The organism is Exiguobacterium sp. s95 (genome assembly GCF_018618655.1).
GTDB lineage: Bacteria > Bacillota > Bacilli > Exiguobacteriales > Exiguobacteriaceae > Exiguobacterium_A > Exiguobacterium_A oxidotolerans.
The window spans coordinates 1-57,671 of the sequence record NZ_JACSMM010000010.1; the positions used below are offsets into that span (position 1 = coordinate 1).

General features: G+C 46.0%; 55 protein-coding genes and 1 pseudogene (1 of these 56 running past the window's edge). 29 read left to right on the top strand and 27 right to left on the bottom strand.

Annotated elements, in window-relative coordinates:
* Positions 1 to 297 precede the first annotated feature (297 nt).
* Positions 298 to 1,167 carry a nucleotidyltransferase-like protein gene (locus KNP99_RS13245; RefSeq protein ID WP_029332786.1) on the bottom strand — a complete coding sequence of 290 codons (870 nt, stop codon included), beginning with the start codon at positions 1,165 to 1,167 and terminating at the stop codon, positions 298 to 300.
* A 117-nt stretch (positions 1,168 to 1,284) separates the two neighbouring features.
* Between KNP99_RS13245 and KNP99_RS13250 the strand changes: the two genes are divergently transcribed.
* Positions 1,285 to 1,647: a DUF2614 family zinc ribbon-containing protein gene (locus tag KNP99_RS13250; RefSeq protein WP_029332785.1), complete on the top strand. Its 363-nt coding sequence runs from the start codon at positions 1,285 to 1,287 to the stop codon at positions 1,645 to 1,647.
* Between the two features lie 13 nt (positions 1,648 to 1,660).
* Here KNP99_RS13250 and perR read toward each other — a convergent pair whose 3' ends face one another.
* Complete coding sequence (perR, locus tag KNP99_RS13255; RefSeq protein ID WP_369834779.1) at positions 1,661 to 2,083, bottom strand: peroxide-responsive transcriptional repressor PerR; 423 nt, start codon at positions 2,081 to 2,083, stop codon at positions 1,661 to 1,663.
* Positions 2,084 to 2,259: 176 nt separating this feature from the next.
* On the opposite strand from perR, the gene KNP99_RS13260 reads away from it, so the two are divergent.
* Positions 2,260 to 3,558, top strand: coding sequence for a glutamate-1-semialdehyde 2,1-aminomutase (locus KNP99_RS13260; protein ID WP_088836434.1), 1,299 nt, complete (start codon positions 2,260 to 2,262; stop codon positions 3,556 to 3,558).
* Positions 3,559 to 3,613: 55 nt separating this feature from the next.
* Here the strand turns inward: KNP99_RS13260 and KNP99_RS13265 are convergent, their stop codons facing one another.
* The 4 genes from KNP99_RS13265 to mutY all read right to left on the bottom strand — a co-directional run bounded on the left by KNP99_RS13265 (position 3,614) and on the right by mutY (position 7,549).
* Positions 3,614 to 5,404: an ABC transporter ATP-binding protein gene (locus tag KNP99_RS13265; protein ID WP_214766612.1), complete on the bottom strand. Its 1,791-nt coding sequence runs from the start codon at positions 5,402 to 5,404 to the stop codon at positions 3,614 to 3,616.
* A 43-nt stretch (positions 5,405 to 5,447) separates the two neighbouring features.
* Complete coding sequence (ntdP, locus tag KNP99_RS13270; protein WP_029332781.1) at positions 5,448 to 5,990, bottom strand: nucleoside tri-diphosphate phosphatase; 543 nt, start codon at positions 5,988 to 5,990, stop codon at positions 5,448 to 5,450.
* Positions 5,991 to 6,110: 120 nt separating this feature from the next.
* Positions 6,111 to 6,533 (bottom strand): hypothetical protein, encoded by a 423-nt coding sequence (locus tag KNP99_RS13275; protein WP_214802438.1) that lies wholly within the window; start codon positions 6,531 to 6,533, stop codon positions 6,111 to 6,113.
* Positions 6,530 to 7,549, bottom strand: coding sequence for an A/G-specific adenine glycosylase (gene mutY, locus KNP99_RS13280; RefSeq protein ID WP_214766616.1), 1,020 nt, complete (start codon positions 7,547 to 7,549; stop codon positions 6,530 to 6,532). Before mutY ends, KNP99_RS13275 begins: the two co-directional genes overlap by 4 nt.
* Before the next feature lie 111 nt (positions 7,550 to 7,660).
* Between mutY and KNP99_RS13285 the strand changes: the two genes are divergently transcribed.
* Positions 7,661 to 8,644, top strand: coding sequence for a metal-dependent hydrolase (locus KNP99_RS13285; protein WP_088836430.1), 984 nt, complete (start codon positions 7,661 to 7,663; stop codon positions 8,642 to 8,644).
* A gap of 57 nt (positions 8,645 to 8,701) precedes the next feature.
* On the opposite strand, the gene KNP99_RS13290 is transcribed toward KNP99_RS13285, so the two are convergent.
* The 5 genes from KNP99_RS13290 to KNP99_RS13310 all read right to left on the bottom strand — a co-directional run bounded on the left by KNP99_RS13290 (position 8,702) and on the right by KNP99_RS13310 (position 14,353).
* A complete protein-coding gene (locus KNP99_RS13290; RefSeq protein ID WP_214769980.1) occupies positions 8,702 to 8,977 on the bottom strand; it encodes a YfhJ family protein in 276 nt (91 codons plus the stop codon).
* Positions 8,977 to 9,294, bottom strand: a complete 318-nt coding sequence (locus KNP99_RS13295; protein ID WP_088836429.1) for a DUF1811 family protein — start codon at positions 9,292 to 9,294, stop codon at positions 8,977 to 8,979. The genes KNP99_RS13290 and KNP99_RS13295 overlap by 1 nt, the downstream gene beginning before the upstream one ends.
* Positions 9,295 to 9,353: 59 nt before the next feature.
* Complete coding sequence (locus tag KNP99_RS13300) at positions 9,354 to 11,414, bottom strand: ABC transporter ATP-binding protein (RefSeq protein WP_214769985.1); 2,061 nt, start codon at positions 11,412 to 11,414, stop codon at positions 9,354 to 9,356.
* 17 nt (positions 11,415 to 11,431) lie between these two features.
* Entirely contained in the window at positions 11,432 to 13,159 is a 1,728-nt protein-coding gene (locus tag KNP99_RS13305) for an ABC transporter ATP-binding protein (protein ID WP_353048606.1), read from the bottom strand.
* A 375-nt stretch (positions 13,160 to 13,534) separates the two neighbouring features.
* Positions 13,535 to 14,353, bottom strand: a complete 819-nt coding sequence (locus KNP99_RS13310; RefSeq protein ID WP_214766622.1) for a RecX family transcriptional regulator — start codon at positions 14,351 to 14,353, stop codon at positions 13,535 to 13,537.
* Between the two features lie 113 nt (positions 14,354 to 14,466).
* On the opposite strand from KNP99_RS13310, the gene KNP99_RS13315 reads away from it, so the two are divergent.
* The 6 genes from KNP99_RS13315 to KNP99_RS13340 all read left to right on the top strand — a co-directional run bounded on the left by KNP99_RS13315 (position 14,467) and on the right by KNP99_RS13340 (position 20,208).
* Complete coding sequence (locus KNP99_RS13315) at positions 14,467 to 15,375, top strand: TIGR01777 family oxidoreductase (RefSeq protein ID WP_088836425.1); 909 nt, start codon at positions 14,467 to 14,469, stop codon at positions 15,373 to 15,375.
* Positions 15,376 to 15,394: 19 nt separating this feature from the next.
* Positions 15,395 to 16,537, top strand: coding sequence for an amidohydrolase (locus KNP99_RS13320; RefSeq protein ID WP_088836424.1), 1,143 nt, complete (start codon positions 15,395 to 15,397; stop codon positions 16,535 to 16,537).
* Between the two features lie 260 nt (positions 16,538 to 16,797).
* Positions 16,798 to 17,355 (top strand): GNAT family N-acetyltransferase, encoded by a 558-nt coding sequence (locus tag KNP99_RS13325; RefSeq protein ID WP_029332770.1) that lies wholly within the window; start codon positions 16,798 to 16,800, stop codon positions 17,353 to 17,355.
* A 134-nt stretch (positions 17,356 to 17,489) separates the two neighbouring features.
* Positions 17,490 to 18,173, top strand: coding sequence for a response regulator transcription factor (locus tag KNP99_RS13330; protein ID WP_029332769.1), 684 nt, complete (start codon positions 17,490 to 17,492; stop codon positions 18,171 to 18,173).
* Entirely contained in the window at positions 18,170 to 19,564 is a 1,395-nt protein-coding gene (locus KNP99_RS13335) for a sensor histidine kinase (RefSeq protein ID WP_088836423.1), read from the top strand. The genes KNP99_RS13330 and KNP99_RS13335 overlap by 4 nt, the downstream gene beginning before the upstream one ends.
* Before the next feature lie 125 nt (positions 19,565 to 19,689).
* A complete protein-coding gene (locus KNP99_RS13340; protein WP_251132018.1) occupies positions 19,690 to 20,208 on the top strand; it encodes a TVP38/TMEM64 family protein in 519 nt (172 codons plus the stop codon).
* Positions 20,209 to 20,238: 30 nt separating this feature from the next.
* Here the strand turns inward: KNP99_RS13340 and rlmD are convergent, their stop codons facing one another.
* Together rlmD and KNP99_RS13350 are read right to left on the bottom strand one after the other, a co-directional pair.
* The gene (gene rlmD, locus KNP99_RS13345; RefSeq protein ID WP_088836421.1) at positions 20,239 to 21,624 is read right to left on the bottom strand and encodes a 23S rRNA (uracil(1939)-C(5))-methyltransferase RlmD; all 1,386 of its coding nucleotides are present in this window, start codon (positions 21,622 to 21,624) and stop codon (positions 20,239 to 20,241) included.
* A 43-nt stretch (positions 21,625 to 21,667) separates the two neighbouring features.
* Positions 21,668 to 21,874 carry an SE1561 family protein gene (locus KNP99_RS13350; RefSeq protein ID WP_029332765.1) on the bottom strand — a complete coding sequence of 69 codons (207 nt, stop codon included), beginning with the start codon at positions 21,872 to 21,874 and terminating at the stop codon, positions 21,668 to 21,670.
* 87 nt (positions 21,875 to 21,961) lie between these two features.
* Between KNP99_RS13350 and yfkAB the strand changes: the two genes are divergently transcribed.
* The 3 genes from yfkAB (at position 21,962) to KNP99_RS13365 (ending at position 24,573) form a co-directional block, all read left to right on the top strand.
* Positions 21,962 to 23,074 carry a radical SAM/CxCxxxxC motif protein YfkAB gene (gene yfkAB / locus KNP99_RS13355; RefSeq protein ID WP_214766626.1) on the top strand — a complete coding sequence of 371 codons (1,113 nt, stop codon included), beginning with the start codon at positions 21,962 to 21,964 and terminating at the stop codon, positions 23,072 to 23,074.
* 86 nt (positions 23,075 to 23,160) lie between these two features.
* Positions 23,161 to 23,343 carry a hypothetical protein gene (locus KNP99_RS13360; RefSeq protein WP_029332759.1) on the top strand — a complete coding sequence of 61 codons (183 nt, stop codon included), beginning with the start codon at positions 23,161 to 23,163 and terminating at the stop codon, positions 23,341 to 23,343.
* A 39-nt stretch (positions 23,344 to 23,382) separates the two neighbouring features.
* Positions 23,383 to 24,573 carry an MFS transporter gene (locus tag KNP99_RS13365; protein ID WP_353049635.1) on the top strand — a complete coding sequence of 397 codons (1,191 nt, stop codon included), beginning with the start codon at positions 23,383 to 23,385 and terminating at the stop codon, positions 24,571 to 24,573.
* A gap of 122 nt (positions 24,574 to 24,695) precedes the next feature.
* On the opposite strand, the gene KNP99_RS13370 is transcribed toward KNP99_RS13365, so the two are convergent.
* Positions 24,696 to 24,983: a hypothetical protein gene (locus KNP99_RS13370; RefSeq protein ID WP_029332757.1), complete on the bottom strand. Its 288-nt coding sequence runs from the start codon at positions 24,981 to 24,983 to the stop codon at positions 24,696 to 24,698.
* 162 nt (positions 24,984 to 25,145) lie between these two features.
* Positions 25,146 to 26,075: a DMT family transporter gene (locus KNP99_RS13375; protein ID WP_214802446.1), complete on the bottom strand. Its 930-nt coding sequence runs from the start codon at positions 26,073 to 26,075 to the stop codon at positions 25,146 to 25,148.
* Positions 26,076 to 26,262: 187 nt separating this feature from the next.
* Here KNP99_RS13375 and KNP99_RS13380 point away from each other — a divergent pair, with 187 nt between their 5' ends.
* The gene (locus KNP99_RS13380; RefSeq protein ID WP_214769994.1) at positions 26,263 to 28,212 is read left to right on the top strand and encodes a heavy metal translocating P-type ATPase; all 1,950 of its coding nucleotides are present in this window, start codon (positions 26,263 to 26,265) and stop codon (positions 28,210 to 28,212) included.
* Between the two features lie 63 nt (positions 28,213 to 28,275).
* On the opposite strand, the gene KNP99_RS13385 is transcribed toward KNP99_RS13380, so the two are convergent.
* The 4 genes from KNP99_RS13385 to KNP99_RS13400 all read right to left on the bottom strand — a co-directional run bounded on the left by KNP99_RS13385 (position 28,276) and on the right by KNP99_RS13400 (position 31,736).
* On the bottom strand, positions 28,276 to 29,184 hold the full coding sequence (locus tag KNP99_RS13385; protein ID WP_088836414.1) for a YihY/virulence factor BrkB family protein: 909 nt from the start codon (positions 29,182 to 29,184) through the stop codon (positions 28,276 to 28,278).
* Positions 29,185 to 29,273: 89 nt separating this feature from the next.
* On the bottom strand, positions 29,274 to 29,699 hold the full coding sequence (locus KNP99_RS13390; RefSeq protein WP_088836413.1) for an NUDIX hydrolase: 426 nt from the start codon (positions 29,697 to 29,699) through the stop codon (positions 29,274 to 29,276).
* Between the two features lie 41 nt (positions 29,700 to 29,740).
* Entirely contained in the window at positions 29,741 to 30,652 is a 912-nt protein-coding gene (locus KNP99_RS13395; RefSeq protein ID WP_029332752.1) for a guanosine-inosine kinase, read from the bottom strand.
* Positions 30,653 to 30,842: 190 nt separating this feature from the next.
* Entirely contained in the window at positions 30,843 to 31,736 is an 894-nt protein-coding gene (locus KNP99_RS13400) for a 1,4-dihydroxy-2-naphthoate polyprenyltransferase (RefSeq protein WP_088836412.1), read from the bottom strand.
* 160 nt (positions 31,737 to 31,896) lie between these two features.
* Between KNP99_RS13400 and KNP99_RS13405 the strand changes: the two genes are divergently transcribed.
* The 7 genes and pseudogenes from KNP99_RS13405 to KNP99_RS15365 form a co-directional block, all read left to right on the top strand.
* A complete protein-coding gene (locus tag KNP99_RS13405) occupies positions 31,897 to 33,276 on the top strand; it encodes an isochorismate synthase (protein ID WP_215193318.1) in 1,380 nt (459 codons plus the stop codon).
* Positions 33,266 to 34,915, top strand: coding sequence for a 2-succinyl-5-enolpyruvyl-6-hydroxy-3-cyclohexene-1-carboxylic-acid synthase (menD, locus tag KNP99_RS13410; protein ID WP_214766634.1), 1,650 nt, complete (start codon positions 33,266 to 33,268; stop codon positions 34,913 to 34,915). Before KNP99_RS13405 ends, menD begins: the two co-directional genes overlap by 11 nt.
* Positions 34,912 to 35,688, top strand: a complete 777-nt coding sequence (gene menH / locus KNP99_RS13415) for a 2-succinyl-6-hydroxy-2,4-cyclohexadiene-1-carboxylate synthase (RefSeq protein WP_215193319.1) — start codon at positions 34,912 to 34,914, stop codon at positions 35,686 to 35,688. Before menD ends, menH begins: the two co-directional genes overlap by 4 nt.
* Before the next feature lie 18 nt (positions 35,689 to 35,706).
* Positions 35,707 to 36,531 (top strand): 1,4-dihydroxy-2-naphthoyl-CoA synthase, encoded by an 825-nt coding sequence (menB, locus tag KNP99_RS13420; protein ID WP_029332747.1) that lies wholly within the window; start codon positions 35,707 to 35,709, stop codon positions 36,529 to 36,531.
* 74 nt (positions 36,532 to 36,605) lie between these two features.
* The gene (gene menE, locus KNP99_RS13425) at positions 36,606 to 37,979 is read left to right on the top strand and encodes an o-succinylbenzoate--CoA ligase (RefSeq protein WP_215193320.1); all 1,374 of its coding nucleotides are present in this window, start codon (positions 36,606 to 36,608) and stop codon (positions 37,977 to 37,979) included.
* A complete protein-coding gene (gene menC / locus KNP99_RS13430) occupies positions 37,976 to 39,046 on the top strand; it encodes an o-succinylbenzoate synthase (protein ID WP_215193321.1) in 1,071 nt (356 codons plus the stop codon). Before menE ends, menC begins: the two co-directional genes overlap by 4 nt.
* Positions 39,047 to 39,327: 281 nt before the next feature.
* Positions 39,328 to 39,569: pseudogene (locus KNP99_RS15365) on the top strand (transposase); the annotation flags it as partial.
* A 32-nt stretch (positions 39,570 to 39,601) separates the two neighbouring features.
* On the opposite strand, the gene map reads toward KNP99_RS15365, so the two are convergent.
* The 5 genes from map to KNP99_RS13460 all read right to left on the bottom strand — a co-directional run bounded on the left by map (position 39,602) and on the right by KNP99_RS13460 (position 44,769).
* On the bottom strand, positions 39,602 to 40,348 hold the full coding sequence (gene map / locus KNP99_RS13440; protein ID WP_088836406.1) for a type I methionyl aminopeptidase: 747 nt from the start codon (positions 40,346 to 40,348) through the stop codon (positions 39,602 to 39,604).
* A gap of 14 nt (positions 40,349 to 40,362) precedes the next feature.
* Positions 40,363 to 41,553, bottom strand: coding sequence for an EAL-associated domain-containing protein (locus KNP99_RS13445; RefSeq protein WP_214766642.1), 1,191 nt, complete (start codon positions 41,551 to 41,553; stop codon positions 40,363 to 40,365).
* Positions 41,554 to 41,626: 73 nt separating this feature from the next.
* Positions 41,627 to 41,893 (bottom strand): hypothetical protein, encoded by a 267-nt coding sequence (locus KNP99_RS13450; RefSeq protein WP_029332742.1) that lies wholly within the window; start codon positions 41,891 to 41,893, stop codon positions 41,627 to 41,629.
* Between the two features lie 97 nt (positions 41,894 to 41,990).
* A complete protein-coding gene (gene cshA / locus KNP99_RS13455) occupies positions 41,991 to 43,577 on the bottom strand; it encodes a degradosome RNA helicase CshA (protein ID WP_088836404.1) in 1,587 nt (528 codons plus the stop codon).
* A gap of 337 nt (positions 43,578 to 43,914) precedes the next feature.
* Positions 43,915 to 44,769, bottom strand: a complete 855-nt coding sequence (locus KNP99_RS13460; RefSeq protein WP_029332740.1) for a S1-like domain-containing RNA-binding protein — start codon at positions 44,767 to 44,769, stop codon at positions 43,915 to 43,917.
* 237 nt (positions 44,770 to 45,006) lie between these two features.
* On the opposite strand from KNP99_RS13460, the gene KNP99_RS13465 reads away from it, so the two are divergent.
* The 7 genes from KNP99_RS13465 to KNP99_RS13495 all read left to right on the top strand — a co-directional run bounded on the left by KNP99_RS13465 (position 45,007) and on the right by KNP99_RS13495 (position 52,374).
* Positions 45,007 to 45,174, top strand: a complete 168-nt coding sequence (locus KNP99_RS13465; RefSeq protein ID WP_204251421.1) for a hypothetical protein — start codon at positions 45,007 to 45,009, stop codon at positions 45,172 to 45,174.
* A 131-nt stretch (positions 45,175 to 45,305) separates the two neighbouring features.
* A complete protein-coding gene (locus KNP99_RS13470) occupies positions 45,306 to 45,611 on the top strand; it encodes a hypothetical protein (RefSeq protein ID WP_088836403.1) in 306 nt (101 codons plus the stop codon).
* Between the two features lie 39 nt (positions 45,612 to 45,650).
* Positions 45,651 to 45,908, top strand: coding sequence for a hypothetical protein (locus tag KNP99_RS13475; protein ID WP_029332738.1), 258 nt, complete (start codon positions 45,651 to 45,653; stop codon positions 45,906 to 45,908).
* 77 nt (positions 45,909 to 45,985) lie between these two features.
* On the top strand, positions 45,986 to 46,684 hold the full coding sequence (locus KNP99_RS13480) for a lysophospholipid acyltransferase family protein (RefSeq protein WP_088836402.1): 699 nt from the start codon (positions 45,986 to 45,988) through the stop codon (positions 46,682 to 46,684).
* 1 nt (position 46,685) lies between these two features.
* Positions 46,686 to 48,578: an ABC-F family ATP-binding cassette domain-containing protein gene (locus KNP99_RS13485; protein ID WP_215193322.1), complete on the top strand. Its 1,893-nt coding sequence runs from the start codon at positions 46,686 to 46,688 to the stop codon at positions 48,576 to 48,578.
* A 151-nt stretch (positions 48,579 to 48,729) separates the two neighbouring features.
* The gene (locus KNP99_RS13490) at positions 48,730 to 50,571 is read left to right on the top strand and encodes a GGDEF domain-containing protein (protein WP_088836400.1); all 1,842 of its coding nucleotides are present in this window, start codon (positions 48,730 to 48,732) and stop codon (positions 50,569 to 50,571) included.
* A gap of 12 nt (positions 50,572 to 50,583) precedes the next feature.
* Positions 50,584 to 52,374 carry a GGDEF domain-containing protein gene (locus tag KNP99_RS13495; protein ID WP_214766644.1) on the top strand — a complete coding sequence of 597 codons (1,791 nt, stop codon included), beginning with the start codon at positions 50,584 to 50,586 and terminating at the stop codon, positions 52,372 to 52,374.
* Between the two features lie 57 nt (positions 52,375 to 52,431).
* On the opposite strand, the gene KNP99_RS13500 is transcribed toward KNP99_RS13495, so the two are convergent.
* Genes KNP99_RS13500 through KNP99_RS13510 form a run of 3 tightly spaced genes read right to left on the bottom strand, consistent with a single transcriptional unit; the run spans position 52,432 to position 54,705 of the window.
* Positions 52,432 to 53,076, bottom strand: a complete 645-nt coding sequence (locus KNP99_RS13500; RefSeq protein WP_214766646.1) for a hypothetical protein — start codon at positions 53,074 to 53,076, stop codon at positions 52,432 to 52,434.
* Positions 53,073 to 54,245 carry a DEAD/DEAH box helicase gene (locus KNP99_RS13505; RefSeq protein WP_214766648.1) on the bottom strand — a complete coding sequence of 391 codons (1,173 nt, stop codon included), beginning with the start codon at positions 54,243 to 54,245 and terminating at the stop codon, positions 53,073 to 53,075. The genes KNP99_RS13500 and KNP99_RS13505 overlap by 4 nt, the downstream gene beginning before the upstream one ends.
* Positions 54,246 to 54,273: 28 nt before the next feature.
* Complete coding sequence (locus KNP99_RS13510) at positions 54,274 to 54,705, bottom strand: hypothetical protein (protein WP_088836396.1); 432 nt, start codon at positions 54,703 to 54,705, stop codon at positions 54,274 to 54,276.
* Between the two features lie 347 nt (positions 54,706 to 55,052).
* Here KNP99_RS13510 and pflB point away from each other — a divergent pair, with 347 nt between their 5' ends.
* Complete coding sequence (pflB, locus tag KNP99_RS13515) at positions 55,053 to 57,302, top strand: formate C-acetyltransferase (protein WP_285800501.1); 2,250 nt, start codon at positions 55,053 to 55,055, stop codon at positions 57,300 to 57,302.
* Between the two features lie 24 nt (positions 57,303 to 57,326).
* A protein-coding gene (gene pflA, locus KNP99_RS13520) for a pyruvate formate-lyase-activating protein (protein WP_214770022.1) crosses the window boundary here: on the top strand, positions 57,327 to 57,671 show its 5' end (the start). Its footprint extends 375 nt past the window's final position; 345 of the gene's 720 nt are visible here — the first part of the coding sequence; it begins with the start codon at positions 57,327 to 57,329; the stop codon falls past the right edge of the window.

A 57,671-nucleotide genomic window follows, 5' to 3' on the forward strand; every position in this document is an offset into this window, starting at 1 on the left:
GCTTCATTCATTGTTTGTATCCGAAGATACGTTTTTTGCCTCATCGTTCAGTTTTCAAAGTTCGTCGTGTCGTGTTAGCGACTTTAATAAGATATCATGGAATAACTTAACCGTCAATCCTTTTTCTTATTTTTTTAATTTGTTTTCGTCGTTCAGAGCGTGTCGCCCTGTCGACATGTATTAATATACTATCTCAAAATAGTAACGTCAACAGATTTTAATAAAAAACTTTTAATTATTTTTTTCTTCTATATATAGTATTTTCGATTCGCGATAAAAAACATATGAACCAATCGTTTAAACGACTGGTTCATATGTTACGAGTTCCACGCCCGTACCTTTTGTTTGACGATAAGAGATGCGAATTAACCCTTTACGCATAAAGAAATCGACTAAACTACCTAAATCAACCTTCAGTTCCTGCAATCGTTCATTTTCCATTAGTTCATACATCGTCCACGGGATTGTTCTTTCACGCATCACTTCAAACAAATACTTTCCACCGGATAATACTTTCGATTGAAGTAGATGTTCCAGACCAATCAAAGCTAAATGGATTCGCAATTCAAGTGTTTCTTCACTTAATAGTAATTGCTGGTATAACTTGTACACTTCCGGATCATCCATGCGAGCTTGTTCCCAAACGACAATTTCAGGATGTGCTCCTTTTTCAAGAACGGAAAGCCGTGCTAAATGATGTAAAGCATGATGCACGTGCGTGTAAGCATCATAGTAGTTACCGCGACTAAAGAGATTACGCCCGTCTTGAAAACGACGTAGTAGTTTCGCAAAAGACAGTGACATTTGCAGGCAACGTTCTGCTTCCGGGAAATTCAACAGCCTTTTTTTCATATCAGTTAAATAATCATTGCGTTCAAAAATAATTGTTCCTTCGGATATCCAATGGACAGCTCGCCGATTCGCGTTCAGTACAATCCATCGTGACAGTACATCTTCATGGACGACATGAAGTGACACCTTGAGTGTATCTAGGCGGTAGTGTTTGATTGTCCATTCAATAGAGGAGTCCCGTGTAACAACTAGTAACAGTATATCAAATTGGTCCGTCAATGAATCCTTCGGTTGCTGTTTTTCAACAGCGATGATCCCTTGCGTTTCTTGATAGGCAGCATATTCGGAATAAATTGTTCTTGTGACTTGTTCCATTCAATTCTCACCCTTCTTCACTCATACTCATCCGTTACCATTTTCGACAAAAATTCATTGTTTCCTTCTTCAGGACATAAGCTACAATATGCTAGACTGTCGTTAGGGGGAATTCAATTGAAAAAACAACGCAAGAATAAAATAAACCGCGCCCGTAACTTGGCGATGTTCCTCGTTTTTGGTGGAATGCTCGTTATGTATGGCGGTCTTCTATTAAAACAATTTGAAATCATCATGGTTATTTTAATGCTACTCGGTTTTGTCATGGTCTTAGCGAGTACTGCCTTATATTTCTTGATTGGTTTAACTTCAACGAAAGCAGCCGTCGTCACTTGTCCGAACTGTGGAAAAGAAACAAAAGTCCTCGGTCGCGTCGATTTATGTATGCATTGCGATGAGCCACTCACGATGGACCAAGAACTTGAAGGAAAAGAATTCGATGAAAAATACAATAAACACAATAAACGAGCTCCCCGTTAAAGGAAGCTCGTTTTTATTGTACGTTTGATTGGCATTCAGGACACGTCCCGTATACTTCGAGACGATGACGATCTACTTTAAATCCAGTCAAATGTGCAGCGACCGTCTCGACATCATCGAGAACCGGATAATTGAAGTCGACGATTTTACCGCACCCTTCACATATCATATGATAATGACGTGTCGTAACGAAATCGAATCGGCTCGAAGCGTCTCCATAGTTCATCTCTTCAACGATTCCTTTTTCACGGAAAACACGTAAATTATTATAAACTGTCGCCACACTCATATTTGGAAAACGATGTTCGAGCGCACGATAGATATCATCTGCCGTCGGATGCGTATGTCCTGTCGTCAAGTATTCCAAGATTGCGTGACGTTGTGGTGTCATGCGAACGCCCGAGTCCCGTAAAGATCGTACTGCGTCATCTAGCATTTCGTTAGCCACGTCCATCCCCTCATTTCTATCTTTCATTGATTATTAGATTGTAATCTTTATAATTAGTCTACCTACATTATTCCCGTCCGTCAACGGCTCTGCTTCTGATTTGACGTCCGTGATACAATCATATCGTGATATTTTTCACGAATCAACGATTGGAGGAATCATCCATGTCAACCCATTCTACACGCCCGACATCCGAGGCGTTATACGACGTTGCCCAAAAATGTATCGTCGGAGGTGTCAACAGTCCATCCCGCTCTTTTAAGGCCGTCGGAGGAGGCGCCCCCGTTTATATGGAACGTGGAGAAGGTGCTTACTTTTACGATGTCGATGGCAATCGTTATATCGATTACTTAGCCGCTTACGGTCCAATCATCACCGGGCACGGGCATCCACATATTACGGAAGCGATTACGCATGCGGCGCAAAATGGTCTCCTATATGGTACGCCTCACCGTCTAGAAATCGACTTCGCACATAAGCTTCAACAAGCGATTCCGTCTTTAGAAAAAGTTCGCTTTACGAATTCAGGAACCGAGGCGGTCATGACGACGATACGAGTCGCGCGTGCCTACACGGGTCGTGAACTCGTCGTGAAATTCAGCGGCTGTTACCACGGACATTCTGATTTAATGTTGATTGCAGCAGGAAGTGGTCCAGCAACACTCGGTTCACCGGACTCTGCCGGTGTAACGAAAGCAACAGCGAAAGAAGTCTTGACAACACCGTTCAACGATGTTGAAGCCTATCGTCAAATCATGGCTGAATGGGGCGATCAAGTTGCCTGTGTCCTCGTCGAACCGATCGTTGGGAACTTTGGGATTGTCGAACCGCATCCTGGATTCCTCGAAGCCATCAATGAGATTACTCATGAGTACGGCGCACTCGTCATCTACGATGAAGTCATCACGGCGTTCCGCTTCACATACGGCAGTGCTCAAGAACTATTGAATATCCGTCCTGATATGACGGCACTCGGCAAGATCATCGGTGGTGGTCTTCCGATCGGTGCATACGGTGGTCGTAAAGACATCATGGAACACGTTGCTCCGCTCGGTCCTGCTTATCAAGCTGGAACGATGGCTGGAAATCCGGCATCGATGGCAGCAGGTATCGCTTGCCTAGAGTTACTTGAACAGCCTGGTGTCTACGAAGAATTCGAACGTCTCGGTGCGAAGCTCGAACAAGGGATTCTCGAGGCTGCTGCTACTCATGACGTCACGATTACAATCAATCGTCTAAAAGGAGCTTTGACGGTCTACTTCACGGATGAGACGGTCACTGACTACCTCGGTGCGGAGCGCGCAAATAGCGAGATGTTCGGTCGTTTCTTCAAATTGATGCTCGAGCAAGGCATTAATCTTGCCCCTTCAAAATACGAGGCGTGGTTCTTGACGACGGCTCACACGGACGCAGACATCGATGAGACGATTGCTGCCGTCAACCGTGCGTTCGCACAATTGTAAGCTGTTCATTCTTTATACAAAAAGGCTATTCCGAAAAAAACGGAATAGCCTTTTTTCATTCGACGAGCTCGAGGTTCTGAATCGCGTACAGTTCAAAATATGCGCCACGTTTACGCATCAACTCTTCATGACGACCGAGTTCCGTGATTTGACCATTTTCAATCACGACAATCTTATCGGCATCCGTAATCGTCGACAGACGGTGGGCGACAGTAAACGTCGTCCGTCCTTTCGCGAGACGCGCAAGCGAATCTTGAATCATCGATTCACTTTCTAGATCTAGCGCACTTGTTGCTTCATCCAGAATGAGAATCGGTGGGTTCTTCAAGAAGACACGGGCAATCGCCAAGCGTTGCTTTTGTCCCCCTGACAGTTTAACGCCTCGTTCTCCGACCGCCGTCTTGTACCCTTGCGGCAGCCGTTCAATGAACTCGTGTGCATTCGCCGCCTTCGCAGCAGCAATTACTTCTTCATCCGTCGCTTCCGGGTTCCCCATCTTGATGTTCATTTCGACCGATTCACTAAAGAGAATCGATTCTTGCATGACCATTCCGATTTGGTCGCGTAAGCCACGCAATTTCAAGTTTCGGATGTCGACACCGTCAAGCGTAATCCGTCCAGACGAAACATCATAAAAACGAGGAATCAGACTGACGAGCGTCGATTTCCCGCCTCCCGACATTCCGACGAAGGCGATTCGTTCCCCCGCCTGGACGTCGAGCGTCAACCGGTTGATCGCAAGTTCGCCATCTTCTTCATACGAGAAGCTGATGTCTTCGAACTGGACGTTTCCTTTAACAGCGACCGGATCTTTCGCATGTGCTTTTTCCGTAATATCATACGGTTCGTCTAAAAATTCAAACATCCGGTCCATCGAAGCAATCGATTGTGTCAACGTAGTGGACGAGTTGACGAGGCGACCGAGCGGTGCATACAGACGGTCGATGTAGCCGATGAAAGCGACCATCGTCCCGATTGTTACTTGTCCGTTCAAGACGAAAAAGGCAGCCGTACCAAAAATCAAAATCGGTGCAAAGTCGGTAATCGTCGAAACGACGACGTAGGTCCGTGCATTCCAGTTCGTCTGACGAAGTGCCGCTTTTAAGAAACCATCATTTTGACCTTTGAACGCTTTGTTTTCATGTGGTTCAAGGGCGAAACTGCGGATAACTGCCATTCCGTTGACCCGCTCCGTCAAATGTCCTTGGAGTTCCGCAAGTGCTGCTGAGCGATCGCGCGTCAAACTGCGGAGCCGCCCATAAAAGAACTTCACGGCAAAGGCATAAAACGGCAATGGGATGATTGCGACGAGCGTCAATTTCGGATTGATCGTCCACATGATGGCAATTGCGATAAAAATCGTAATCATATCGAGCCATAAGTTCATCAAACCCGTTACAACAAAATCTTTTGTTTGTTCGACATCGTTGATGATTCGGGAGATGACTTCCCCGGTTTTCGTATTTGAATAAAACCGAAGTGATAATTTCTGAACATGATCAAACAAATTATTCCGTACGTCGAACAAAATTTTCGACGCCGACCACTGTGCTAAATACTGACGGACGAATTCAAGTGGTGGTTTGACGACGAGGAAGACGAAGAAGCCCGCTCCAATCAAATACGCCAGTTCCTTACTCCGCTCTGCAAGCGGTACCGTATTATCGGTCAGGAGGTTATCGATGATGTACTTATACAGTAACGGTAATCCTAACGGAATCGAAAACTTGATGATCCCGACGAACACCGTCAAAAAGATTTGTTTTTTGTACGGCTTGACGAACTGCATGTAGCGACGAATCGAACCTGGCGCCTTATTTTTCTGTTGTTGAGTTTCCTTACCCATGATGATTCACTTCCTTCAATTAAAAAAAGACGATGGCGAACCATCATCTCCGATATCTTGTTTCATATTCACGATACCACGTTTCAACGAATGCCGGATTGAACGGACCTTTCCGACTTCGAATCCACTGGATTAAAATCTGGACGTTGTCCTTCAGGATACGATCAATCGCTTTCGGATAATTCATTTCCCGGCGATGTTTCTCGTACTCATCCTCATCCAAAATCATATACGACATGTCCGGATACACCTTAATGTCTAAATCATAATCAATGTACTTGACTGCTCGATCCTTTTCATCAAACGTCGAAGGTGACCCTAGGTTACAGTAATAGTAGATTCCATCCTCTCGAATCATACAGATTACGTTAAACCAGAGTTCTGTCGAAAAATAACAAATCGCGGGTTCGCGTGTCCGCCACTGACGACCATCCGATTCACTGACCATGATTCGATCATTGAATCCAATCAATTCTTCTTCCGTCGATTTAAGCACGAGCGTTTCTTCCCAAACTCTGTGTAAGCTGCCATTATGTTTGAAACTTTGAATCTCAATCTTGCTACCTTCTTTTGGGAATCGACTCATGTGCTACTCCTTTCTGAAGCTTTTTTATTCAATTTTTCTATACTCTCGTGCTTATTATACCCATTTTCAGAACACATGAAAAACGAAAGGGTACTTTTTCAGAAAAATGACTGTGATTTATTAACTAAAGTAGTCTAAAATCGCGCGTTTCCGTTGATTGAACATCGGTTTGAGAATCAGTAGATCGACAATCATTTTCGGAAAATAAGATTTATAGAGTAATTCATCAATCATGTAGACCCCGTCCGGACGCTGTTCGACACGGTGGAGATGACACCAAGCAGCGAACGGGAACGGGACCTTGACCCCTACATCAACGAAAGCATGTTGACCGACAATCGGAATTAGTGACTCCCACTCGACGAAAATGGGCGGAAGACCGACTTTAAGCTGAATCGTGTTTCCGGCGATTGTCCGCGTATCACCAATCGTTTTCACTTTCGGGAAAACCGTCATTCCCGTTAATGCTTTCGCATCGCCTAAAAACGTCCAAGCCTGCTCTAACGTCGCTGTTACTTTCGTTTCCGTACGAAATGTATTCATGTAGTCTCCTCCTTTAATAGACGATCGATTTTCATTTGTGCGACTGATATCGGCTGCTTGACGTACGTTGCTTCATCCATCAGTACCGTTCCTTCAGGTTGCGTCGCGACACGGTAAATACTGACTTCCCAAATCCGGTGTGAAAAGATATGTTTAATCTTCCCGACATACGTTCCGGGTACGGTTTCCGTCGATTCGACTAACGGATATTGCCACATACCCGCGAGCAGTCCCGTATCCGGTCGCTGTTCGATTGCAACTTTCCCTGCTTCTTCGTAGACGAGAGCGTCGTATTGAATCGTCTGCGTTTTTCCTTTTTTCGTTTTGACCGGTAACTCACCTTGGGCATTTCGCTCGTACGCAAAACAGACGTCATTGACGGGACATAACCCACACATCGGAGACTTCGGTGTACAGACGATTGCCCCGAGCTCCATCAATCCTTGGTTGAAGCTCGACGGATCAAGCGGATCAATCAGTTCATGGACCGCTGCCTCGAACAGTTTCCGTGTTTTCGGTGCGGCGATGTCTTCATAAATCCCAAGCACCCGCGATAAGACGCGCATGACATTTCCATCGACTGCCGGTTCCGCCTGACCATAAGCAATTGACAGGACTGCTCCCGTCGTATACGGTCCGACACCACGTAAGCTTTCAAAAATTTCTTTTTCGTCAGGAACAATTCCGCCATATTTTTCAACAACTTCTTGAACGGCGATTTGAAGATTCTTAACACGGGAATAGTATCCTAAGCCTTCCCAGTATTTTAAGACTTCGCTTTGCTCTGCCGCCGCTAAATCGTGCGGCGTCGGAAAACGGTCCGTGAAGCGATTATAATAAGGGATGACGGTATCGACACGCGTCTGTTGTAACATGATTTCACTAATCCAGATGTGGTAAGGATTTTTAGTTTCTCGCCATGGTAACTGGCGTTGTTCACGTAAAAACCATGCGACCAATTCGGTTGTGAACGTTCGTTTGTTAAAGTTTATGAAATATTCTTGAACGGGGATCAAATGTCTACCTCTTTTCTACAAAAATACGTTATAGTGAATGAAAATTACCCGGAACGCTTACACTTGTTTGTTTATCCGTACCATTACTACTTTTAGAGGAGCGAATTCGCATTGGATACTGGTACACATATCGGAATGGGACTTTGTCTCGCCGCCATCGCAACACTTGAACCGGATGTCGCAGCAAGCGCAACACTCTTTGCTGCCGTCACGACCACTGCCTTAGTCGGATCGCACGCCCCCGACTTTGACACGGTTTTTAAATTTAAAGGGAACGGTGCTTACTTGACGCAACACCGTGGAAAATCCCATGGATTGATTGCCCTACTCGCTTGGCCGTTACTCTTATCAATCGTCATCGGTACCTTATTCGGCGTACCACCTACTTCATTATGGCTGATGGCGCAGATCGCTGTCGCCCTTCATGTCTTCGTCGATCTGTTTAACGCCTATGGTACACAAGCTCTGCACCCCTTCAAACAGACCTGGATTGGTTGGGGTGTCATCAATACGTTTGATCCGTATTTATTTACGATGTATTACGGCGCTTTCGGGATCTGGGTCCTGACACGCGCGACCATCGTTATTTTCCCGATTTTAATCGTCATCGTCGCGATTTATTACGCCGTGCAGTTTAAACTCCGAAATGATGCCCTGGCGACGGCAGCCCGTTACTATGGCGGGGCCCACAAGTTATTCATCTCACCCGGAATGAAGTGGGACGAGTGGCACGTCGCAGCACGACTGCGCGACGACTATTCCGTCGTCAAAATCAACTCTGGTGTCGTCGTCGAATGCGGAAACTTCCGCATCAAAGAGGAACCGCATGGGGATGTACTCTATGAAGTCGTCAAACAAAATGAGGACTTGAAAGCTTTCCTCGCCTTCTCAAAAATCCACACGTATACGGTATCCCGAAAAGACGGCATCGTCGAATATCGTTTCACGAACTTACGGTACTTCACAAAAGATGTCTACCCATTCGTTGCCGTCGTCCGAATCGATGAGGCGTCCCAACAAATCGTCAGTTCCTATACGGGTTGGGTCTTTAGCGAACGGACGCTGCAAAAGAAACTGATTATCCCTGCTTTATAAACAAAAACTCCGTGTCCGTGGTCAACCGACCAAGACAGGGAGTCTTTTTCTGTTCATTTACTGGACGTCGCGTCCGAGCATCAAGTGCTTAAACTTTTCATTCGATGTATTGAAGCGGTGCAACATCGCGCCATGTTGTTTGATTTGTTGCTCGACGAACCGGACGGCGACAGCCTCACCTTGATATTTTTCGCCTGCCCGGGCAAGCGTCGCCTCGAAATCTTCCCAAAGGACTTCGACCCATGTCAATGCCTCGATTGGCGTTAATACCGGATTGACGGCTTGTAATTCTCCTGCTAGTTGCTCTAGTGCCGCTGTGCGGTTTTCTCCCATCATACACCCTCCTCAGAATGAATCAGCGCAAGCGGAATCGCGACTTCATTGACGGTTCCTTCAAAATGCCCCCAACCCATGACGCCGTTGACGAAATGTAATTCGAATACCGCCTCTTCCCCTTCGACTTGGTAAAGTTGTCCGGTTTCGAACTGACTTGCATCGACGAGATAACTTTGTGCCATCGCGATTTTCCGAATGACGACTTCGACTTCACTCATGTTCCCATGCTGCTCCGCTTTTCTTTTTTGCTCGTTTAGTTTCGTGACGAGCATTTCTAATTCGTATTTCGATAGTTGACTCATCCGTGTTTCCATCAAAAAACTCCCCCTCTTCGTCATTAGTATATACGAAAAGGAGGAGTCATATCATGGTGTTAGCTCGATTTCAGCTCAAGATTCCGTTTGCTTTGAAGGGCGTACATCTTCGCGTAAATCCCTTTTTCCGACAAGAGCACGTCATGTGTACCACGCTCCATGATTTGACCGTGATCGAGGACGATGATTTCATCGGCATCTTTAATCGTCGACAACCGGTGCGCGATGATGAAGGTCGTCCGTCCTTTCGTCAACGTCAGCAAGGCTTCTTGAATCATCGCTTCCGTCTCAGAATCGACACTTGCCGTCGCTTCGTCAAGAACGAGAATCGCGGGATCAAAGGCAAGCGCACGGGCAAAACTGATTAATTGCCGTTCCCCCGCAGACAAGGTCGCACCTTTTTCGATGACCGGTTCGTCTAAGCCATGCGGAAGTCGATCGATGAAGCGGTCTGCTCCGACGGCAACGATTGCCTGGCGGACACGCTCTTCCGAAATCGATGGATTATCCAGTGTAATGTTCGAACGAATCGTTCCTGTAAACAAGAACGGATCTTGTAAGACGATTCCCATGTGGTCACGGACCGCTTGTTTCGGTAACGTCGTAACATCTTGTCCGTCAATCAGGAGATGACCGGACGAAGGATCATAAAAACGCATCAACAGGTTCATGATTGAGCTTTTCCCACTCCCCGTATGCCCGACGAGGGCGATGGTCGCACCAGGACGTGCCTCAATCTCGATTTGACGTAAAACCGGATACCCCTCTTCATAGCTGAATCCGACGTCTTTAAACTCGACGCGCCCTGAGAAACGGGGAATCCGACCTTGTTCGACCGGTTCACCTTTTTCGTCGAGCAACTGGAACATCCGGTCGGCCGAGACGAGTGCTTGTTGGAGCGGTGACAGTTGATTCATGATTTGTGTGACCGGTTCGAACAGACGCGACACGTAATCAATGTAGGCATAGAGAATTCCGAGTGATAAAAATGTCCCGTTCGTTAAACTTTGACCGGCAACGACCCAAATCAATAAGGCGAGCGTCAAGTTTTTTAAGAAATACGATAAGTTGTGTGACATCAATGCATCGAGCCGTAACAATTTCGCACGGGTTTGATAGTTTTCTTCATTTTTCTGTTCGAATTCAGCGAGCACTTCTGCTTCACGGGCGTACGACTGAATGATCGGCATCGTCTGGATGTTTTCATTCAATTGTCCGTTCATATCCGCGACGAGTGCCCGGACTTTAAAGTTGTTTTCCGTCGCAAACTTTTGGAACAGTTGAATCCAAAAATAGACGATCGGGATAATGGCTAAGGAAACGAGACCCAGCCGGACATCCAGGAAGAACATCGCGACGAGAATCCCTGCCATCGTGATGATGCCTGAGAACACACGCGCCAGGACACCGAGGTAGAGATCCCGGATCGTCTCCGTATCGTTCGTGACACGACTGACGATTTTACCAATCGGTGTCTGATCGAAGTAACGGACCGGCAAGCGTTGCAGATGTGAAAAGACATCAAGCCGCATCCGTTTAACGATTTTATGCGCTGAGCGTTGCAATAAGATTTGTTGGACCCAGTTCAGGCCCGCTGCGATCAACAGCAAAATGATATAAAAGAACGATAACCAACCAATCGCCTTTAAGTCCGAGGCATAAAAATCATAGACTTGTCCTTGCGTGAGCTTTTCGACACCGGCGTACCGAAACGTTTCCTCTCCTCGCGTGACAGTTAACGTGTCCCCCGCGACTTGACGTTCGCCACCACTGACGACTTGTTCCGGAACGAAATAATACCCCGCCTTCGACTGGACGATCGAGATCGGACCGATGACCGCCGACTTCGGAACGTCTTGCGACTTCGCAAAACGTCGTCCGTCATAACCGACCGTCCCCCCCGATTCGACTTCCACCCAGTCTTTTTCGATTGCGACGATGTGTTCGTCGATGATGATTTTTGCGATATACGGTCCTGTCAGTTCAGCTCCGACCGCTAAAATAAGCAAGAAAAGCCCGAGAAAGATTGCGCGTTTCTCATGCATCGCATAGCGGACGAGTGAACGAATCGTCGTTTTCCGTCTGACGGGATCGAGTAAATAATTTTCTTGTTCAGTCAATTTCAGCACCTCCTGCCTTACGTTTCTTCACTTTGTCGTTCGAATTGTTCTGCATACCAGCCACGTCGTTCCATCAGCTGTTCATGCGTTCCCCGCTCACTGATCACGCCGTCTTGTAAGACGAGAATTTCATCCGCATGCGCGACGGCAGACAACCGGTGCGCAACGATCAATGTCGTTGACTGATGACGGTTCGTCCGGATCGCGTCGATGATTTGTGATTCCGTTTTCGCATCAACGGCTGACAACGAGTCGTCGAGCAACAGCAACTCCGGTTTCTTCAACATCGCCCGGGCAATCGACAAGCGTTGTTTCTGTCCACCGGAAAGCGTGACTCCCCGTTCTCCGACCATCGTTTGTAACCCTTGGTCAAGCGTCTCGACATCCGTCGTAAAGGCCGCTAAACGAATCGCTTCTTGCAACTCAGCTTCTGTTGCCTCACCCGCCCCGAACAAAATGTTATCGCGTACGGATTTTGAGAAGAGTAGATGCTCTTGCGAGACATAGCCCGTCCACCCGCGGACAGTCTCCAGTGCGACGTCTTCATAGGGGGTTCCATTTACTTTCAACATGTCTCGTCCAATCGGATACTCCCGTAAAAATTGGCGTAAGAGCGTTGTTTTCCCAGATCCAGTCGGACCGACGATTCCAATCGTCTGTCCGTGTTTGATCGTCAAATCAATCCCGTGTAACGACGGATGATTCATCTCTGGATACGTAAACGTCAAGTTAGCCAGAGTAATCATTTCCGGTCGCACAACTTCGACTTTCGGTGTCGATGTGATCAGCGGTTTGACACGCATCGTCGCTTCTAAGCGATCGAGACTCGCCGTCCCGCGCTGGATGACGTTGATGAGCTCACCGAAGGCATACATCGGCCAAATCAACATCCCGAGGTAAATATTGAAAGCGACGAGCTGACCGAGCGTAATATCGTTCGTAAAGACAAGGTACGTCCCGAACGATAGACCAATTAAATAGCTGACACCGACCAATAACTTGATGATCGGTTCGAATAAGACGTCAATTTTTGCGACATGCATGTTTTTTTCGAAGACATCCGTCGTCGTGTCATCGAATTTTTTGACATCAATCTCTTCTTGGACGAACGAGCGGATGACACGAAGTCCGGAAATCGATTCGACGACCTGGTCATTCATCGTTCCAAACGCATCTTGGGCGACGATGAAGCGGCCGTGAATTTGACTTCCGAGCTTGTTCATCGCATACGCGAGGAGCGGCATCGGAAGGAGTGCCGCGAGCGTCAGTTTCCAATCAATCGCGACCCCCATCACGACGAGGGTAATCGCCGTCATATTCAGCGAATCGACAAGCGTCAACACACCGAATCCGGCTGTTCGTTCGATCGCTTTTAAGTCATTCGTCGCAAGCGCCATCAAATCTCCTGTTCGGTTCTTTTGATAAAATGTCGGCGTCAATTTCAGTAAATGTGTAAAGAATCGGCTTCGTAATGTCCGTTCGAGTAAAAATGCCGTCCCGAACAATTTCGCGAGCCATAGATACGTCAAAATAAACGAAGCGATCGAAATTACGAGCAGTCCGACGACATATTGAATCAGTGTCGTCCGGTCCATCGACCCGGACCGTAACCCGTCAATCACTTTTCCAATCAGCCACGGCGGCGTTAAATCAATAAAACCCGTGATAATTAAGAGTACGACGGCAATCAGATAAGATGTTTTGTGTTCTTTTAGAAACCAACTGAGTTGGCGAAATAATCGCACGATGGTTCCCCCCTTTGTGTCATGTTATGGTGTTCCTTTTTTCCGAACGCACAAAAAAGGCATACTGATTTCCGGAAGCAGTCCGAGAATCAATATGCCTTGAAAAGACGATATGAATCAAAAATATGGTCTGCGCGCTCGGGGAACGGATTCCCTGTCAATCGCACACTAAAATGAGTGTTTATACGAGTTCGAGAGTCTCCGCCATATTCAACTGTCCAATAGTAGATGCGATAACAAGTTGCTTTTTCATGTGACGGTTCCTCCTTTTCTTAATCTGAGCGTAGAATAGCACAATTGTCGGACAATTGTCAATTTTCCATCTTGCTATTTAGGAGAATGAGTTTTCAATTTTTTCAAAAGGAAAGACGCTTGTCAGATTCCTTCTTCTTCTTGCTTGACCTGTTCGATGACTGTTGCCACGATTGCATATGGGAACCCTTTTCGAACGAGTGCTTGTTTCGTTTTTTGTTCTCGGGCAAATGGCTCCAGTTTATGATATTTCGGATAATATTTACGCGCTTGATAGAGCGCCGCCTCTTCTTCCGCGTCGACTTCGACTTCCTCAAAGACGATTTGAAACCCTTGTTGCGTCACTTCTGACGAAAAACCACGTTGCATCAGAGTTTGTTGCAGTTTCTGTTTCAATTCCCGGACCGAACGCCGCGCTAATTCCTTTTGTTTTTGGCGCAAGAACTTGACGACCTTCTCAAGCTCTTCTTCTTCCGTAAACTGTCGTAACGCTTCATCGATAAACTCTTTTTTTACCTTCAATGCTGCTAAATCACGCCGGATTCGTCCCGGACCTTGGGGAGTCGTCGCTTTTTTCGTCGCCGTATAGGCAAGGGCAAACTGCTGGTCATCGATATACTTTTGTTCCGTCAGGCGCTGAATCGCATGTTTGATTGCGTGTTCCGGCGTTTCCTTTTCGATCAAATGCGTTTCGACTTCGCTCGTCGCCCGCATCCGGTAAGACAAATGGTTCAACGACAACCGGTAAGCTTTTTGTTCTTCTTCCGCCGTCAACACTTCCTTGACGAAGTCGTCATCGATTTCCTTATCACGCTCAAGGTTATATTTAATTAAGATGTCAACATCGACGGCAAACGCATACTCTTCTTTTCCGTCCCGTTCGATATAGATATTAAACCGTTCATTATTTTTCTTTTGGGTTGAAATCCGTTTAATCTTCAAGGGGGTATCCTCCTATATGAAACTGAATACTTAACGATAACATGCTTCCTCATGTTTGAGTGAAACTGACAAACGGGAACATATGTACAAGATTGTTGAAAGGGATGATACAGATGAAGATTGCGATTACAGGTGGGACAGGAATGATTGGGCAGGCGCTCTCGAAACGATTGATTGCGGAGGGGCATCATGTCTATATTTTGACCCGGTCCGTACAAGACAACACAGAACACACTACTTACGTTGAGTGGTTGACGTCGTCCGCCGCTCCAGAACAGCAGCTTGAAGGTATCGATGCCTTTATCCACCTGGCTGGCGCTTCCATCAATGATGGTCGCTGGACGGAAGAACGGAAACAAACGATTCTGCAAAGCCGGATCGATTCGACGAAAGAGTTAGTCCGCATCAACCAGGCATTAACAACGAAACCGGCTGTCGTCCTCTCCGCTTCCGCTGTCGGCATCTATGGACAGGACCGGCACCAGACATTCACGGAGGAACAGCCACTCCCGCCGACAAGTGACTTCCTCAGTCAAGTCTGCGTCAAGTGGGAAGCGTTAGCCCAACCAATCGCTGACCTCGGGATTCGGCTCGTCCATCCGCGGATCGGTGTCGTCCTTAGTAAAGAAGGCGGAGCCTATCCATTGATGCGCCTCCCCTACAAGCTTTTCGGCGGCGGGACGATGGGCGACGGAAAGCAATGGGTCTCTTGGGTTCATATCGACGACCTCGTTGAATTATTCATCTTTGCCCTTAAAACAAATCAACTCACTGGTCCGCTTAACATTACGGCACCGCATCCGGAAACGATGCGTCAGTTCGGAAAAACAATCGGAAAAACGTTACAGCGCCCCCACTGGTTACCGGCTCCGCGCTTTGCTCTCGAACTCGCACTCGGTGAAAAAAGCGTCATCGTCCTCGAAGGAGCACGCGTCATTCCGAAAAAAGCACTCGAAAATGGGTTCAAGTTTCGGTATGCTGAATTAAAGGATGCACTAAGCAACTTAGAGCAGACAAACTAATACAGGGGCTGACGAAACGTTGAACGTATTAATACGCAATGCACACATTTTCCCGATCACAGCAGATAGTTTTTATGGTGATATTCGCATCAAGGATGGCAAAATCCACGAAATCCACGAGTTACTTGACGTTCAAGACAACGAACGTGTCATCGAAGCCGAAGGACGCTTTTTATTGCCGGGCTTCATCGACGCCCATACCCATCTCGGGCTTTATGACGAAGGAACGGGAACGGTCGGAAATGACGCCAACGAAACGATTTTCGCAATGACACCGCACCTGCGTGCGATTGACGGCGTCTATCCGCTGGACGAAGGATTCAAGGAAGCGATTGAACATGGTGTCACGACCGTCCAAGTCATGCCGGGCAGCATGAACATCATCGGTGGTGTGACGAGTGTCATCAAAACGCACGGACGCTTTATCGACGATATGATTTTACGGAAATATGCCGGTCTGAAGATTGCGCTTGGTGAAAACCCGAAACGTGTCCACAGTGCCGGACGTGCAGGAGAATTGACGCGGATGGGCATCATGGGCATGCTCCGCGAAGCGTTCCTCGAAGTGAAGATGCAACGGACGGCAGATACGTTCGCTCACCGAATGATTGAACGCGTCCTGAATAAAGAGATGCCACTTCGCGTCCATGCACACCGGGCGGATGATATCCTGTCTGCCATCCGCTTCGCTGAAGAATTTAATCTCGATGTCCGGATCGAACACTGCACGGAAGGTCATCTCGTCGCAAAAGAATTACAACAATTGCCGATTGAACACGTCACCGTCGGACCGACCTTCACCCGCAAATCAAAAATCGAGCTTAAAAATAAGACATGGGAGACGTATCGCGTTCTCCACGAACATGGTCTCGAAGTCTCGATCACGACCGATCATCCGTACACGCCTGTCCAGTACTTGAACTTGTGCGCAGGACTCGCCGCTCGTGAAGGCTTACCCGTCGACATTGCCCTCCGCGCCATCACGATCAATCCAGCTCGTTCGCTTGGCGTATCGGATCATGTCGGATCGATTGAAGTCGGAAAAGATGCTGACTTAGTGTTATGGAGCCATTTCCCACTTGATTATTTAGCAAAACCGCTCATGACGATGATTGACGGAAACGTCATTTTTGAACACACGCATTTAACCTCGATGTCTTAAAAAATCAGCCTTTGATTTTAACGCTAAAACGTTGAAAATCAAAGGCTTTTTTCTTTGTGAAAAACAGTCATTTTCATTTGCAAAATTTGTCTTGTTTTTGTATGTTTTTTCACAAAAATTATTTACTTGCATTTTTAAAAAAAGAAGGTAATATTATCTTATCCGACAACTGAAGAAGGCATACCATGCGCGGTTCAAACGAGTCAGACAGGTAGCTTTCGACAATCATTCTAGCGGTCTTAAGAAGGAGGAATGGAAGTATGCTCAAGCAACGGGAGCTGAGCGACTGCGCTGATTTGTTCGAACTGATGCAGCATCAAGACGTATATCCGTACGTCCGCCAAAAAACACGGTACTTTGATGAATTTCTGTTTACTACAAAGCAGGCAATCGAAGAGGAAGAACGTGGTGAACTTGTCTCACGTACAATCCTGGATGAATTCGATCAACCAATCGGTACAATCAGTTTACTCGATATCGAAGGACATTATGGTTTTCTCGGTACATGGTTAGGTAAACCGTATCATGGAAAAGGCTATAACAACCTTGCAAAAGAAGCATTCTTTTCCGAGCTGTTTTTCGAACTCGGTTTCGAGAGTGTCTTTATGAAGATACGCCAGACGAATATCCGTTCACAAAAAGCAGCTGAAAAATTGCCTTATGCCTTTTGTGCGGATGAACTCCGTCCAACGTTACTCGAACAATTGAATACAGGCGAGACCCAGTTCACGCTGTATGAAGTATCAAAGTCGAGTTTCCACATGTATATTCATGGTCGTGAGCTCGAAACGGTCTACGAACAACAACTCGAAGCATGAGTGGCATCGCCCACTCGTGCTTTTTTTGTCGTACTTTTGATGCGGCGTGAAACGCTCAAATGGTATGATTAAAAAAAACTCACCGGTCAACTGGGTTCAAATCCCGTTTCCCGGATGAATGAGGAGCGATTTGAATGGCAGAACAGTTTAAAATACTCGTCGTCGATGATGAAGCACAGATGCGCGATTTACTCGTATCAAACCTTGAAAAAGAAGCTTACGTCACGACAACTGCGACGAATGGACAAGAAGCAATCGATAAAATTCAACAGGATACCTTCCATCTCATTTTACTTGACGTGATGATGCCTGAAATGGATGGACTGACGGCATGCATGCGGATTCGCGAATTTTCAAATGTCCCGATCATCATGTTGACGGCACGTTCGGACGAACTCGACCGGATTCATGGTTTAAAAATCGGTGCCGATGACTACATCACGAAACCTTTTAGTCCACGGGAACTCCTTGCGCGAATCGAAGCGACGCTCCGCCGGTCGCACCGTTTCGCTGTCGATCAATCGGCGTCGTTATCGATCGGCAAACTCGAACTCGATACAGAAAGCCGAAGCGTCCACGTCAGCGGTAAACCAGTCAGCCTGACACGAAAAGAATTCGACTTGTTGCACTTGTTCGTCCAACATAACGACAAAGTTTTTTCTCGCGAACAACTGCTCGACCAGATTTGGGGAGCCGATTATATCGGAAACTTACGGACGGTCGATACGCATATCAAAACACTTCGCCTGAAACTCGGAGAAGCTGGGGGCGCCATTCAAACGGTCTGGGGCATCGGCTATAAATTCGAGGAAGTATGATTAAACGCTACACGATCCGAAAGCGGATTTGGATCACAATTTGGTTCACGAGCGTCTTTTCGGCGATTCTCTTCCTGTTACTCACGTTTTATCTGTACGACCGGTTTTATCTCCAGACACAAGAAGACATCTTGCTGAACCGCGGTGAAAAATTGATTAACATCTATGAATCGGAAGGCCTGTCCGGTGCTTTTTATGACGGAATGACCTATACGAACGAGCTGACGGAATCAAAAGTCTTTTTCATCGATTTCTTACAAAAGAATCCGGGCGGACTGCGTTTCCTGACGAACGAAGATATCGAACAGCTCCGAAACGGCCAAACGGTCGTCTCGAGCCGGACCCATCCGATTGAAGGCACTGATATTTTGATGACGGGATTTCCAATCATCGAAAACAACCGGTTAGTCGGGACGTTGATCCTCTACCTTGAACTGGGACAGATCAGTGAACCGTTCCGCCCTCTGCGGCTGATGATTTTCTTCATGATCGGCTTAATCGTCCTCAACCTCGTCATCTTCGGTCGACAAATCATCGATACGATCATTCGTCCATTGATTGACATGAAACGGGCCTCGACGGTCTATGCCCAAGGTGATTTTGATTACCGGATTCCGATTCAATCGGATGATGAAATCGGGGAGCTTGCCGAAACATTGAACAAAATGGCAGAATCACTTGGCGAAGTCGACGAACAGCGAAAAGAGTTCCTCGCGAATGTCAGCCACGAACTCCGGACACCCTTGTCCTATATCCGTGGTTATACGGAAATGATGCAAGATGAACATTTAGACACGAAGACACGCGATCAGTATTACCAAATCATCGAACGGGAGACGGAACGTCTGCAGCGTCTCGTCAACGATTTACTCGACCTCGCGCAACTTGAACGGGACTCGTATCCGATGACGAAACAACCGCTCGTTTTCAGCCAGGTCCTCGAAGATGTCGTCTACCGGATGGCACCGATCGCGCAAGCAAAAGGCATTCAACTCGTGACAGACTTTGATCCGAGTCAAATCGTCCTCGGTGACAATGACCGGTTGGAACAAGTCATCGGAAACCTGATTGACAATGCCCTTCGGTACACACCGTCTGACCGTTCGATTTACTTGACGACGAAAACGGATGGCAATTTGACCATCTGTACGATCCGTGATGAAGGAGAAGGAATTCCCCCTGAACATTTAGAGCGTTTGACGAAACGTTTTTATCGTGTCGACAAATCGCGGACACGTAAAGATGGCGGGACCGGTCTTGGCCTCGCGATCACGAAGCACATCATCGATCGCCACGATGGAACGCTTGCCTTTACGTCATCAATCGGACAAGGAACGACCGTCACAATCACGCTTCCCCTCTTACCGGATGAAGACGATGGATTTGCATAACAAAAAAAGTCATCCGTTTTCACGATTGTTTTTCAGAAGTGTTTGCTTAAAAGGAGTGTTTCTTCATCGAAACGAGATTAATTGATTTACTTCAGGGTGCGGACCATTTCGCGGTTCTGATCAGCTTGCTCGTCAGCTTCATCGTCAGTATTTTTGGTTTCTTACCGAGTGCTTTCGTCACCGCTGCAAACGTGCTTTACTTCGGTTACTGGGAAGGGTTTTTGTTATCCTTCCTAGGTGAGGCCTTTGGTGCACTCATCGCTTTTTACTTGTACCGGTTCGGCGTCAGGCATCTTACACCAAAGATTGACTCGGTCCGCGTTCGAAAATGGACCGACCGGCTCGCTGAAACGAACGGACGTGATGCGTTTTGGCTGATCGTTTTACTGCGTGTCTTGCCGTTCATTCCGTCTGGCCTCGTCACGTTACTGAGTGCGGCTAGTCGTGTCTCTCCGCTCGTTTTTTTCATCGCAAGTACTCTTGGAAAGATTCCTGCTCTCTTCATCGAGGTCGCGAGCGTCAGCTGGTTCATTAGAAGCGATGCGGTAATCCAGTGGATTGTCGTCGGTGTCGTCATCGTTCTGTATGCGGCTCACCACGTCTACAAACAGTATCAATCCAAACAAAAAACGCCGTCTTCTTGATTTACTTCAAGAAGGCGGCGTTCGTACGTATTAGAACTTTTTCTTTTTCTTTTTCTCGAGGACGACGATTGCTTCGACATGTGCCGTTTGCGGGAACATATCGTACGGTTGAATGTAACTCACTTTATAATCAGCCTTCATCAAGTGATCACAATCGCGGGCAAGCGACTGTGGATTACACGAAACGTAGACGATTTTTTTAGCTTTTGACGAAATCATCGCATTCAATAGTTGTGTATCACAACCCGACCGTGGTGGATCGACGATGAAGACATCCGGGACCCAACCTTCTTTGACCCAACGCGGAATCCAAGCTTCTGCTTTCCCGACGACGTAATGGGCGTGATTGAAACCATATTGCTTCATGTGTGCATTCGCATCTTCAACCGCTTCTTCAATGATTTCCATACCGCGGACTTCTTTTGCTCCTTTTGCAAGCCAAAGACCAATCGATCCTACTCCAGCATACGCATCGACGACACGCTCTTCACCCGTCAGCGCCGCTGCCCGAACGACTTCTTCATACATCCGTTCTGCTTGTTCCGGATTCAATTGGAAGAAGGCACGTGGCGAAAGTTGATACGTGAATTCACCCATCTGCTCTTCAATCTTTTCGACACCACGAAGAACTTCTGTTTCTTCTCCGAAGACACGTGACGTCAGTTTGTCATTGATGTTTAGCGCGACCGAGATGACACCCGGAATATTGTGAATATCACGTGATAGTCCTTCGAGATCTTTAAATCCATCTTTAAACGCGACGAGGACGACTTGAATCTCACCTGTTTTGATTCCTGTCCGGACGACGATGTTACGAATGACACCATCTTGTTTCGCAGAATTGTAGACCGGTACATTGTAATCATTTAATAACTTCGTCACGGCATTGTTGACGCGTAACGTTTCTTTATTTTGTACGATGCAATCATCAATCGCGACAAGACGATTTGAATTCGCTGAATACAAACCACTGACGATTTGATTGCCTTCTTTTCCGACCGCAAATTGCGATTTATTCCGGTATTCCCATTCTTTTGTACCGATTGTTGAACGGATATCTGCCTTTTCGATGTTCAACTTCGTTGATTTCGAGAATGCATTTCGTAACATCTCTTCTTTGTAACGGAGTTGTCCTGCATAGCTCATATGTTGAAGCTGGCATCCGCCGCATTGACTGTAAATCGGGCAGAGTGGTGTGACACGATCCGGCGAGCGATCATCACGTTTGACTAGTTTTGCATTTGCGAAATTGTCGTGGACTTCCGTGATTTCAATCTGTGCTGTTTCTCCGACGAGTAACCCCGGAATGAACACGATTTGTCGTTCGAGTGTCGCAATCCCCTCGCCATTGATTCCCATCCGTAGACACGTGACGGAGCGGATTTCTCCGACATTTAGTTTAATTTTCGTTGCCATTCTCTTCATCCTTTCCATGATACAAATGAAAAAGCGGTTTCGATTAACCGCTTTCTGATCCCTCATGTTCCTTCATATCTTTTGCATAACGAAGTACCTTGGCTTTTAACTGGTCCAAGGAAACTGCGAGTCGTTCTAAATCCTCGATATCTGATGTTTCATCCAGTGAATCGATCGTGTGGCATAGAAGCTGCATTCTTGATTTTAGCACATTCATCTGGCCAAGTTTATCAGTTCTTGCTTTTCCCATTATTCAGACTTCCTTTCTTCTTATAGATTCCGTCGTTATTTTAGCATACGATACGAAGTGGAGCATTTATGAAGGAGGAATATAACCATGTTACAACAATCAACGATCACGATCGAAAATGATCCGTGGGAAGCCTATCGCGATATCGAACAGTATGGTCAGGCCATGCTGACGAACATCGAAGTGACGACAACAAAACTCTGCAACATGCGGTGTGAACATTGTGCCGTCGGCTATATGTTAGCGAGTAGCGAGAACCCAGAAATCCCCGTCGAACTATTAATCAAACGTCTGGATGAAATCAAACATCTCCGGGCTTTTTCGATTACAGGGGGCGAACCGATGCTATCGACGAAATCGGTCAAGGAATATGTTGTCCCTTTACTTAAGTATGCCCACGAACGCGGCGCTAAAACCCAAATTAATTCAAATTTAACACTTCCACTCTCACGGTACGAATTAATCATCCCCTATCTCGACGTTTTACACATATCCCATAACTGGGGAACGGCGGACGATTTTATCGATGGTGGTTTTGCGATGATGGAACGGAAACCGTCACGTGAAGCGCGGACGAAGTTATTCGAACGAATGAAGGAGAATGCACGGATTTTAAATGCCCGTGGCGTCCTTGTCTCCGCCGAAACAATGATTAATAAACGGACACTCCCGCACCTCGAAGCGATTCATCAAGAAATCGTGGATATGGGTTGCGTCCGTCATGAAGTGCACCCGATGTATCCAGCAGATTTCGCTTCAATGATTGAAGCTGCCAGTCTTGATGAGATTCGCGACGGGATCCATCGTTTGCTTGACGTCCGTGACCCGAACGTCTGGATGCTCTTCGGAACACTCCCGTTCTATGCCTGTTCGATGGAGGAAAAAGATTTAGCTCTTCATCGCCGTCTGCGTCAAGAAACGAATGTATCTGTCCGAAACGATCCCGATGGACGCTCACGCCTAAACGTCAATATTTTTGATGGTGAGATCATCGTCACGGACTTTGGTGATGAACTCGCTTCTCTCGGAACGATTCATGATACCTCTTTCAACGACGCCTATGCTGAATGGCAACAAACTGAACTAAACAAAAGTCTATCGTGTCATTGCCCGGCCGTTAAGTGCCTCGGACCGAATGCGCTCGTCAAGAATGCCTACTATCCAGATGTCGACTTCCTCAAGCAATCAAGTCGCTTATAACAGCCGACAGGTTTTACCTGCTTCCAAACGGGGAAAAGATTGTCACAAAGTTGACACACGTTCTTTCGCTGAAGGGAGTTTTCATAATGGAATGGCTCGTCGGGATTGTCACCATCATCGGGATGTTCAGTATGGTACTCGGAATCATGATGATTGGAATTCGTTCTTCCCACAGCATCGAACATGATGAAGTGTTCGATCAGACGGATTGGGACGAACACCTTCTGCATATGCCACGCCCAACACGTTTTGAACAGACTGAAAAATAGGAACACAAGCGCCCCGCTGTACAATCGTGCAGGCGGGGCGTGTTATGCTTAATTCAAAAAATGAAAGGCAGTTGTTTTGTCGTGTCTCGTCGCTTCGCCCTGATTTTATCGATTGTCTTTATCTCCGGCTTTACGCAAGGATTATTGATTCCTTTGTTGTCTATTTTACTCGAGCGTCAAGGAACACCTGCTTACATAAATGGTCTGAGTGCTGCCGTCCTTTATATCGGTGTTATCGTCGCTGCTCCATTGATGGAAAAACCTTTACGACGTCATGGCTATGTCCCCGTCATCTCTTTCGGTCTATCGTTAGTCGCCGTCGCTGTGTTCGCCTTTCCGTTGTTACCAAGCGTCCTCGCCTGGATGGTATTACGCTTCATCGTCGGGTTTGGCGATCAAACGTTACATTACGGTTCGCAAGTCTGGGTGACATCGATTACCCCCAATGAAAAGTTAGGACGGACGATGTCGCTTTACGGCATGGCATTCGGGCTTGGCTTCGCACTCGGTCCCCTTGCCGCTCCACTTGTCGATTTAATTGACTGGCTTCCGTTCGTCTTAACCGGGACATTGACCGTCATCGTCCTCGTCTTGTTACGTCGCTTGCCGAATGAAAAACCAACCGACATCATGCCGGAAGAATTACAAAGTGCAGCCTCCCGCTATCGTCTCGTCCTCGCGAGTGCCTGGTTTACGTTACTGCCTGGCTTCACATACGGATTTTTGGAAGCGACATTGAATGCAAGTTTCCCCGTTTTCGCGACACGTAACGGGTATGCCTTGTCCGAAACGAGTGCATTAATCACGACATTCGTCGTCAGTTCGCTCATCATGCAACTCCCGCTCGGACGGCTAGCTGACCACTTCGGAAAACGGCGTACCTTAATTACTGTACTCTGCATCGGGGCAAGCGCGTTTCTCGCGGCTTGTTTCCTCTTTGAAAGTTACGGTGCCTTGTTTGCCATCTTCGCCTTTAGCGGCATGGCACTCGGCTCGACGTATTCATTAGGGGTCGCTTACATGACCGAACAATTACCGAGTCACTTATTACCGACCGGCAACCTCCTAGCCGGTATTTCCTTTAGTCTCGGGTCGATTCTTGGACCGATTGCAGGCAGTGTGTTCGTCTTACTTCCTCCTGCTTTTTACTTTAGTTTATTTGTCGGCGTCCTCTTTACACTGGCTTATTTATTATTTCGCTCGACAGCTAAGCCGATACAAATTAAATGAGACCCGTTCTTTCATGTACAGTAAGAAGGGAGTGCCGCTCGATGCGACACTCCCTTTATTGTTTAGCGTTTATTTTTCATTCAGTCCATCGTAATTCGATGACTCCTATTCACGAGACGGTATCACTTGACGATTCCGACTTGTCGAAAACGTTGCCAGAGCTTTTCATCGATTGCGTACGGTTGATTTTTTGCTTGCTTCAACTCTTCCGTCTCCAATAACACGATGACCTCTCGACCATTGATCGACCAAACTGAATCGTACCCCTTTTCCGCCTCAATAATTTCCACATCGACCTCGCCATGGGTTTCCTTGAGTTGCTGGCTGACGCACGTTACGACGAACCGAGCGAACTCATCCCGGGGACGGCGATTTGCCATGATCTTTCGAACGATCTCATTACGTTCCACTTTTCTCATCTCCTCTCGTTTTCTAGTCATACTAGCCTTTTTGGCAAGGCCGAATCGGTGTTTTATGACCGTACAGAAAAAGCCGAACAAGTCGGCTTCAGCAACGAACGATTAAGAATGAAACTTTAATTGAGACTATTTTCACACGATTCAGATTCTTCGTCAACTGCGCTTTTGAAACCAGACTGGAAGATACGTCGAGACAAGAATCCCTGATACAACAAAAAGCAATCCAAGGAGCGCTTGCGGCGGAATCGTCTCACCGAGAATCAGGGCCGACAGACTGACACCGTAAATCGGAACGAAAAACATGAATAATGAAACACGACTAACAGGATTGTACTTCATCAGTAAATTCCAAAGTGTAAAGCCCGTCGCTGATAAAAAGGCGAGGTAAAGCAACATCCAGGCCGTCGTTTGTGTGAAGTGGAACGGGAACCATTGACCATTCAGCACCGCACCTGCGATGAACAGGCCGATCGAACCAATCACCATTGCCCAGCCCGTCATCGGTGCGACCGGATAAGCAGCTGAATATTCTTTCGCAATCAAATTAGCAAATGCCCCTGAGATCATTGCACAAATCAACAAAATCTCACCGACGCCGAACGTGACACCCGCCGACCCTTGTGGCCAGTTTGCTAAAATGACACCCGTGAACCCTAAGAACAACGCTAGTCCTTTAAAACGATTCAAGCGGTCGTCTTCATAACGAAAGTGTGCAAGTAACATCTGAAAGAACGATGTTGAACCGGCAATGATTGAGCCTTGGACACCTGTCGATAATGACAACCCGATGTAGAAGAAGACATATTGTAAAAAGGTCAAAAAGAATCCAAGACGACTATAGGCATACGCTCTCTTTTTCAAAGTAATCGGCTGTTTAAAAATCAGGACGCTGACGATGAGCAATAAAACTCCTGCCAGAAAAAAGCGATAGCTCGCAAACAATAACTGCTCTCCATATTCTGAAGATGTGATTGCTAAAAGTTCATAACTCTTTTTAATGAACGGAAAGGCGCTCCCCCATAAAAGTGTCGTAAACAATGCAAAAACAACCATCCCGACCGGATGGGTTAAGATTTTTTTCATTTTTTTCAGTTTCCTTCCCTGTTTCTTTTCACTGAGGCATGGTATAGTAACTTTACAGATAATAATAATTATAATCTAGCGACAATGAAACTCATTATCATTGACTTAAAAACGTTGGTAATAAACATTCTCATTGTTTTAATATAATGATTTCATTTCTCATTTATAATTTGGAAGGAGCTTTTTTATGACTACCTCTACTACTACCGATACTCATCAGCGTTCCGCAATTCGTCATGCTATCGAGGAGCATCACGAATTGATTTTAGCACTCTTTAGCGGAATATTAATTTTAATTGCTTACGCTTTCGAAAAACTACAAATTCCGGCAACTGTCTACGTCACACTTTACTTATCCGCCTATGTGATCGGAGGCTATGCGAAAGCTAAAGAAGGATTGACAGAAACGTATCAAGAAAGAACATTGAATGTTGAATTGTTGATGATTTTAGCAGCAATCGGTGCAGCAGCCATCGGCTACTGGATGGAAGGTGCGATCCTAATTTTCATCTTCGCGTTATCCGGTGCGCTTGAAACGTATACGATGAACAAAAACGAACGTGCTCTTCAAAGCCTGATGTCACTACAACCAGAAGAAGCAACACGATTGAACGCAGACGGAAAACTTGAAGTCATCGGAATTGAACATCTCTCGGTTGGTGATATCGTCTATGTCCGTCCCGGTGAACGAATTCCCGTAGACGGGACGATCATTCGTGGTCAAGCCGCGATTGAGGAAGCTTCGATTACGGGTGAATCCATTCCTGTCGAAAAACGGACCGGTGACACGGTTTACAACTCAACCGTCAATATGAACGGCGTCTTGACGATTGAGATGACGAAAGCCGCTGATGAATCGTTGTTCCAAAAAATCATCCATATGGTTCAAAATGCGCAAAGTGAACAATCACCTTCTGCTCAGTTCATTGAGCGGTTTGAAAGTCGTTATGTCAAGGTCGTCCTTGTCGTCGTCACATTGATGATGGTTCTCCCACATTATCTTGTCGGTTGGAGCTTTGAAACAAGCATCTATCGTGCCATGATTTTACTCGTTGTTGCGTCACCTTGCGCCCTCGTTGCCTCAATCACACCAGCTGCCCTATCAGCCATTGCAGCTTCTGCCCGGAACGGTGTCCTGTTTAAAGGGGGCGCCCATATTGAGACGTTAGGTCAAGTAAACACGATCGTCTTTGATAAGACAGGTACACTCACGACCGGTAAACCGATTGTGACCGAAAGTCATTATGCAGAGGATGCTAATCAGTTCTTGCTCAAACAAGCCGTCGCCTCGATCGAAGCGCAATCAAATCACCCGCTCGCTCAAGCGATTGTCGATCATCTTCAAATCGAGACGCAAGAACCGTCTGCTTTTAAAGACGTGACAGGATACGGCATTGAAGCGACGGTTTCCGGCGTGACGTATCGGATCGGGAAATATGGTTTCCATGAAGGCTTAAATGACCCGTTTCGCTCGATGGAACAAACATTAAAAGAAAAAGGAAATACAATGGTCTACGTCAGTAACGGCGAATCCATCGTTGCACTCTATGCACTCCGTGATACGATTCGTCCTGAAGCAAAAGCAGCCATCACTTCTCTCAACTCGCTCGGCATCACGACGATCATGCTGACAGGCGACAACCCTGTCACGGCAGCTGCAATTGCAGAAGAAGCCGGTCTTACATCGTTTGTCGCAGAATGTCTACCTGAAGATAAAGTAAACTACATCAAACAATACCAAGCAGATGGACAAACTGTCGCTATGGTTGGTGACGGAATCAATGATGCTCCTGCGCTTGCCCTTGCTCATGTCGGAATCGCGATGGGCGAAGGAACAGATGCTGCATTAGAGACTGCTGATGTCGTCTTGATGAAAAATGACTTAGGTCGTCTCGCTTACGCTGTCAATAAGGCACGGAAAATGAACCGTGTCGTCAAACAAAACATCACGCTCGCAATCGGCGTCATCTTAATCTTGATTGCCTCGAATCTCTCTCAATTCCTCATCATGCCGTTCGCTGTCGTCGGGCATGAAGGATCGACGATTCTCGTCATCCTCAACGGCTTACGTCTTTTACAAAAAGACGCTCCCACACCTGTAGAGATGACTGCCAGCTTAAAAAAAGTCGCAGCTTAATTCAGTGATTCACTAAAAAAGACTCTAAAAACCGAGCAACCGGTTTTTAGAGTCTTTTTTTTATCACCCGAACGTATTCGTCGGAATCGAGTCGAGATCCGCTTGTTCTTTCAGACGTTTTTCTTCCATTTTTTTCGGATCAGCCTTCTTCATGAAACGTTCCCATGAAGCATTTAATTCTGAACCCAGTAAAATAATCAATCCTGTGAAGTAGAGCCATAAGAGAACGATGACGACACTCCCGAGTGAACCGTACGTCTGGTTGTAATTCGAGAAGTTCGATACGTAAAATCCGAATCCAACGGACAGCAATTGCCAAACGATGACACCGAACACGGCACCTGGAATCGCCTCTTTCATCGTAATCGGACGCTTTGGTGCAACACGATAAAAGATGGATAAGATGACAATCAGTAATACTGTCGAGATTGTATACCGAAGGACCGTCAAGAGAACTTTTTGCCCCATATCAATCGGTAAAACGAAATCTGCTAAGTAACTAATGATCGGACCACCGAGGACGTTTAAGATGATTAGCAATAACATCCCAATCCCGAGAACGACCGTCAAGATTAAGGCGATTCCACGCGAAGCAACAAAGCTCCGTGGAGAAAAATCTCCATAGGCGTGATTGGCAGTTGTAATCAAACGATCGACACCTTTAGATGCTGACCAAATCGCTAAAATCGCACCAATCGAGAGCAGACCACCTTGAGGTTCTTTGATTGCTTGGAAGATGACATCCGTGAATGTATTCACTGATCCACCCGGTGCTAAATCGCGAAGTTGCGATTCAAGTGTTTGCTGGTCAATATCGAAAAATGATAATACTGAAATAACAAAAATGATACCTGGGAAAATCGATAAAAACCAATAATAGGCGAGCGTTCCAGCGTAGTCTGTAATGTTATGATCAGACATCCGCTGCTTTAAATTAAGTGCTAACCCTTTTGGGTCACGTGTATGCGCCATCCTCATCATCTCTCCTTAATTAAAAAGAGGCAGTCTAGGACTACCTCATCATCTTCCTATTTATTTCCCTGTTTAGTTCAACTAAAACCTCAAATATCTTCTAGTCGAATATCATAAAATCGTTCTGTCATCTCTGACAATTCCTTGACGAGAGAAGTCGGACGAACCGGTAACTGTTTTAGTTCGCTACGTTTGACCCAAAGCGGGGTATACCCAGATGATGTATCTTCGAACTCTTCTCCAGTCCCTGTACCAAATACTCCACCCGTGATTTTCGCCCAGTAATATGGATTGTCTAAATCGTTAAAACGAACGATTGCTGCTACCCCTTCGAGTTCGACATCGACACCTAATTCCTCATGAGCTTCCCGAATCGCCGTTTGTTCGAGCGTCGCCCCCTCTTCGAGACCACCTCCGGGGAAAACGTAATACGTCACGTCTTGTTTATCCCGGCGAATCAAGGCAACCTCATCTGCTTCATTCAAAATGATGACGGCACTTCGTTGTATTGGCATGGCTATCCTCCCCACATTTACATTAGACATAGTCCGGTTACTTATCGAATCGTCTCTAACATCTCAGGAACTAAGCCGTTTTCTGTAGAAGCGATGACTTCGGCCGCGACTTTCATTCCGAGCGTTAAGGCGTCTTCTGCTTTTTTTGCGTCTGTTAACTCCGACAAAACAGCTGAGAAGAATGAGTCTCCCGCTCCAGTCGAATCGACGACCTTCACTTTTTTTGTTCCGATGTGACCAGATGTCGCACTTCGGCGATCAACATAGACTGCACCAAGCTCGCTCATCGTCACGACTGTGAACGGTGCCCCTTTTTTCGCCAGTTCATTTGCCACATGAAGCGCATCCTGAACCGTCACGATTGATAAATCAGATAAGATTTCTGCTTCTTCGCGGCTGCAGATAAATCCTGTGAATCCTTGCAAAAGGTGACGATTCCGTTCGATGACACTGAGGTGTCCGCACACTCCGAACAACGGCAACTCCATTTTTCGGCAGAGATGAATCAACCGTTCTAAAACGGTCACGGATAAATCTAAATCGATCGCGACTGCATCGACTCCATCTAGGGCGTAGACGGACTGGCGAAGAATCGCTTCTTCTAATAATTTTGCGTCAGGTTGCTTTGAAATCGATGTCTGGAGGTCACCCTCGTTATCCATGACGGCTAACCACATACCCATTCCGTTGTCGTCAAGCATTTCGACGTGATCCACATTTGCACCGTATGATTTTAGTTCTTCCAACACGCCGACACCGATTTGGTCGTTCGTAACCGTCGAGATAAAGCGAACATCATTCCCGAGAACGGCTAAGTTCTGCGCTACATTCCGTCCTGTACCACCATTTGAAAACGTGATGTCTCCAACGTTTTTCGCATCCTTATGCAATGGAGCGAACGAAGTTCCTTTTATGTCGACGAATACTTTTCCGATTACCGCGATTTTATTCATTCCAGTTCCACCTCTAAAAAAAATTCATGATTCCCGAGTATCCACTCGAATATTTCAGGCACATTGCTTCAATTATAGTAAAATTTTAAATCTGTGACAACCAATCCTACTCTTACGAGTAACTCGTGCATGGCAAAAAAATACCCTGCTGCCCGTATTCACGGCAGTAGGATATTTTAAAGGTATTATTTTAGAAGTTAGCGAACGTCAAGCTAATCGCAAGCAACAATCCGAAAATTGTATTTACTTTTCCCGTCTGCGCCATTCCCGGCATCAATTCTTGTGGTTCAAGGTCGTCCCAAAACAGCTTCACGGCCTTGATCATCAATGGAATACTCAGTAAGGCAAGTAACGCGAACCAGGAAACGTTAAACGCAACGACGGCAACGATTAACGAAATGACGGCAGCAACAAAAAAGGCGATCAGGACGTAGACTGCCGCCCGGTGACCGACGAGGCAAGCAATCGTTTTTCTTCCGTTCACTTTATCGTTGTCGAGATCACGAATATTATTCGCTAGCAAGATCGATCCAATCAAAATCGCGACTGGCACTGAAATCGCGACCGCTTCCGTCGGGACATAGCCAATCTGGAGATAAGCCGAAATGGCGATGATGACGTACCCCATGAAGAATCCGGCGACGATTTCCCCGAACGGCGTGTATGCAATCGGGAGCGGTCCCCCGGTATAGATGTAACCGACGAACATCGAAACAAGTCCGACTAAGAGCAGCCACCATGTTGTCTCAAGACAGAGATAAATCCCAAGCAGTGCAGCAATGCCATAGAGTGATAAGGCGAAGGCAAGAATCGTCCCCGGCTTGAATCCGTCCCGGACGATTGAACCACCGATGCCGACCGACTCTTCATTGTCGAGTCCCCGCTTGTAGTCATAGTATTCATTAAATAAGTTCGTTGCGATTTGAATCAACACCGATGCGATCAACATCGCAAAAAATAGATCGAGTCTTAATGACTCGATACGTGGTGCGACGATAGCCGTCCCCACGACGACCGGTACAAAACTCGCTGTTAATGTATGTGGCCGTGTCATTCGCCAATATACGGCGATTGATTTATTCATATAATAAACCCCTTTCCCGTCTAAGTGTATCGGGTTTCGTTTTTTGCTGTCAATGCTCAATGAAAGATAGCTTATTCCTTCTTTTTTTTCAACAAAAAGTTTACACTTAGATTAAGTGAAACGTATCACAGTATCTACAGACTAGGGGGCAATGAGCGGTATGGCTTACGCTCAACAAGAGCTTAAACAACGTATTGAACAGGCCGTTGGTCATGCGAACGCATACCAGCGCTCTATAATCGCTTCTTATTCATGGGAAATCGAAGCGCAAGACGTCAATTCATTGACGTACGGAACAAAAGAACGCTATTACTTTACGACACCCGACCGATCGATGCGTGCCATCGGTTTCGGTATTGCGAAACAGTTAAAAGCGTCAGGACACGACCGATTTTTACGAATTCAATCCAAATGGTCGAATCTCAACCGCGATCATGTGGGTGATGATTTATTTGCGTTTTGCGGTTTTTCGTTCAGCGAACTCAAAAACCCCGATTATCGCTGGTCTTCCTTTGGAGAAGCCTCGATGACAGTTCCAAAGTTTTTATTCTTAGAACGGGATGGACGGACGACCGTTACACTATTCGCGATCGTCGACCCTCAGTCAAACGCTGAAAAAACACTCAATCAACTCGCTTCCGATTACGCCGAGTTACACCAACCAAAAACAAGTCGTTTCGTGACTCGGATCCGAATGACTCGCGACGGGAATGAGGCTTTTGAAGCGTCTTTCCATCAAGCGACACAACTTTTAAAAACATCGTTAAAGAAAATCGTGTTGGCCCGTGAGGTCGTGTACGAAATGGATCAGGCCGTCGACCTTGCCGGACTCGTCCGCGAACTCGAGCAGTCTCAACCGGGAAGTTATGTTTTCTTCTTCCAGCCGACCGTCGACGAGGCGTTCCTCGGAGCTACACCAGAACGACTCGTCTTAAAAGAAGGAAACCAAATTAAAACAGCTGCCGTCGCTGGTTCTGCGCCACGTCACGCAGTCGAACAAACCGATGACGCACTTGGTCTTGCGTTGCTCGAAGATAAAAAAAATCGTGTCGAACACTCAATCGTCGTTGACTCCATCACGAGTACGTTACACGATTTATCGACTCGAATCGAGAAACCGGATCAGCCGATGTTGCTTAAGAACCGCCACATCCAGCACCTGTATACACCGATTACTGCTACGTTGTCACCGGATGTGACGTTGCTGCAGATTATCGAAAAATTACACCCGACGCCTGCTTTAGGTGGCGAACCTAAACTAGAAGCAGTTCAAGCCATCCGTGAGATTGAAACATTCGAACGCGGTTGGTACGGTTCTCCTGTCGGGTGGATGGACGGTCAAGAAAACGGTGAATTCATTGTTGCCATCCGGTCAGGTCTTTTCACTGAACGGTCGGCAATTCTCTATGCCGGTTGCGGACTCGTCGACGGGTCACAACTAACGAGCGAACTAGAAGAGACGGAAACGAAACTTTCACCGATGCTTCAAGCTCTTTCACATCTGTGCACGTTAGAAAAGGATGATGTTTATGTTGACTAAGTGGATGCACACATTAATCGATACGCTCGTCGCTAGCGGGGTACGGGATTTCGTAATCAGTCCCGGCTCTCGCTCCACACCACTCGCGATTGCTGCATTTCTTCACCCGTCTAGCCGTACCCACGTCCTCGTTGACGAACGGTCGGCTAGTTTTTTTGCTTTAGGATTAACACGGACGGAAGAACAGACACGTCCCGTCGCTTTGATTTGTACGAGCGGGACAGCTGCGACGAATTATTTTTCCGCCATCACGGAAGCAAACATTTTTGAACTCCCGTTGATTGTTTTGACCGCTGACCGACCACACGAATTGCGTGGGGTTGGAGCACCACAAGTCATCGATCAAGTCGGTCTTTACGGAAAACAAGTCCGTCATGCATTCGATTTACCTTTACCCGAGGAACAAAGTCTATCGTATGTCGCTCATGTTGCAACGCGGTCCGTCCTGTTGGCGATGACCGAACCGGCCGGACCGGTCCATATCAATGTCCCGCTACGCGAACCGTTGATTCCGGAGCTTGATCCATTGCGGACTGGGCGAACTGTCGGAACACTCCCCCGTTTTGCCGAGCAAATGACGACTGACGAGCTCCTAGCTCTTCTATCTACAAAGCGTCTTTTGATTGTCATCGGACCACAACTTTCGACGGTCGATACAAAAATTATTTTGGATTACGCGAAACACTCGCGAATCCCCGTATTAGCGGATCCCCTGAGTCAAGGACGTCAGTACAAAACAGACACCGTTTTTGCCTTCTATGATACGTGGCTAAAAAATGAGACAGTCAAAACAGTAGCTAAACCCGACCACATCTTACGGTTCGGAGCAATGCCGACATCAAAACCTTACTTACTTTGGTCACATGATATTCCGACGACGGTCGTCGGTCATGCGGCAAATTGGCGTGCTCCGCAACTGCATACGAATCTGTTAGCCGGGCATCCGAGTCAGCTCCTGAGGATACCCGTGACTGAGCATGATCCTGCTTATCTCAAGACGATCCAAAGAGCTGAAGAAACAGTCGGCACTGTCTTTACGACGCTCGATCAAGACGACCTGACGGAGTATAACGTCGTTCGTGCCTTAAACACCTTGTCGTCAGGCAGCTTATTCGTCTCAAACAGCATGCCGATTCGCGACATCGATACGTTTTTGCCTGCAGGTACACCGCTTCGCCTTCTCGCCAACCGGGGTGCGAATGGAATCGATGGGATTTTATCGAGCGCAGTCGGTGCGACATACGATGCACAGGAACGCTACTTGCTCGTCGGTGACCTCGCCTTTATTCATGACGTCAATGGCTTGATGATGGCACGGACTCGTCCGATTACCATCTTGCTCATCAACAACACCGGGGGCGGAATTTTCAACTTCCTCCCACAACAGCAACAGCTTGAATCCGAGGTCTTCGAACCGTTATTCGGAACAGCCCAGCATCTCGATTTCAGTCATATCGCAGCCGGTTATGGGGTCAAACATCAAGTCGTCACGTCGATTTCCGAACTGAAAACACGGTTAACCGAACCGACGACCGTCACACGAATTCTCGAGATTCGAACAGATCGTGCGACGAACGTCCTGAAGCACCGTACGATTTGGGAACAGACGAATCATGCGCTCACGGAGTGCTTTCAATGAAGTTACGTGACCATGACTACCATCTCGAAATCGAGGGGCAAGGTCCTCCATTGTTGTTACTGCATGGGTTTACCGGCAGCAGCGGGACATGGACGATGCTCAGTGCACGACTTCAGGAAACCTACACCGTCTATCGGATTGACTTGCTTGGTCATGGAAAGACGCCGCCTGCTGCATATCAGCGGATGCGTTTGACGGAACAAGCCAAAGACTTACAAGCGTTACTTGCGACAAGAAATGAACCATGGACCGTGTTAGGCTACTCGATGGGTGGACGGATTGCCTTGATGCTTGCAGCCTGTTCAACGCAAGTCCAAAAGACGATCGCTGTCAGTACGACACCTGGCCTAAAGACAGCACACGAGCGCCGTGCCCGGCGTGCAACAGATCGGCTTTTGCAACAGATGTTGCTTGAAGACGGACTCGAAGCATTCGTCCGGCACTGGGAAGCGTTACCGCTATTCGCAAGCCAGCAGCAATTACCGTCATTTGCTCAGCAACAGATTCGGTCGGAGCGTTTGTCCCAATCAGCAGAGGGGCTAGCCGCTTCACTCGCCGCGCAAGGAACAGGGAACATGCCGTCTTTATGGACCTGTCTTCAAGACGTATCCATTGAATGGATTGTCGGGGAACATGATGAAAAATTTAAAAAAATTGCGCACCAAGCGGCGGATCCAAAAAAAATCCACCAGATTTCGCATGCAACGCATGCCCCACATATCGACCAACCGGAAAAGTTTGTTACAATAGTAGAGAAACTACTCTTAACTTAAGCAAATGGGGGAATTTAGATGAAATATGCTCCAGAATGGGCAGCAGTCCGTAGTTATGAAGACATTAAATACGAAAAATGGAATGGGATCGCTAAAATTACGATCAACCGTCCTGAAGTGCGCAACGCGTTCCGTCCACACACGGTCCATGAATTAATCGATGCGTTCTCACGTGCGCGTGACGACCAAAACGTCGGTGTCATCATCTTGACAGGTGAAGGCGATCTCGCTTTCTGTTCAGGTGGAGACCAAAAAGTTCGCGGACATGGTGGTTACGTCGGTGAAGATGAAATCCCACGCTTGAACGTCCTTGACCTTCAACGTTTGATTCGTGTTATCCCGAAACCGGTCATCGCGATGGTCGCTGGTTATGCAATTGGTGGCGGACACGTCTTACACTTAGTCTGTGACTTAACGATTGCTGCTGATAATGCGAAGTTTGGACAAACCGGTCCTAAAGTTGGATCATTTGATGCAGGGTATGGTTCTGGTTACTTGGCTCGTGTCGTCGGCCATAAAAAAGCGCGTGAAATTTGGTTCCTCTGCCGTCAGTACGGTGCTCAAGAAGCACTCGACATGGGACTCATCAACACGGTCGTTCCACTTGCTGATCTGGAGCAAGAAACAATCCAATGGTGTTCTGAGATTCTTCAACATTCACCAACAGCTCTTCGTTTCTTAAAAGGAGCGCTCAATGCAGACTCTGATGGTCTTGCTGGAATTCAGCAACTTGCTGGAGATGCAACATTACTCTACTACACAACAGACGAAGCAAAAGAAGGACGCGATGCGTTCAAAGAAAAACGTGATCCTGACTTCGGTCAATTCCCACGTTTCCCATAATACGAAAAAAGGTTCAATGTCGTGAGACGTTTGAACCTTTTTCGTATCATCTTGAAGAAAGGATGTGATTTCCGGTGTACCCTTGGATTTATACACGCGCTAAGGAACAACCTAACGACTTAGCTCTAGTCACAGATCAAGCCCGCTTATCTTGGCAGGAATTATATACGGCAGCACACAAATTAGCAAGTGCCTGGGCAAGCCACCTTTCGCGTGGTGACCGGATTGCTCTTTATGGTCCTGCAAGTCAGTCATATATCATTGCCATCCATGCGGCACAACTACTTGAATTAACAATCGTCCCACTCAACGTCCGCTTAAGTCAGCGCGAACTGGATGATCAATTAAAACGAGCACAAGTCAAATATGTCATCTCCGACCGGACGCTAGATACCGATATCAAGATTTTACCGTTCCACTATATGAACACGGCACCTGACATCATCGTTCGACATATGCCAAAACATTATGTCCAATCGATGCTCTTTACGAGCGGAACGACAGGTCGGGCTAAGGCAGTCGAACAGACAATGCTAAATCACTTTTCAAGTGCGATGAATGCAGCACGTCATATCGGTTCCTCGACGGATGATCGCTTCTTAATCGTTACCCCACTGTTTCATATGAGTGGTCTCGCTGTCGTTTACCGTGCTGTCATCTACGGCGCCCCGATCGTCCTTGAACCTCATTTCGCCCCGACGAAAACGATTGAATGGATTAAAAATGAACGGATTACCCATGTTTCCCTCGTTTCTGTCATGTTGGATCGGCTGCTTGAAGCAGGGTTGCGTCGCTATGATTTACGTGTCGTCTTGACGGGCGGTGGACCGGTCCCTTTACCGATTTTGACTCGCGCCCTCGATCGAAAGATTCCTGTCATGCAAACATACGGGATGACAGAAACCGCTTCGCAAATTGCGACACTATTGCCGGAAGATGCGTTACGAAAAATCGGTTCTGCCGGCCAAGCAATTGCCCCGACCGATATCCGAATCACACGCCATCAAGAAATCGAAGTCAAAGGACCGACCGTCATGAAAGGTTATTTTTCAGATGAGCAAGCGACCGTAGCATCTTTTACCGCAGACGGCTATCTCAAGACAGGTGACCTTGGACGTTTAGATGAAGAAGGCTATTTATACGTTCTCGATCGGCGAAGCGATTTAATCATTTCAGGCGGTGAGAATGTCTATCCGGCTGAAGTCGAATCTGCCCTGCTCTCGATTGACGGAATCAAGGAAGCTGGTGTCGTCGGTCGCTTTGATTCGACTTGGGGACAAGTCCCTGTTGCGTTTATCGTCAGCGCTGTCGATGAATCGGTCGTCCGTCAAGCAATCAGTCAGTTACTCGCCAAATATAAATGTCCCGTCGCCTATGTTTATCGTGACGCTCTGCCACGGAATGCGAATGGAAAACTGCTGCGTCATCAACTGAAGGACTTCGTATGAAGATCACACTTCGAAGCGCAGAAGTATTTGATGTCCGATTAACATTCCGTCAGCCGATGAAAACGGCACTCACTACTTTAAGTAATCGCCGAACGACGATTCTCCGATTGACGGACACAGAAGGCAACATCGGTTACGGGGAAGGTGTCGCCTTTGAAACACCTTGGTATACCGCGGAGACACAAGATTCGATTCATGCCTTAGCTCCCGTCCTCTATCGCTTGCTTAAAGGACCGCTCAATCATCCGTCAGAAGTCGCAACACGCTTTCACCCGATTCAAGGAAACCAGATGGCAAAAGCAATGTTCGACGGCGCCGTCTATGAATTGTTTGCTCGCGCGAGTAACCAAACGCTTGCCACGTATCTCGGAGGTGACGAAAACAAAGCCATCGCTTGCGGAAAAGCACTTGGTCGCGCGGAAGCCAGCAAGACGGTACGTGCCGTTGAGGACGCGTTACAGGACGGTTTTCAGCGTATCAAGCTAAAGCTAGACCCAACGGATACCTCCGTCTTAGCGCACGTTCGAAAACAATTTCCTGATGCGCCTTTAATGTTTGATGCCAACGGAAGTTTCACCCGTTCCGAGATGAATCTCCTGCAGGACTGGGATCAGTATGGATTAATCATGATGGAGCAACCATTTCGGGCAGATGATTGGTTGACGCATCAATATGCTGCGTCACTGCTCTCGACTCCTTTATGTTTGGACGAATCGATCCAAACGGTCACTGACGCTGACTTAATGCTCTCACTCGGTGCAGGTCAAATCATCAACATTAAACCGGCACGCGTCGGCGGCTTGACGAACGCCCTAGCATTAAGAGATAAAGCGACGTACTGGCTCGGTGGAATGTTCGAGAGTGGAATCGGGCGTCGGCAGACGCTTGCTTTCGCTACACTACCTGGTCTAGCGTATCCGATTGACATGGCTGGAACCGATCATTATTTCGCCGAAGATCTCCTTGAAGTCGACTATCGAATCGGGAACGGTCACATTCCATACGCCGAGCACGAGGTTTCACTCGAGCGGTTAGACCGGCTTACCCAGTCTAAAATCGTTCTTTGAAGACGTTAAGAATTCGCATTGCGCAAAAAAAGCTTCTACCTTTTCCGTTGCTTTCCTTGGGCGAGACGCGATAAAACGGCATACCTATGTAGACAAACTAGATGGCAGGTCACTTGAATGTGATTTTCCATCTTTTTTTGTTCTCTCTTTCCTTCCTAATCGTCTTCCTGTGGCAAATATCGCGCCGCTACAGCGAAGCTGCAGGGTCGCTCCTGTTTGCTTTCCACTAGGAAGCGATTAGATCGGAAACCGAGGTTTTTTTAGCCTTCCTTCATATTATAATTGAACGTGTCTTGGCGGACGCGACAGAAAAGCATGGCATACGTTGGACTCGCTACCTCGGGTTAAAAAAGTGACGATTCAGGCAATGCTCACTTTTGCTACCCTGAACCTCAAAAAATTGGCCAATTGGTCATGGAATTTCAGTCGGAATCCTAATGTAGTGTCATATTTTTTACACATACATAAGACAAACCCTCATTTCCAAGTGGAAATGAGGGTTTGTCTACAATCTACATTCTAAAAGCGCCGTCCCTTTGCGGAACGACGCTTTTTTTAGTCTGCCTTCGTCAAGATTTCGTATCCATCCTTCAAGACAACGACGCTATGTTCGAACTGTGAAACCAAACTTTTATTTGGCGTGTACAGTGTCCAGCCATCCTTTTCATCTTCCATACAAAATTCGTCGCTCGTCGAGATAAACGTTTCGACTGCGATGACTTGTCCTTCTTTCAATAAATCATTTTCTTCTCGGTTGAAGTAATTCGAAATCGACTCCGGTTCACCATGCAACGTTTTTCCTAATCCATGTCCAGCTAAATTCCGAATGACCGTAAAGCCATTTTTGCGTGTTTCCGCATAGATTGCTTTACCGATTTGATTGACTTTCGTACCTGCTTTGACTTTCTCAAGTCCTTTTTCAAGGGCAGACAATGACACCTCGACCAGTCGGACGTGCTCAGGACGCTTCGCTTCGCCTGCAATCACCGTTTTACCTGTATCTGAATAGTAGCCATCTTTGACTGCCGAGACATCGACGTTGACGATATCGCCTTCTTGAATGACATATGCACCAGGAATACCATGAGCCGCGACTTCATTGACACTGATACACGTTGCTCCAGGAAAATCATACATGACGATCGGTGCTGATTCCGCTCCATGTTCCTTCAAAATACGCGCTCCGATATCATCAAGCTCTTTCGTTGTAATTCCTGGTTTGACAGCATCCGCCATTTCATCGCGCGCAATGGCGACGATGCGCCCAATCTCACGTAGTGCATCATAATCATAGTCCAACATGTTTCATTTCCTCCTTATTCACTTAACCGTTCTTGATATAAATAACTTGCTGAAATATCAGCAAATAAGAACATCCCATTATTTAGCGGCATACTGAACGTTCGCGTTTGTTCACTCGAACTGAAATCGACGTATCGATCAGAGAGGTATCCCGTATGCCGTCGTTCCATCGCAACCGTGGTCCGAATGAAGTACGGTCGAAAACTCCAGTTATAACCTTTGTAAAACGCATATGTTTTCCATCCACCGCTCTTTTTACTAACGTTTGATGATTTTTGAAAGCCATTCGCGTCTGTGATGTAAAAGCGAATGAATTCGGGTTCCATCTTTTGGGCCAGCCTAATTAACCATTCATCCAATGCTTCATCTGCTTTTAACGACTGGCAGTACTCATTAAACCGAATCGTCCAGTCTTGTTCGAGCTGGAACAAACGATTCATCTGTTCCCGGTCATATTTATAGAACATTGGCACTTCATGTAATAAGATTTCCATGCCTGGGCATGTCGTCACCCAGTCAGGTGTCGTCTCACCGAGTAGATTTCCCATGTAATAGCGCCCACCATGTTGCCATGCATACCGAAGTTGACCAAGATGGCTGATATTTTTGTAAAGAAGTGGCGCACCGAGCTGGTCACATAAGTGTTCCATCGTTTGTAACAGGTGCGGATAGCTCGCTGAAACGGTTTTTTTCTCAATCATCGAAGATAAGTCGACAATCAGCATGTCCGGCGACATGGCAAAAACGCGTTCTAAGCTCGTCGCCTCCGCACGATCAAGCGCAACCTTTAAGCCAGAGTTTTGATAGTACGCAACGATTCGTCCGAGTCGATCAAAGTCATCCACTTGGACATCGGTCAGTGTGACATATAACCGGTCTTCCGGAAAGTCGATCTGTGCGTCACGTAAGATACTCAAAAAATCTTCACCACCATTTTCGAATAACCAATCAGGTCGACAGCGGATTAAGACAAATGAATGCGCATCGGCCGGGACTTTTTGAAAAGCATGGCGAATGACATGACTCATGACTTCTAACTGGTATTCAATTGGTACATCATCTTCTTGAAAAAATGGCTTCAGCGGCTCACCGCGAAAATGAGATTGGATTTCATACCCTTCCACTTTAAAAGGTGCCGCTCCAACAATTGGTTGGAACCACGCCTCAATCTGTTCGGGATGAACAATGACATCTAATGCATCCATTCTTCTCCCCCCCTATTCTCTTGTTCTATCTTATCAAAAAAAAGACCACCCTGTAATCAGAGAGGCCCCGTCTTTAAAATAACGTTGTATCTTTTCTTAACGCAATGTACAAATAGACACCAAATGTCGCCGTTAAATAGATAATGCTCAGAACACCGTATTGAATGCCTGTAGCACCACCCTTACCAATCGCTAAGACGAGAAAAATAATCCCGCCAAACAATAACGTCGCTAAAGGGATATAACGAAAGTGTCCTTTTGTCGTCTGCTCGCTAATTTTTTTAGTTGCGATGAGCAGTCCAATCAGACAAATGAATGCTGCTGCATAAATGGTATACACGAACGATTCAGCCCTCTCTATATCTTTCATTGCTCATTTTATCATGAGAATTCATAAAAAAGAACCGACTTGTCTGTGACAAATCGGTTCGGATTTTTTACTTTTCAAAACGTGGTTTACGTCCGCCACGGTTACGATCACTTTCGCTACGGTTGCTACGACCAGCGTATCCACCTTCACGACGATCTGATGACGATGAACTACGGTTTCCTTCAGAAGGACGACCGCCTTCACGGCGCTCCCCACCACGCGGGTTGCTGCCACGGTATCCGCCACCACGGTTAGAAGAACCAGAACCTGATCCACCTTTATTGCCGTAAGGACGACGGTTACCACCGCCACCGTTGCTACCAAAACGTTTGACACGGATTGGTTCGATTGACGAAATTTGAACTGGAGTTGCATCCGGCTCTTTCGTTAATCCTTTAAGCGCTGCTGCGATTAATTCAACCGCTTCATACTCTTCAAGAAGTTCTTGCGCGAGTGTTGTATACTCTTGTGAGTTTTTCGCTTCTACACGTTTGATGAGTTCTTGTGCAGCAAGCTTCAAGTTGCCTTCCAAGATTTCGTCAAGTGTCGGTGCGTGACGACGTGACATTTTTTTGTTTGTTACACGTTCGATTGTTTTGATTTGACCAAATTCACGTGGTGTAACAAACGTGATTGCTGATCCCGTTTTACCAGCACGTCCCGTACGACCGATACGGTGAACGTAGCTCTCTGGATCTTGTGGTACATCAAAGTTGTAAACGTGTGTAACACCAGAAATATCAAGTCCACGTGCTGCAACGTCTGTCGCAACAAGGATATCGATTGTTCCTTTTTTGAAGCGACGAATGACTTGGTCACGTTTCGCTTGTGTTAAGTCACCGTGTAAACCGTCCGCCGTGTATCCACGTTGGATAAGTCCTTCCGTCATTTCGTCAACACGTTTTTTCGTACGACCAAAGATGATTGAAAGTTCTGGAGAATCTGTATCAATCAAGCGGCAAAGCACATCGAATTTTTGGCTTTCTTTTAGTTCGATGAATGATTGGTCGATGTTTTCGACTGTCATTTCTTTTGCTTTTACTTTGATGTGCGTTGGTGTTGTCATGAAACGATCCGCGATTTTACGAATCTGTGGTGGCATCGTTGCAGAGAACAAAAGTGTTTGACGAGTTGGCGGAAGTGTACCTAAGATTTTTTCGATATCTTCCACGAAGCCCATGTTCAACATTTCATCTGCTTCATCCAAGATGACTGTTTGAACGTGGTCAAGGTTTAATGTTTTACGGTTCATGTGATCCATTAGGCGACCAGGTGTCGCAACGACGATTTGTGGGTTCTTGCGAAGCGCACGAATCTGACGATCGATTTGCTGACCACCGTATACTGGCAATGCATGAACGCGTTTCATTTCACCAATGCGGTTAAGTTCTTCTGCTACTTGAATCGCAAGTTCACGAGTCGGTGCAAGAATCAACGCTTGGATATGGCGCGATTTTGCGTCAAGACGCTCAATCGTCGGAATACCGAATGCTGCTGTTTTACCAGTACCTGTTTGTGCTTGACCGATTAAGTCAACGCCGCTAAGACCGACTGGAATTGTTTCTGCTTGGATTGGAGTTGCTTCTTCAAAGCCCATTTTTAGGACACCTTTGATAAGTGCCTCACTAAGATTTAATTCACGAAATGTTGTCAATGCTAAATACTCTCCTTTGTCATATGAAAAGCGTCTGCCACTAAACAGACGCTACCGTAACGAATACAATCGACTACCTATTATAGCAGAAGCCCGTCCTTAAAGATAGAGGCTATTTCTACTGATAATAATGTTTAGGGAAGTCACCATCATAATCGTTGCCATAAGGGCGAGGGAAAGGCATGATGCCCGGACCGTTCAACGCTTTAAATCGCGCCGCTTGCCCCCACTAGTGATGGGGTTTTATTTGGAAATGGTCGCCGGTTAAAACCAGCCGCAACCACCAAAATGATGAATTCCTAACTATTTATTCGAAACGTAGGTGCAGTTGGCTAGCTTACTTCGTTAGCCGAATACCCGTTTCATGTTTTTCTATTTTTTTATCTTTCAACAATCGACCTAGAGCACGTTTGAAGGCAGCCTTACTTAGGCCGAATACCTCATCAATCGTCTCAGGAGGTGTCTTATCACCATACGCCATCTGACCGCCATGTTCAAGTAGGTGGTTCAGGATTAAATCCGCATCGATGTCGATTGCCTCGTGAGCACGTGGTCTTGCTGAAAGTAATACTGTACCATCTGGCTTCACATTTGTCACCCGTAATTTCATAACTTCTCCGAGACGCGGCCACCGTTCCATCTCTTGTTCATGTAGAAAACCAATCGATTGATCGTTCACCCAAACGTTGACACCCGGGTCGCGTTGAGCAAAAACAAGTCCTTCAACGTCCATGTTATTCCACTCTTCCGGTGCCGGTTGCGCCTTGAGATTGAAATAGGCATAAGGAGCCGGGTCACCTAACAAACGTAATTTTTGGTCATGTTTCAAACGAATGTAAAGTTCGTCTCCCTCTTCCGGCCAAAATGTCCGGCGTTGCGGAAGATCGTCCAGCGAGACGAGAACATCCTTTTGAATTCCGATGTTCGCAAAAACACCTGTATTGTAACGTGTTCCGTTAATCGGTGCTTTGACGTAATCCTCAAATGACGCTTCCGGAATCGTCATCGATGAGGCGAGACGCCCTTCATTGTCTTGATAAAGGAATACTTCGACCTCTTCTTCTAGCATGAGCGATTTCGTCTGTTCATTTTTATGAAGTAAGATATCCTCCGTACCATCACTTAAAAACACACCAAATTCTGCTTCACGCTCTACTTTTAATGTGACAACCTGTCCTGCACGTAGTGCCATTTATGGTCATCTCCTTTCATTAACTTGGTTAAGCTGAAACACTCAACTAACCGTAAGTTCTTTTCATCACCTTCAATACTATACTCTTTTTCAACCTATCTCCGACATCAAATGGAAGCGAACAGTTGTGACATTTTTGTGAACGAATCTGATTTAAGTGATTTTTTTGAAAAAAACAGATATGATAAAAGAATAGGAAAAAGAAGGTTTAGTTTTGGTAAATATGGGGGAAAAAATATGTTTCATGACATTCAATCGCGTTCTTTCGCAAGACGCTTTACAAAAACGTTAGTATTCGCTTTTTTCGCATTTCTCGCAACGATTGGAATTGTATTCGCTGAAGGGTCGAGTAGCACTGATTTGTCTCCAAAGACACCTGCACTCCAACAAATCGATACACCTTAAAATCTACATCTCATCGTGTAGATTTTTTTATTTGTTTCCGAGTTTTTACTGGACGATAAAGGAAATCCTGCTTCGTTAGCGAATTGCTTTACTAGACACACTTAGTAGAGTGACACGAAGGAGGAAGTACTGTGTATTTTTACTTATTTACGACGCTTACGGGTCTCATTAGTACATACCTTAGTTTTATCACGGGATATTATACCGATTCAGTCGGGATTTTCGTCTTCACCCTATCCATTTGTCTTTCACTTTCATCTTTTAGACAATTAATTCGTACGACATATCATGGTTATCATGAATATATGCAATACCGCCGCGTCAAAAAACAGTTGGAGCGTATGAAGAAACGGGAACACTCTTATCAATTGTCTTACGAACAAAATGACACAGTCGCATCACTTGCATTATCAACGACAGAACAGCATGATAAATAAAGAGTTTGACTTCATGTTTTTAGGAGGAACCGATTCATTATGAATGAAATACCACTATCCAACGGCTGGACACTTCGTTACTCACCTGTCATCGACTTATGGCTAAAAGAAGATGGTGTTTTACTCGTCGATCATGAAGATAAGGTACGTTTGACACTCATCCTCGATGAAGAGACGATGGAAATCAAACAAATCGATAATACGAATGCCTCGTTTTCCATCGATCCGACGACGAGACGCCTGACATTCGAACTCGGCGAGAGTGAAGAGGAATCTGAACCTCGTTACTGGGAATAAAGAAGAAGACCGGGTGCGATACCTGGTCTTTTTTTGTACAATAATAATACACAGTAAAAAAGGAGTTTGATGCCATCATGTTACGCACGATCATCTGGTTCATTCATTTTGGGCTAGTATTACCTCTTACATTACCATTTTTGCCTGGCGCAAAACGTCGAACACACGCCGCTCGCTACGCGTATACACAAAAAGTAGCACACGTTTGGGCGAATTCGCTCCTTCGCTTAGCTGGAGTGAAAGTCCGTCTGACAGGGGAAGAACATATTCCGTCTGATCAACCTGTCGTCTTCATCGCCAACCACCAAGGGAATTTTGACATTCCGATTTTGCTCGGACATATCGCAAAACCCAAAGCCTTTATTTCGAAAATCGAAGTCAATAAGATTCCAATCGTCAATGTCTGGATGAATTTAATGGGATGTGTCATGATTGACCGAAAAGATCGCCGACAGTCTTTAAAGGCGATTCGTGCCGGTGTCGAGACAATCAAAGATGGGCAATCGATGATCATCTTCCCGGAAGGTACTCGCTCGAAAGGCGGACCGATTGCTGAGTTCAAAGCAGGTAGCTTCACCCTAGCAACATCTAGTGGTGCACGCGTCGTTCCGATTGCCATTTCAGGAAGCTATCGTGTCATGGAAGAGACTGGTCGGATTCGACCGGCAACTGTCGATGTGACAATCCTTCCATCCATCGACCCTGCTACAATGACCCAAAAAGAACTCGTCGCTACTGTTGAACAACAAATCAAGCATATTGTAGAAGGAGTCTGACATGCTACTTAAAGTAGATCAATTAAAAAAAGAATTTGCTGATAAAATCGTTTTTGAAGACGTGACATTTTCCGTCACACCCGGAGACCGGATTGGAATTATCGGTGTCAACGGGACAGGAAAATCGACACTGCTCCATATTTTAGCAGGAAAAGAGACAGCTGATTTCGGTGAACTGCATCATCCGAACGATTACCGGATACGTTTACTTTCACAATCGACAGATTATCCGGAAGATCAAACAGTGATGGAAGTGCTCCTCTCCGGAAACACACCGACAATCAATGCTTTACGCCATTATGAAACGGCTCGTTTAGCGCTTGAACAAGATCCGACAAATGAAACGTTACTCAAACGATTCATCGATGCCCAAACGGAAATTGATGCCGCAAATGCCTGGGATACGGAGTCTCGCCTTAAAATGATTTTAACGCGACTTGGCATTACAGATTTAGAAGCAAAAATCGGTTCGTTATCGGGCGGCCAACGGAAGCGTGTCGGCTTGGCAGAAGCTTTGCTCGACGAAGCCGATCTATTACTACTCGATGAGCCAACGAATGAACTCGATGCAGAAACGATTACTTGGCTCGAATCACAGATCAAGGAATACCGTGGAGCGATTCTGTTGATTACCCACGACCGTTATTTCTTGAATCGTGTCACGAATCACATGATGGAAATCGCGAACGGGACGGCCTATTTTTATGTCGGAAACTATGAGTCATTCCTTGAAAAGCGGGCTGAGCGCCGCGAACGGACTGCTTCAATGGAAGAGAAGCGCCAAAACATTTTACGCCGTGAACTCGCTTGGCTACGTCGTGGTGCAAAGGCACGGACGACAAAACAAAAGGCACGGATTCAGCGTGTCGATGCACTCCAAGAACTCTCTTATGAAGAAGAAGAAGCAACACTTGAAGTACAAGTCGGTTCGACACGACTCGGTAAAAAAGTCATCGAAGCAACGGAACTTGGTCATACATTTGGTGAACGAACACTGTTCGAATCATTTAGCTGGTTATTCGGTCGAAAAGAACGTTATGGCATCGTCGGTCGGAACGGGAGCGGGAAATCGACACTGTTGTCGATTTTAGCGAAACAACTTGAACCGACTCAAGGGGAAGTCGTGCACGGGGAAACGGTCAAAGTTGGGTTTTATGGACAGTTCGCCGAGTTCACGCACCCGGAACGTCGTGTCATCGATGAAGTCGAACGGATCGCCCAGGTGATCACGACACTTGATGGTCAAGAAATCACAGCCAGTCAGATGCTTGAGCAGTTCTTATTCAAACCGGAAGCACAGTATAAGCCGATTGGTAAATTATCCGGTGGCGAAAAGCGTCGACTCAAGTTGTTGACGATCTTAATGGATGAACCAAACGTCTTGTTCCTCGATGAGCCGACGAATGATTTAGATACAGAAACGCTGTCGGTTCTTGAAGATTATCTCGAGTCCTTCCCCGGGACGGTTATCACAGTCAGTCATGATCGTTATTTCCTCGACCGTGTCGTCAATCGGTTACTTGCGTTCGAGAATAGTACGATTGTCTCTTATTATGGGCAGTATACGGATTACCTGGAACAGCGTGAGGATGAGACACCTGAAGCAGCTATCGTGACTGAGGTAAAAGAAGTGGTAGCTGCTCCAACCGACATCCCGAAAAAATTGTCTTATCAGGAACAACAAGATTGGACAACGATTGAGACACAGATTGAAAACGCGGAAGCTGCGCTTGAGCAACTCGAACAACAGCTCGCTTCGGCAGGTAGCGATATCGGGCAAGTTAATGAACTCTATCAAAAGATTGAGCAAGGAAAATCCCAACTCGATCAACTGATGGACTATTGGTCTTACTTGTCCGAGAAGATAGAGGCGTACGAATCTTATAAAAAATAATTTGTTTTTGATTTATTGTCTATTTGACCGTATATTTTCCTTTCCGGAAAAATGCGGTCTTTTTTCTTCTGTTCCAAGTACGTTTTTTCCAAATTGAGGGTAATGAATTATATAGTTAAACTGTTACTTTCATTAGACAGGAGGTTTTCTCATGTCAAAAGCGTTCAAACGAATGACAGGAGGAATCGTCATTTATTTGATTATCTCGTATACCATCCTTCTTTTAATTCCAAACTCATTCGTCTTACCCACAGCCGTCTTTTCAAGCTTTGTCGGGTCTTTATTGATTACGAGTGCCGCCATTTTATTTTATAGAAAAACACCTTCACCAGAACTTAAATGGATCCTCATTGCTGTAAGTGCTTATTTCATCGGAGACTTAGGTGGAGTTGTCAGTGGTTACTTTTCGCTCACGTCTGTCAATTTGAACGTCCTACTCGACTTTCCCTATACAATCCATCTCTTGACGATTACCATTTTTTTATTCCGTCTTTTGGATATTGAACATTTCCGTTCACAAAAGCTTTTAATTCTTGATTCATTGACACTTTTTACTGTCGCGATGATTGCTGGATACTTGACAATTTTTAAATACATCCCCGAATACACAAGAACGTTCGCGGAGCAGCTCAGCTGGGATATCTATTCATTCTTGACCATTCTCCTGACTCTTTTCTTTTTTTTACTCTATGCTTCCGGTTTAAAAAAACCGGTCTCGTTGTTCGCTTTTAGTTTTTTAATGGGTGGAACGTTTTTATTAGGTATGATCAACTTTTTATTTTACAGCTTTTTATTGAACGATTTTACTTTTTACGCAATGCTTTTATTACCGCTCTATCCGCTGAGTAGCTATTTTTTCATTAGTTTCCTAGTAACTTGGCATTTACCGATCATCGCTAAACAACAATTATTGTTACTTCGGATTGAACAAATTCTTCGTCCTTCTTTTTCATACATCTTACTATTACTGTTAATTACCTATGTCACGTTTTCACCTGTCACGACACGCTTCTACTTCATCACAATCGCGACCACTTTTTTACTTTTCTTAACGCGGCAGCTTTTTTCTTATCGCGAAAATGTACGCCTTTTACGAGAAACGACTTCGCTACAAGAAAATTTGGAAACCATCGTTTCACAGAAAACGGAGTTACTTCGGTTACGCGAACAAGAATTCAAGGCACTGTTCCTCTCCTATCCGCAAATGGTACTTGAAGTAAATCAAGCGAGTCACATTCTATCCGGAAATCCTGCAGCCATTCGAGAAGGATGGATGGAGAAGTCATTGAAAGACGAACAGGTCCGTCTTTTCAAACAAGTAATGGAGGCGCTACATGCCAATAAAGGGGTCCCTTCCTTATCAAAAACGTTTTATATCCCCCATGACGAAGAGGACCTCATCTACACGATGACGTCGATTTGTATAGCCGATCAAGAACGTGTCTTTATCATTTTATCCGACGTCACAGAAGATGTTCGCCAAGAACAATGGTTGGAGAAATTAGGAAATCATGACGCTTTGACCCGTTTACCGAATCGGCGCTTTTTTGAAGAACAATTGCAGACTCTCCTCCCTACCATACGACATGGATCGTTATTGTTTGTTGATTTAGATGGTTTTAAAGCTATCAATGATACGTACGGGCATGATGCTGGAGATTTATTACTTCAAGAAACCGCAGGCCGGCTACAACAACTAATTCAAGGAGAGGAGCTTGTCGCCCGTTTAGGAGGAGACGAATTCATTTTATTCACCGTTCGAGACGAAGATGAGACGACTGCATTTGCGAGTAAGTTGCTCGCATCACTCAATGAGCCGTTTTATATTAAAGATCAAACGATGTCTGTCACACCGTCCATCGGTATTTCGCTTTATCCGAGTGATGGAAAAAGTTCGAATGTCCTTTTGATCCGTGCAGACGAAGCCATGTATCACATTAAAAATACGAACAAAAATAATTTTCAGTTCGCCGCTCAACTAAAACGCAACTAGGAGGAAACGCATATGCAACGATCCCCCTACTTCATCAGATGGTTCCCTTCACTACTAATCATTTCTTTGATTTTAATTCTCTATTCATACACGCAAGGCTCATTCATGAACCACCTTGTCGAACAAATTCTAGAGTACTTGTCATTTCTTTTAATCGGACTTTTCATCCTCATCGCCTATAAAAAAGAACGGTCACTCGTCGTGCCAAGACGAAAATTTTGGATCATCGCCTTCATTTCACTTATCTTCTCGCTAGCTGCTTCGATTTTTGAAACCATTAACTTATTCAGTAATACGCTGTCTTTTCCGAACAGTTATAGCTTAATTTGTTTCTCCATTTCGCACTATATATTTTTAATCGGACTTTTTTACCGGATTGCTTCACAAAAGAGTTTTTCACAACATCTGCTTGCATTCGTGGATGCTCTAATCATCGTCGTTTTTTTAGGACTTGCTGCTTTTCATACATTAAGCGAACTGGCCGACCCGACAGCTAGTACGTTCCCGTACGATATGATCGTCGTCCTCAACACTTCACTCGGATTGTTTGTTCTCTTCTACTTCTTTTTTGTTCAAGAAACACACTGGGTTTCCCGAACGACGTTATCTCTATTATTCTTTTCACTGTTCATTCGTGGCATGTATGAAGTATCTGCTGTATACTTTCCAGATTTCACGGAACAATATTTAGTCTTTTCTCCTGTATTGATTCGTCTTGTTCAAAGTGCAGCAATCTTATGGCACCTTGATCACATCACTGAAGGTAAACAAGCGTCTCCTGTCGTTCAGAGAACTTGGCTGCCTTTGCTCGCAATTCCACTATTTTTACATTATGTCATCGAACTCGAAGGTAAAAAATTTGATGTGTTCATCATCTTATTGTTACTAATCATTCGACAAATCATCATCGCTCGGCAACATACGTTGCTCGTGCAAAAGTTAAACGAGCGAAACGAACAGTTAGCCGAACGCATCGAACACCGGATCCGGCAAATCAAAGAAAGTGAGCAACAAGTCCTGCCACTGTTTTCAAGTCATCCTGATCCAATCATCCGTTTTGATCAAAACGAAACAGCGACGTATGCCAATCTTGCGGCTCAAGCAACGTTTAAGCTTTCTGCCTTGTCAATCGAAGTACCCACTCACTCAGTCTTACATCTTCAGTCTTCCTTACAGCTTGATTCCAATCGTTATCTCGATGAATCTAACCGCCAATATGAATTAACAAAAATCCCCATCCACATCGCTTCAAAATCGGCCGGTCATTTCTTAGCCTTACACGACGTAACAGAACAAAAGGAGCGGCAGCAACGGATTGAATACCACGCGTTTCATGATGTTTTAACTGGTATCGGTAACCGTCGTTCGCTCGAACGGACATTCTTATCGATTGACCAGTCCGTAAACTATCTGGCGTTACTTGATTTAGACGGTTTTAAATTAGTCAACGATACGTATGGGCACGAAGCTGGTGATTATGTCTTAATCGAAGTTGCTCGTAGAATAAGTCTAGACCTCGAACGCGAAGAGTCAGTTTACCGGCTGGGTGGTGATGAGTTCGCCTTGCTAACTTCAGCGAAAGATGAACTTTCACTCCGACGTCGCTGTAAACATTTCTTACAATTATTGCGTCGCCCTTATGTTTATAAAGGGCAAACGTTACATGTCTCGGCCAGCATCGGAGTCGCTCCATTTTTCGAAAACGATGATTTAGAAAGTTGGCTGAAACATGCTGATCTCGCCATGTATCGCATCAAAAACCGTAAAAAAAACGATATTGCGCTGTACCATCAAGATTTTTAAACGAACAAACGCCCATTCACCCTAACTTAGGATTGAATGGACGTTTATTTTTTGCTGTTATGCTTCAGGTCGTGGTGCAATGTTTCCCTCTTCGATATCGAGTAATAAGTCAATCAACTCCGCACAAAATTCAGGATACTGACGCAATAGTGCGTCGTCACCGACTTCATCGACAAAATCAGCTAAAAGAACACGCACTTCAGGTACAAGTGCCCGTGCAACCTTCATATAGGCGATTGCGAATCGCCATTTGCCTGAAATGTAGAGAAGTTTGCCGACTAACAGATCGCCAACCGCAACGTCAATCTCTGTCAAATCGGTCTGATACGTTTGTTCCGACATGATGTCGAAGACGCCGTCTTCTTTTACAAGGAAAAGCGACGGAACAGGATCGGCCAGCCCTCTTAAGGCACGATACAGACTTTGAGACATATCTTCTTTGACTTGTTCTAAAAAACGACCATGCGGTGTTTTCCCTTGTTCATCGGTCTCATAAAAAATGGCCCAATCGACGAACAAGTCTCGGAATAACTCAGCATCTTTTAAATACCAACGTCCTTCCGTCGCGATTTCTTCGATGAATGCGACCCAATCGGTGCTTCGAGCAGTGGCTGCTTCTTGATATAAAGTTTTGAGCGCTGTGTTCATCTCTGCTTCGGATACAGTCGTCGGAAACGGGATAATCTTTCGCTCACTTTTCATCGTGTTGGTCCTTTCCGGTGTGGTTTCGCCGGACTTTTAAGCGCTTCCGGTTCCGTGACTTCACGTTTTGGAATCACTTCCCCGCCATAAATCTCCATCGGTTCAATTTCCACACCCATTTGTTTCGCTAATGCTTTCAGGTGTTTCAGATCATGATCCGTGACGAGCGCAAGGACCATACCCGACGCGTTCCCACGTCCTGTTCGACCTGAGCGGTGGACAAAATCATCAAGGGATTCCGGTAAATCATAATGCACGACATGCGTGACGGCATCAATGTCCAGACCGCGTGCAGCAAGCCCTGTCGTGACGAGTAACGGAAACTCTCCCCGTTTATATGAACGTAACGTCTCCATCCGTTCTCTTTTCCCTTTTTCGGCATCTAAAATCCGGTATTTCAGCGAAAACTTGCTTAATTCACCGTTTAACGGACCGAGGAAAGAACGGTTGTTTATGAACGTCAACACTTTGACCTGTTGCATATTAGACAAACGACGTAACATTTCCGGTTTCAGACGACGAGATGTTTCGATGTAACCGAACTTGACTTGCGTCGTCTCCGTCCGTTCAACTCGGATGACTTCTGGATCATTCGAAAGTGTCCGTCCCCATGCTGCTGTCCGTTCAGGCAATGTTGCTGAAACGAGTGCTAACTGGCGGTCACGAAGCGCACTGTTCGCGATGCGCGTCGCTGATGCACTCATTCCACTTTCGTAGATTTGATCAGCCTCATCTAAAACAATCAATTTTACTTTATGCATCTTCAACTTTTTTGAATCAATCAACTCAACTAAGCGTCCTGGTGTCCCAACAATAATTTGTGGTTTTTTCTTGAGACGCTCATATTGACGTTTTAATTCAACGCCACCGATGAACGCACCTGACTTAATCCCGCTTCCTTGGGCAAATAATTGGATGACTTGATGAATTTGCATGACCAGTTCTCGTGTCGGTGCCGTAATCGCGACTTGAACGTGTGGTTCATTCGGATCGATGCGCTCGAGGGCTGGAATGACATAAGCGAGCGTTTTCCCAGTTCCTGTCGGCGCTTCGACTAAGACATCTTTACCCTCACGGATTAGAGGAATGGCTTGTTCTTGGACGGGCATCATTTGTTCAAAGCGTGCTCGTTCCCACGCTTCATTAATAAAAGGTTTAGTAAAATTCATAACGTATCTTCTCCTACTCTCTTGTCTATCATTCTGTTACATATTCGAAACGATCATCGGTTTCAGTTTTAATACCGCGTAACGTCTGTGTATATTCATTTCCAGAATCGATTAACCGAATATGAAAAACGATTTCTGTCTCATTTTGTTGATCTGCACTTAACACTTCGAAACCTTGCGCCATTCGATCTTGCAGCTCAACAGCAAGTGTTTCGAAACCAGCAAGTACAGGATAAGTTGCTCTGACATCGATTGGGCGTCGAACTAATCGTGCGAGGTACTTCTGGTCGTAACCGATAAAGTCCTCGAAATCAAAATCGTCTTCAAACCGGAGCCAAAACCCGTCGTCTTCAAACTCGGTGATCATCCCGATCCGTTCTGTTCCTTCAGTTGATACTTTTAGGGAAACCCAGTCCCCTGTTCGATAGTCTGCTTGCTCTTTTAATGGCGAAAACTCCATTCACTCCACCTCCACGTTCTATATTCCCTTTTTCATTGTCAACGATACGTCCTAAAAATACAAGGTAGCGCCGCGTGACTTTTATCACACTAGCTTCTGTCTCTATCCATTCCACTACAAATTAATGATACAGCTACAGAAAAATCCTTTCACAGCAGTCGTTTTCTGTTTTTTGAACACGGGACACTGACTGATACAATTTACTGTGAAGTAAGTCATAGCAACACTTTTACATTTGTTAAAAGATTCACATATACGTAAAACCTCTATCCCGAATTGTTTGTTACACTATTCACATAAGAGATGTATTAAGAACCGCTGACCTTACTAATGAAGGAGTGTTGATGATGTTACTTGAAAAAACACAAGCATGGCAACGATTCGAAGGTGGAGAATGGATGGAAAAGATTGATGTCGCTGATTTCATCCGGCGCAATCGCTCAGAATACACAGGAGACGATCAGTTCCTCGCCGGTCCGACCGATGCAACCAACACGTTATGGCAACAAATCATGCAGTTAACAGAAGAAGAACGAATTCGTGGTGGTGTCTATGCCGTTGATGCTGCAACTCCATCTTCAATTCTTTCGCACGGTCCAGGTTACCTCAATCCTGAACTCGAAAAAATCGTTGGTCTACAGACCGATGAACCATTCAAACGTTCGATTCATCCGAACGGTGGTATCCGAATGGTCAATGATGCCTTAGAAGCGTATGGTTTTAAATCAGATGACACTGTTACACAGATTTTTAGCGAGTACCGTAAAACGCATAATCAAGGGGTTTTCGATGCGTATACGCCCGAAATGCGTGCTGCCCGTAAAGCCGGTATCATCACTGGACTTCCTGATGCGTACGGTCGCGGACGGATCATCGGTGATTACCGTCGCGTCGCCCTTTATGGAACAGCTCACCTCATTGCTGCAAGAAAAGCGGATTTGAAAGCACACGGTGGATTTTTATCAGAAGCGATGATTCGTGATCGCGAGGAGATGAACGAACAACTCCGCGCCCTTCATGAACTGACAGAACTCGGTAAACGTTACACATGTGACTTATCACGACCAGCTGAAACGGCCCAAGAAGCATTCCAGTGGGTCTATCTTGCTTATCTCGCAGCAATCAAAGAACAAAACGGAGCAGCGATGTCGCTCGGTCGCGTTTCGACCTTCCTTGATATTTATATCGAACGTGACTTGCAAACGGGTCGGTTGACAGAAGAGAGCGCGCAAGAACTTGTCGACCACTTTGTGATGAAACTTCGCATCGTCAAGTTTCTTCGGACACCCGATTACAACGAACTCTTTTCCGGTGACCCGACGTGGGTAACAGAATCAATCGGCGGCATGAGTGAAGACGGTCGCTCGAACGTCACAAAAAGTTCGTTCCGCTTCTTGCAGACACTCGTCAACCTCGGTCCGGCACCTGAACCGAACTTAACCGTTTTATGGTCACCAAAACTTCCACGTGGTTTCAAAGAATTTTGTGCGAAGATGTCCATCCTGTCTAGTTCGATCCAATATGAAAATGATGACTTGATGCTTCCGATTTATGGTGATGATTACGGGATTGCTTGTTGTGTCTCAGCAATGAAAATCGGTAAACAAATGCAATTCTTCGGCGCCCGGGCGAACTTAGCAAAAGCCTTACTCTACACGTTGAACGGTGGCGTCGACGAAAAACTCAAAATTCAAGTCGCCCCTCCTTCCGACTTGATTTTAGATGACGTGCTCGATTATGAAACCGTCATGGCCGCCTATGATAAACAATTGGATTGGTTAGCTGAGCTCTATGTCAATACACTGAATGTCATTCACTTCATGCATGATAAATATAGTTATGAGCGCATTGAAATGGCACTCCACGATCCTGAAATTTTACGGACGATGGCTTGTGGGATTGCCGGATTATCCGTTGTCGCCGATAGTCTGTCAGCGATTCGTTATGCTAAAGTCACACCAATCCGAGATACGGATGGCATTACAGTCGACTTTAAAATCGAAGGCGATTTCCCGAAATTCGGAAATAACGATGATCGTGTCGATCAAATGGCCGTCGATCTCGTCGAACTCTTTATGGAAAAAATCCGGAAACATCCAACGTATCGTGATGCTTTACCAACCCAATCTGTTCTGACGATCACGTCAAACGTCGTGTACGGTAAAAAAACCGGGAATACACCCGATGGTCGTCGCGCTGGCGAACCGTTCGCACCGGGAGCAAATCCAATGCACGGACGTGACACACGTGGTGCAGTCGCTGCGTTGACTTCTGTCGGCAAATTACCTTATGAGCATGCCTTAGATGGTATTTCCTACACGTTCTCAATCGTTCCGAAAGCACTCGGAAAAGATGAAACAACACGTATCAACAATACAGTCGGTCTACTTGACGGCTATATGGGCGGTACGACTACCCGTGGTCATCACTTAAACGTCAACGTGTTCGATCGCGCCACTTTACTCGATGCAATGGAGCATCCTGAACTTTATCCACAGTTGACGATTCGTGTATCGGGTTATGCCGTCAACTTCATTAAGTTGACACGCGAACAACAAATCGATGTCATCAACCGTACATTCCACGGTGCACTTTAACTTTTCTGAAAGGACTTGATCACTATGACTTACGGGACGGTTCACTCTGTCGAATCTTGTGGGACTGTCGATGGTCCCGGTATTCGTTTCATCGTCTTTACGCAAGGCTGCCCACTACGCTGCCAATATTGCCACAATGCGGACACCTGGGAATTCGGTTGTGGCCGAAAAGTAACACCTAAAGAAATCATCAAAGAAGCGAACAGCTATCGTTCCTTCTTTGACGCAACGGGTGGAGGGGTGACCTTCTCCGGTGGCGAACCGTTGGCTCAACCCGAGTTTTTAGAAGCCTCGCTGCGTGAAGCAAAACGAAACGGCTTGCATACCGTCATCGATACAGCAGGTTCGGTCGTCCCGAAAAACCTGGAT

Coding starts and splice junctions, on each gene's coding strand:
- KNP99_RS13390 (WP_088836413.1), bottom strand. CDS start 29,699: ATGCCAATACAACGAAGTGCCGTCATCATTTTGAATGAAGCAGATGAG.
- KNP99_RS13330 (WP_029332769.1), top strand. CDS start 17,490: ATGGCAGAACAGTTTAAAATACTCGTCGTCGATGATGAAGCACAGATG.
- KNP99_RS13275 (WP_214802438.1), bottom strand. CDS start 6,533: ATGAATACATTTCGTACGGAAACGAAAGTAACAGCGACGTTAGAGCAG.
- pflB (WP_285800501.1), top strand. CDS start 55,053: ATGTTACTTGAAAAAACACAAGCATGGCAACGATTCGAAGGTGGAGAA.
- KNP99_RS13500 (WP_214766646.1), bottom strand. CDS start 53,076: ATGAAAAGTGAGCGAAAGATTATCCCGTTTCCGACGACTGTATCCGAA.
- KNP99_RS13385 (WP_088836414.1), bottom strand. CDS start 29,184: ATGGCGCATACACGTGACCCAAAAGGGTTAGCACTTAATTTAAAGCAG.
- KNP99_RS13475 (WP_029332738.1), top strand. CDS start 45,651: ATGAATGAAATACCACTATCCAACGGCTGGACACTTCGTTACTCACCT.
- menH (WP_215193319.1), top strand. CDS start 34,912: ATGAAGTTACGTGACCATGACTACCATCTCGAAATCGAGGGGCAAGGT.
- KNP99_RS13325 (WP_029332770.1), top strand. CDS start 16,798: ATGCTCAAGCAACGGGAGCTGAGCGACTGCGCTGATTTGTTCGAACTG.
- menD (WP_214766634.1), top strand. CDS start 33,266: ATGTTGACTAAGTGGATGCACACATTAATCGATACGCTCGTCGCTAGC.
- KNP99_RS13490 (WP_088836400.1), top strand. CDS start 48,730: ATGTCAAAAGCGTTCAAACGAATGACAGGAGGAATCGTCATTTATTTG.
- KNP99_RS13360 (WP_029332759.1), top strand. CDS start 23,161: ATGGAATGGCTCGTCGGGATTGTCACCATCATCGGGATGTTCAGTATG.
- KNP99_RS13295 (WP_088836429.1), bottom strand. CDS start 9,294: ATGGAAACACGGATGAGTCAACTATCGAAATACGAATTAGAAATGCTC.
- KNP99_RS13315 (WP_088836425.1), top strand. CDS start 14,467: ATGAAGATTGCGATTACAGGTGGGACAGGAATGATTGGGCAGGCGCTC.
- KNP99_RS13495 (WP_214766644.1), top strand. CDS start 50,584: ATGCAACGATCCCCCTACTTCATCAGATGGTTCCCTTCACTACTAATC.
- KNP99_RS13245 (WP_029332786.1), bottom strand. CDS start 1,167: ATGGAACAAGTCACAAGAACAATTTATTCCGAATATGCTGCCTATCAA.
- KNP99_RS13485 (WP_215193322.1), top strand. CDS start 46,686: ATGCTACTTAAAGTAGATCAATTAAAAAAAGAATTTGCTGATAAAATC.
- KNP99_RS13265 (WP_214766612.1), bottom strand. CDS start 5,404: ATGGGTAAGGAAACTCAACAACAGAAAAATAAGGCGCCAGGTTCGATT.
- KNP99_RS13260 (WP_088836434.1), top strand. CDS start 2,260: ATGTCAACCCATTCTACACGCCCGACATCCGAGGCGTTATACGACGTT.
- KNP99_RS13465 (WP_204251421.1), top strand. CDS start 45,007: ATGTTTCATGACATTCAATCGCGTTCTTTCGCAAGACGCTTTACAAAA.
- KNP99_RS13335 (WP_088836423.1), top strand. CDS start 18,170: ATGATTAAACGCTACACGATCCGAAAGCGGATTTGGATCACAATTTGG.
- ntdP (WP_029332781.1), bottom strand. CDS start 5,990: ATGAGTCGATTCCCAAAAGAAGGTAGCAAGATTGAGATTCAAAGTTTC.
- KNP99_RS13400 (WP_088836412.1), bottom strand. CDS start 31,736: ATGAATAAATCAATCGCCGTATATTGGCGAATGACACGGCCACATACA.
- KNP99_RS13510 (WP_088836396.1), bottom strand. CDS start 54,705: ATGGAGTTTTCGCCATTAAAAGAGCAAGCAGACTATCGAACAGGGGAC.
- menC (WP_215193321.1), top strand. CDS start 37,976: ATGAAGATCACACTTCGAAGCGCAGAAGTATTTGATGTCCGATTAACA.
- KNP99_RS13480 (WP_088836402.1), top strand. CDS start 45,986: ATGTTACGCACGATCATCTGGTTCATTCATTTTGGGCTAGTATTACCT.
- KNP99_RS13350 (WP_029332765.1), bottom strand. CDS start 21,874: ATGGGAAAAGCAAGAACTGATAAACTTGGCCAGATGAATGTGCTAAAA.
- KNP99_RS13395 (WP_029332752.1), bottom strand. CDS start 30,652: ATGAATAAAATCGCGGTAATCGGAAAAGTATTCGTCGACATAAAAGGA.
- rlmD (WP_088836421.1), bottom strand. CDS start 21,624: ATGGCAACGAAAATTAAACTAAATGTCGGAGAAATCCGCTCCGTCACG.
- KNP99_RS13290 (WP_214769980.1), bottom strand. CDS start 8,977: ATGGGAGAAAACCGCACAGCGGCACTAGAGCAACTAGCAGGAGAATTA.
- perR (WP_369834779.1), bottom strand. CDS start 2,083: ATGCTAGATGACGCAGTACGATCTTTACGGGACTCGGGCGTTCGCATG.
- KNP99_RS13380 (WP_214769994.1), top strand. CDS start 26,263: ATGACTACCTCTACTACTACCGATACTCATCAGCGTTCCGCAATTCGT.
- KNP99_RS13375 (WP_214802446.1), bottom strand. CDS start 26,075: ATGAAAAAAATCTTAACCCATCCGGTCGGGATGGTTGTTTTTGCATTG.
- KNP99_RS13505 (WP_214766648.1), bottom strand. CDS start 54,245: ATGAATTTTACTAAACCTTTTATTAATGAAGCGTGGGAACGAGCACGC.
- KNP99_RS13405 (WP_215193318.1), top strand. CDS start 31,897: ATGGCTTACGCTCAACAAGAGCTTAAACAACGTATTGAACAGGCCGTT.
- KNP99_RS13445 (WP_214766642.1), bottom strand. CDS start 41,553: ATGGATGCATTAGATGTCATTGTTCATCCCGAACAGATTGAGGCGTGG.
- map (WP_088836406.1), bottom strand. CDS start 40,348: ATGTTGGACTATGATTATGATGCACTACGTGAGATTGGGCGCATCGTC.
- menB (WP_029332747.1), top strand. CDS start 35,707: ATGAAATATGCTCCAGAATGGGCAGCAGTCCGTAGTTATGAAGACATT.
- yfkAB (WP_214766626.1), top strand. CDS start 21,962: ATGTTACAACAATCAACGATCACGATCGAAAATGATCCGTGGGAAGCC.
- KNP99_RS13460 (WP_029332740.1), bottom strand. CDS start 44,769: ATGGCACTACGTGCAGGACAGGTTGTCACATTAAAAGTAGAGCGTGAA.